Source organism: Serratia sp. PAMC26656 (assembly GCF_016469055.2).
In the GTDB taxonomy this organism is placed as follows: Bacteria; Pseudomonadota; Gammaproteobacteria; order Enterobacterales; family Enterobacteriaceae; genus Serratia; species Serratia plymuthica.
On the sequence record NZ_CP150486.1, the window covers coordinates 2000206 to 2053561 of the forward strand.

The 53356-nt window shown below is 54.2% G+C and carries 69 protein-coding genes, 3 tRNA genes and 1 pseudogene (2 of these 73 running past the window's edge); 28 read left to right on the plus strand and 45 right to left on the minus strand.

The window, feature by feature from the left end; all coding sequences use genetic code 11:
• From JEM67_RS10150 to JEM67_RS10160, 3 genes are all read right to left on the minus strand, one after another.
• Nucleotides 1–263, minus strand: partial view of an aldehyde dehydrogenase (NADP(+)) gene (locus JEM67_RS10150; RefSeq protein ID WP_199637154.1) — the 5' end (the start) only. It extends 1348 nt beyond the left edge of the window; only the first 263 of its 1611 coding nucleotides appear in the window; it begins with the start codon at nucleotides 261–263; its stop codon lies off the left edge, out of view.
• Nucleotides 264–319: 56 nt separating this feature from the next.
• On the minus strand, nucleotides 320–1240 hold the full coding sequence (locus JEM67_RS10155) for a dihydrodipicolinate synthase family protein (protein WP_199637156.1): 921 nt from the start codon (nucleotides 1238–1240) through the stop codon (nucleotides 320–322).
• Nucleotides 1241–1447: 207 nt separating this feature from the next.
• Complete coding sequence (locus JEM67_RS10160) at nucleotides 1448–2293, minus strand: AraC family transcriptional regulator (protein ID WP_199637158.1); 846 nt, start codon at nucleotides 2291–2293, stop codon at nucleotides 1448–1450.
• Between the two features lie 390 nt (nucleotides 2294–2683).
• Between JEM67_RS10160 and JEM67_RS10165 the strand changes: the two genes are divergently transcribed.
• The 4 genes from JEM67_RS10165 to JEM67_RS10180 are packed head-to-tail and all read left to right on the plus strand — an operon-like array spanning nucleotide 2684 to nucleotide 6267.
• A complete protein-coding gene (locus JEM67_RS10165) occupies nucleotides 2684–3631 on the plus strand; it encodes a 4-hydroxyproline epimerase (RefSeq protein ID WP_199637160.1) in 948 nt (315 codons plus the stop codon).
• Nucleotides 3631–4755, plus strand: coding sequence for an NAD(P)/FAD-dependent oxidoreductase (locus tag JEM67_RS10170; protein ID WP_199637162.1), 1125 nt, complete (start codon nucleotides 3631–3633; stop codon nucleotides 4753–4755). Before JEM67_RS10165 ends, JEM67_RS10170 begins: the two co-directional genes overlap by 1 nt.
• The gene (locus JEM67_RS10175) at nucleotides 4752–5012 is read left to right on the plus strand and encodes a (2Fe-2S)-binding protein (protein ID WP_013812388.1); all 261 of its coding nucleotides are present in this window, start codon (nucleotides 4752–4754) and stop codon (nucleotides 5010–5012) included. The genes JEM67_RS10170 and JEM67_RS10175 overlap by 4 nt, the downstream gene beginning before the upstream one ends.
• Nucleotides 5005–6267: an NAD(P)/FAD-dependent oxidoreductase gene (locus JEM67_RS10180; protein ID WP_199637164.1), complete on the plus strand. Its 1263-nt coding sequence runs from the start codon at nucleotides 5005–5007 to the stop codon at nucleotides 6265–6267. The genes JEM67_RS10175 and JEM67_RS10180 overlap by 8 nt, the downstream gene beginning before the upstream one ends.
• 251 nt (nucleotides 6268–6518) lie before the next feature.
• Here JEM67_RS10180 and JEM67_RS10185 read toward each other — a convergent pair whose 3' ends face one another.
• A complete protein-coding gene (locus JEM67_RS10185) occupies nucleotides 6519–6878 on the minus strand; it encodes a hypothetical protein (protein WP_004942932.1) in 360 nt (119 codons plus the stop codon).
• 224 nt (nucleotides 6879–7102) lie between these two features.
• Here JEM67_RS10185 and JEM67_RS10190 point away from each other — a divergent pair, with 224 nt between their 5' ends.
• From JEM67_RS10190 to JEM67_RS10200, 3 genes are all read left to right on the plus strand, one after another.
• A complete protein-coding gene (locus JEM67_RS10190; RefSeq protein ID WP_199637166.1) occupies nucleotides 7103–7801 on the plus strand; it encodes an extensin family protein in 699 nt (232 codons plus the stop codon).
• Between the two features lie 319 nt (nucleotides 7802–8120).
• Entirely contained in the window at nucleotides 8121–8432 is a 312-nt protein-coding gene (locus JEM67_RS10195) for a hypothetical protein (protein WP_174270186.1), read from the plus strand.
• Between the two features lie 218 nt (nucleotides 8433–8650).
• Nucleotides 8651–9082 (plus strand): hypothetical protein, encoded by a 432-nt coding sequence (locus tag JEM67_RS10200; protein WP_013812393.1) that lies wholly within the window; start codon nucleotides 8651–8653, stop codon nucleotides 9080–9082.
• 15 nt (nucleotides 9083–9097) lie between these two features.
• Here JEM67_RS10200 and JEM67_RS10205 read toward each other — a convergent pair whose 3' ends face one another.
• Both JEM67_RS10205 and JEM67_RS10210 read right to left on the minus strand, forming a co-directional pair.
• The gene (locus JEM67_RS10205; RefSeq protein ID WP_013812394.1) at nucleotides 9098–9439 is read right to left on the minus strand and encodes a GlpM family protein; all 342 of its coding nucleotides are present in this window, start codon (nucleotides 9437–9439) and stop codon (nucleotides 9098–9100) included.
• 116 nt (nucleotides 9440–9555) lie between these two features.
• Nucleotides 9556–9780, minus strand: a complete 225-nt coding sequence (locus JEM67_RS10210) for a DUF2594 family protein (protein WP_004942939.1) — start codon at nucleotides 9778–9780, stop codon at nucleotides 9556–9558.
• Between the two features lie 783 nt (nucleotides 9781–10563).
• Between JEM67_RS10210 and uvrY the strand changes: the two genes are divergently transcribed.
• The 6 genes from uvrY to JEM67_RS10240 all read left to right on the plus strand — a co-directional run bounded on the left by uvrY (nucleotide 10564) and on the right by JEM67_RS10240 (nucleotide 14099).
• Nucleotides 10564–11220 carry a UvrY/SirA/GacA family response regulator transcription factor gene (gene uvrY / locus JEM67_RS10215; RefSeq protein ID WP_004942941.1) on the plus strand — a complete coding sequence of 219 codons (657 nt, stop codon included), beginning with the start codon at nucleotides 10564–10566 and terminating at the stop codon, nucleotides 11218–11220.
• Nucleotides 11213–13045 carry an excinuclease ABC subunit UvrC gene (gene uvrC / locus JEM67_RS10220; RefSeq protein ID WP_199637168.1) on the plus strand — a complete coding sequence of 611 codons (1833 nt, stop codon included), beginning with the start codon at nucleotides 11213–11215 and terminating at the stop codon, nucleotides 13043–13045. The genes uvrY and uvrC overlap by 8 nt, the downstream gene beginning before the upstream one ends.
• Nucleotides 13046–13103: 58 nt before the next feature.
• Nucleotides 13104–13652, plus strand: coding sequence for a CDP-diacylglycerol--glycerol-3-phosphate 3-phosphatidyltransferase (gene pgsA / locus JEM67_RS10225; protein WP_013812396.1), 549 nt, complete (start codon nucleotides 13104–13106; stop codon nucleotides 13650–13652).
• A 145-nt stretch (nucleotides 13653–13797) separates the two neighbouring features.
• Nucleotides 13798–13873 (plus strand) — tRNA-Gly (locus JEM67_RS10230).
• A gap of 56 nt (nucleotides 13874–13929) precedes the next feature.
• Nucleotides 13930–14003, plus strand: a tRNA-Cys gene (locus tag JEM67_RS10235).
• A 10-nt stretch (nucleotides 14004–14013) separates the two neighbouring features.
• Nucleotides 14014–14099 (plus strand) — tRNA-Leu (locus JEM67_RS10240).
• Nucleotides 14100–14250: 151 nt separating this feature from the next.
• Here the strand turns inward: JEM67_RS10240 and JEM67_RS10245 are convergent.
• The gene (locus JEM67_RS10245; RefSeq protein ID WP_199637171.1) at nucleotides 14251–14499 is read right to left on the minus strand and encodes an ogr/Delta-like zinc finger family protein; all 249 of its coding nucleotides are present in this window, start codon (nucleotides 14497–14499) and stop codon (nucleotides 14251–14253) included.
• A 45-nt stretch (nucleotides 14500–14544) separates the two neighbouring features.
• A complete protein-coding gene (locus JEM67_RS10250) occupies nucleotides 14545–15699 on the minus strand; it encodes a phage late control D family protein (protein ID WP_199637501.1) in 1155 nt (384 codons plus the stop codon).
• Between the two features lie 151 nt (nucleotides 15700–15850).
• On the opposite strand from JEM67_RS10250, the gene JEM67_RS10255 reads away from it, so the two are divergent.
• From JEM67_RS10255 to JEM67_RS10280, 6 genes are all read left to right on the plus strand, one after another.
• Nucleotides 15851–17032, plus strand: coding sequence for a phage tail sheath subtilisin-like domain-containing protein (locus tag JEM67_RS10255; protein ID WP_199637174.1), 1182 nt, complete (start codon nucleotides 15851–15853; stop codon nucleotides 17030–17032).
• Nucleotides 17033–17548 (plus strand): phage major tail tube protein, encoded by a 516-nt coding sequence (locus JEM67_RS10260; protein WP_048233361.1) that lies wholly within the window; start codon nucleotides 17033–17035, stop codon nucleotides 17546–17548. It abuts the gene before it with no gap.
• Between the two features lie 58 nt (nucleotides 17549–17606).
• Nucleotides 17607–17906: a phage tail assembly protein gene (locus JEM67_RS10265; RefSeq protein ID WP_199637176.1), complete on the plus strand. Its 300-nt coding sequence runs from the start codon at nucleotides 17607–17609 to the stop codon at nucleotides 17904–17906.
• An 83-nt stretch (nucleotides 17907–17989) separates the two neighbouring features.
• A complete protein-coding gene (locus JEM67_RS10270; RefSeq protein WP_233527774.1) occupies nucleotides 17990–18079 on the plus strand; it encodes a GpE family phage tail protein in 90 nt (29 codons plus the stop codon).
• Nucleotides 18048–21044 carry a phage tail tape measure protein gene (locus JEM67_RS10275; protein ID WP_233527775.1) on the plus strand — a complete coding sequence of 999 codons (2997 nt, stop codon included), beginning with the start codon at nucleotides 18048–18050 and terminating at the stop codon, nucleotides 21042–21044. The genes JEM67_RS10270 and JEM67_RS10275 overlap by 32 nt, the downstream gene beginning before the upstream one ends.
• Nucleotides 21045–21058: 14 nt before the next feature.
• Nucleotides 21059–21550, plus strand: coding sequence for a phage tail protein (locus JEM67_RS10280; protein WP_199637178.1), 492 nt, complete (start codon nucleotides 21059–21061; stop codon nucleotides 21548–21550).
• A 92-nt stretch (nucleotides 21551–21642) separates the two neighbouring features.
• Here JEM67_RS10280 and JEM67_RS10285 read toward each other — a convergent pair whose 3' ends face one another.
• From JEM67_RS10285 to JEM67_RS10370, 18 genes and pseudogenes are all read right to left on the minus strand, one after another.
• Nucleotides 21643–22251 (minus strand): tail fiber assembly protein, encoded by a 609-nt coding sequence (locus JEM67_RS10285; protein WP_233527776.1) that lies wholly within the window; start codon nucleotides 22249–22251, stop codon nucleotides 21643–21645.
• 25 nt (nucleotides 22252–22276) lie between these two features.
• Complete coding sequence (locus JEM67_RS10290) at nucleotides 22277–22804, minus strand: tail fiber assembly protein (RefSeq protein ID WP_370576169.1); 528 nt, start codon at nucleotides 22802–22804, stop codon at nucleotides 22277–22279.
• 3 nt (nucleotides 22805–22807) lie between these two features.
• The gene (locus JEM67_RS10295) at nucleotides 22808–24913 is read right to left on the minus strand and encodes a phage tail protein (protein ID WP_199637180.1); all 2106 of its coding nucleotides are present in this window, start codon (nucleotides 24911–24913) and stop codon (nucleotides 22808–22810) included.
• Nucleotides 24914–24922: 9 nt separating this feature from the next.
• Nucleotides 24923–25450, minus strand: coding sequence for a phage tail protein I (locus JEM67_RS10300; RefSeq protein ID WP_199637182.1), 528 nt, complete (start codon nucleotides 25448–25450; stop codon nucleotides 24923–24925).
• Nucleotides 25443–26342 (minus strand): baseplate assembly protein, encoded by a 900-nt coding sequence (locus JEM67_RS10305; RefSeq protein ID WP_199637184.1) that lies wholly within the window; start codon nucleotides 26340–26342, stop codon nucleotides 25443–25445. Before JEM67_RS10305 ends, JEM67_RS10300 begins: the two co-directional genes overlap by 8 nt.
• Nucleotides 26329–26697: a GPW/gp25 family protein gene (locus JEM67_RS10310; protein WP_199637186.1), complete on the minus strand. Its 369-nt coding sequence runs from the start codon at nucleotides 26695–26697 to the stop codon at nucleotides 26329–26331. Before JEM67_RS10310 ends, JEM67_RS10305 begins: the two co-directional genes overlap by 14 nt.
• Complete coding sequence (locus tag JEM67_RS10315) at nucleotides 26694–27278, minus strand: phage baseplate assembly protein V (protein ID WP_199637188.1); 585 nt, start codon at nucleotides 27276–27278, stop codon at nucleotides 26694–26696. Before JEM67_RS10315 ends, JEM67_RS10310 begins: the two co-directional genes overlap by 4 nt.
• Nucleotides 27278–27919, minus strand: coding sequence for a phage virion morphogenesis protein (locus tag JEM67_RS10320; RefSeq protein ID WP_199637190.1), 642 nt, complete (start codon nucleotides 27917–27919; stop codon nucleotides 27278–27280). Before JEM67_RS10320 ends, JEM67_RS10315 begins: the two co-directional genes overlap by 1 nt.
• Nucleotides 27916–28377: a phage tail protein gene (locus tag JEM67_RS10325; RefSeq protein ID WP_199637192.1), complete on the minus strand. Its 462-nt coding sequence runs from the start codon at nucleotides 28375–28377 to the stop codon at nucleotides 27916–27918. Before JEM67_RS10325 ends, JEM67_RS10320 begins: the two co-directional genes overlap by 4 nt.
• Nucleotides 28374–28622, minus strand: coding sequence for an Rz1-like lysis system protein LysC (gene lysC / locus JEM67_RS10330; RefSeq protein WP_426406364.1), 249 nt, complete (start codon nucleotides 28620–28622; stop codon nucleotides 28374–28376). The genes JEM67_RS10325 and lysC overlap by 4 nt, the downstream gene beginning before the upstream one ends.
• Complete coding sequence (locus tag JEM67_RS10335) at nucleotides 28519–28902, minus strand: DUF2570 domain-containing protein (RefSeq protein WP_233527777.1); 384 nt, start codon at nucleotides 28900–28902, stop codon at nucleotides 28519–28521. Before JEM67_RS10335 ends, lysC begins: the two co-directional genes overlap by 104 nt.
• Nucleotides 28899–29453 carry a lysozyme gene (locus JEM67_RS10340; protein WP_370576170.1) on the minus strand — a complete coding sequence of 185 codons (555 nt, stop codon included), beginning with the start codon at nucleotides 29451–29453 and terminating at the stop codon, nucleotides 28899–28901. Before JEM67_RS10340 ends, JEM67_RS10335 begins: the two co-directional genes overlap by 4 nt.
• Nucleotides 29450–29731, minus strand: coding sequence for a hypothetical protein (locus JEM67_RS10345; protein ID WP_199637196.1), 282 nt, complete (start codon nucleotides 29729–29731; stop codon nucleotides 29450–29452). Before JEM67_RS10345 ends, JEM67_RS10340 begins: the two co-directional genes overlap by 4 nt.
• Entirely contained in the window at nucleotides 29722–29922 is a 201-nt protein-coding gene (locus tag JEM67_RS10350; RefSeq protein ID WP_199637198.1) for a tail protein X, read from the minus strand. Before JEM67_RS10350 ends, JEM67_RS10345 begins: the two co-directional genes overlap by 10 nt.
• A complete protein-coding gene (locus JEM67_RS10355) occupies nucleotides 29922–30419 on the minus strand; it encodes a head completion/stabilization protein (protein ID WP_199637200.1) in 498 nt (165 codons plus the stop codon). The genes JEM67_RS10350 and JEM67_RS10355 overlap by 1 nt, the downstream gene beginning before the upstream one ends.
• 118 nt (nucleotides 30420–30537) lie before the next feature.
• A pseudogene (gene gpM / locus JEM67_RS10360) lies at nucleotides 30538–31209 on the minus strand (phage terminase small subunit); the annotation flags it as partial.
• Between the two features lie 44 nt (nucleotides 31210–31253).
• Nucleotides 31254–32300, minus strand: a complete 1047-nt coding sequence (locus JEM67_RS10365; RefSeq protein WP_199637204.1) for a phage major capsid protein, P2 family — start codon at nucleotides 32298–32300, stop codon at nucleotides 31254–31256.
• A gap of 39 nt (nucleotides 32301–32339) precedes the next feature.
• The gene (locus tag JEM67_RS10370; RefSeq protein WP_199637206.1) at nucleotides 32340–33173 is read right to left on the minus strand and encodes a GPO family capsid scaffolding protein; all 834 of its coding nucleotides are present in this window, start codon (nucleotides 33171–33173) and stop codon (nucleotides 32340–32342) included.
• A gap of 160 nt (nucleotides 33174–33333) precedes the next feature.
• Here JEM67_RS10370 and JEM67_RS10375 point away from each other — a divergent pair, with 160 nt between their 5' ends.
• Together JEM67_RS10375 and JEM67_RS10380 are read left to right on the plus strand one after the other, a co-directional pair.
• Nucleotides 33334–35055 (plus strand): terminase large subunit domain-containing protein, encoded by a 1722-nt coding sequence (locus tag JEM67_RS10375; RefSeq protein WP_199637208.1) that lies wholly within the window; start codon nucleotides 33334–33336, stop codon nucleotides 35053–35055.
• Nucleotide 35056: 1 nt separating this feature from the next.
• Nucleotides 35057–36112: a phage portal protein gene (locus JEM67_RS10380; protein ID WP_199637210.1), complete on the plus strand. Its 1056-nt coding sequence runs from the start codon at nucleotides 35057–35059 to the stop codon at nucleotides 36110–36112.
• Between the two features lie 456 nt (nucleotides 36113–36568).
• On the opposite strand, the gene JEM67_RS10385 is transcribed toward JEM67_RS10380, so the two are convergent.
• The 15 genes from JEM67_RS10385 to JEM67_RS10455 all read right to left on the minus strand — a co-directional run bounded on the left by JEM67_RS10385 (nucleotide 36569) and on the right by JEM67_RS10455 (nucleotide 45011).
• Entirely contained in the window at nucleotides 36569–37048 is a 480-nt protein-coding gene (locus tag JEM67_RS10385; protein ID WP_199637212.1) for a hypothetical protein, read from the minus strand.
• Between the two features lies 1 nt (nucleotide 37049).
• Nucleotides 37050–37961 (minus strand): endonuclease/exonuclease/phosphatase family protein, encoded by a 912-nt coding sequence (locus tag JEM67_RS10390; protein ID WP_199637214.1) that lies wholly within the window; start codon nucleotides 37959–37961, stop codon nucleotides 37050–37052.
• A 55-nt stretch (nucleotides 37962–38016) separates the two neighbouring features.
• Entirely contained in the window at nucleotides 38017–38379 is a 363-nt protein-coding gene (locus JEM67_RS10395; protein ID WP_199637216.1) for a type II toxin-antitoxin system HicB family antitoxin, read from the minus strand.
• Nucleotides 38376–38651, minus strand: coding sequence for a type II toxin-antitoxin system HicA family toxin (locus JEM67_RS10400; RefSeq protein ID WP_199637218.1), 276 nt, complete (start codon nucleotides 38649–38651; stop codon nucleotides 38376–38378). Before JEM67_RS10400 ends, JEM67_RS10395 begins: the two co-directional genes overlap by 4 nt.
• 94 nt (nucleotides 38652–38745) lie before the next feature.
• Nucleotides 38746–38970: a hypothetical protein gene (locus JEM67_RS10405; protein ID WP_199637220.1), complete on the minus strand. Its 225-nt coding sequence runs from the start codon at nucleotides 38968–38970 to the stop codon at nucleotides 38746–38748.
• Nucleotides 38970–41576 (minus strand): replication endonuclease, encoded by a 2607-nt coding sequence (locus JEM67_RS10410; protein ID WP_199637222.1) that lies wholly within the window; start codon nucleotides 41574–41576, stop codon nucleotides 38970–38972. The genes JEM67_RS10405 and JEM67_RS10410 overlap by 1 nt, the downstream gene beginning before the upstream one ends.
• A complete protein-coding gene (locus JEM67_RS10415) occupies nucleotides 41573–41974 on the minus strand; it encodes a hypothetical protein (protein ID WP_199637224.1) in 402 nt (133 codons plus the stop codon). Before JEM67_RS10415 ends, JEM67_RS10410 begins: the two co-directional genes overlap by 4 nt.
• Complete coding sequence (locus JEM67_RS10420) at nucleotides 41968–42228, minus strand: DUF3850 domain-containing protein (RefSeq protein ID WP_343286230.1); 261 nt, start codon at nucleotides 42226–42228, stop codon at nucleotides 41968–41970. Before JEM67_RS10420 ends, JEM67_RS10415 begins: the two co-directional genes overlap by 7 nt.
• Entirely contained in the window at nucleotides 42225–43046 is an 822-nt protein-coding gene (locus JEM67_RS10425) for a Dam family site-specific DNA-(adenine-N6)-methyltransferase (RefSeq protein WP_199637226.1), read from the minus strand. The genes JEM67_RS10420 and JEM67_RS10425 overlap by 4 nt, the downstream gene beginning before the upstream one ends.
• A 354-nt stretch (nucleotides 43047–43400) precedes the next feature.
• Nucleotides 43401–43598 carry a hypothetical protein gene (locus JEM67_RS10430; protein ID WP_199637228.1) on the minus strand — a complete coding sequence of 66 codons (198 nt, stop codon included), beginning with the start codon at nucleotides 43596–43598 and terminating at the stop codon, nucleotides 43401–43403.
• Between the two features lie 73 nt (nucleotides 43599–43671).
• Entirely contained in the window at nucleotides 43672–43980 is a 309-nt protein-coding gene (locus tag JEM67_RS10435; RefSeq protein ID WP_199637230.1) for a hypothetical protein, read from the minus strand.
• Between the two features lie 103 nt (nucleotides 43981–44083).
• Nucleotides 44084–44347: a hypothetical protein gene (locus JEM67_RS10440; RefSeq protein WP_079449381.1), complete on the minus strand. Its 264-nt coding sequence runs from the start codon at nucleotides 44345–44347 to the stop codon at nucleotides 44084–44086.
• Nucleotides 44344–44592 carry a hypothetical protein gene (locus JEM67_RS10445; protein ID WP_199637232.1) on the minus strand — a complete coding sequence of 83 codons (249 nt, stop codon included), beginning with the start codon at nucleotides 44590–44592 and terminating at the stop codon, nucleotides 44344–44346. The genes JEM67_RS10440 and JEM67_RS10445 overlap by 4 nt, the downstream gene beginning before the upstream one ends.
• On the minus strand, nucleotides 44589–44798 hold the full coding sequence (locus JEM67_RS10450) for a DUF4761 family protein (protein WP_199637234.1): 210 nt from the start codon (nucleotides 44796–44798) through the stop codon (nucleotides 44589–44591). The genes JEM67_RS10445 and JEM67_RS10450 overlap by 4 nt, the downstream gene beginning before the upstream one ends.
• A gap of 9 nt (nucleotides 44799–44807) precedes the next feature.
• Nucleotides 44808–45011 (minus strand): DNA-binding protein, encoded by a 204-nt coding sequence (locus JEM67_RS10455; protein ID WP_199637237.1) that lies wholly within the window; start codon nucleotides 45009–45011, stop codon nucleotides 44808–44810.
• A 278-nt stretch (nucleotides 45012–45289) separates the two neighbouring features.
• On the opposite strand from JEM67_RS10455, the gene JEM67_RS10460 reads away from it, so the two are divergent.
• From JEM67_RS10460 to JEM67_RS10480, 5 genes are read left to right on the plus strand one after another with little or no spacing between them, the layout of a single operon-like run.
• Nucleotides 45290–45685: a helix-turn-helix domain-containing protein gene (locus JEM67_RS10460; protein ID WP_199637239.1), complete on the plus strand. Its 396-nt coding sequence runs from the start codon at nucleotides 45290–45292 to the stop codon at nucleotides 45683–45685.
• 15 nt (nucleotides 45686–45700) lie between these two features.
• Nucleotides 45701–46126 (plus strand): helix-turn-helix domain-containing protein, encoded by a 426-nt coding sequence (locus JEM67_RS10465; RefSeq protein ID WP_199637241.1) that lies wholly within the window; start codon nucleotides 45701–45703, stop codon nucleotides 46124–46126.
• Nucleotides 46127–46135: 9 nt separating this feature from the next.
• Complete coding sequence (locus JEM67_RS10470) at nucleotides 46136–46765, plus strand: hypothetical protein (RefSeq protein ID WP_199637243.1); 630 nt, start codon at nucleotides 46136–46138, stop codon at nucleotides 46763–46765.
• 17 nt (nucleotides 46766–46782) lie between these two features.
• The gene (locus JEM67_RS10475; RefSeq protein WP_199637245.1) at nucleotides 46783–47631 is read left to right on the plus strand and encodes a BRCT domain-containing protein; all 849 of its coding nucleotides are present in this window, start codon (nucleotides 46783–46785) and stop codon (nucleotides 47629–47631) included.
• Complete coding sequence (locus tag JEM67_RS10480; RefSeq protein WP_199637247.1) at nucleotides 47628–48644, plus strand: phage integrase; 1017 nt, start codon at nucleotides 47628–47630, stop codon at nucleotides 48642–48644. Before JEM67_RS10475 ends, JEM67_RS10480 begins: the two co-directional genes overlap by 4 nt.
• Nucleotides 48645–48765: 121 nt before the next feature.
• Here JEM67_RS10480 and JEM67_RS10485 read toward each other — a convergent pair whose 3' ends face one another.
• The gene (locus tag JEM67_RS10485; RefSeq protein ID WP_199637249.1) at nucleotides 48766–48912 is read right to left on the minus strand and encodes a hypothetical protein; all 147 of its coding nucleotides are present in this window, start codon (nucleotides 48910–48912) and stop codon (nucleotides 48766–48768) included.
• Nucleotides 48913–49678: 766 nt separating this feature from the next.
• Nucleotides 49679–49993, minus strand: coding sequence for a hypothetical protein (locus JEM67_RS10490; protein ID WP_239440989.1), 315 nt, complete (start codon nucleotides 49991–49993; stop codon nucleotides 49679–49681).
• A gap of 464 nt (nucleotides 49994–50457) precedes the next feature.
• On the opposite strand from JEM67_RS10490, the gene eptB reads away from it, so the two are divergent.
• Nucleotides 50458–52110 (plus strand): kdo(2)-lipid A phosphoethanolamine 7''-transferase, encoded by a 1653-nt coding sequence (gene eptB / locus JEM67_RS10495; protein WP_199637251.1) that lies wholly within the window; start codon nucleotides 50458–50460, stop codon nucleotides 52108–52110.
• Between the two features lie 68 nt (nucleotides 52111–52178).
• Here the strand turns inward: eptB and JEM67_RS10500 are convergent, their stop codons facing one another.
• On the minus strand, nucleotides 52179–52313 hold the full coding sequence (locus tag JEM67_RS10500) for a hypothetical protein (protein ID WP_041416033.1): 135 nt from the start codon (nucleotides 52311–52313) through the stop codon (nucleotides 52179–52181).
• Between the two features lie 124 nt (nucleotides 52314–52437).
• Here JEM67_RS10500 and JEM67_RS10505 point away from each other — a divergent pair, with 124 nt between their 5' ends.
• Nucleotides 52438–52995, plus strand: a complete 558-nt coding sequence (locus tag JEM67_RS10505) for a GNAT family N-acetyltransferase (RefSeq protein ID WP_199637253.1) — start codon at nucleotides 52438–52440, stop codon at nucleotides 52993–52995.
• A gap of 212 nt (nucleotides 52996–53207) precedes the next feature.
• Here JEM67_RS10505 and proP read toward each other — a convergent pair whose 3' ends face one another.
• Nucleotides 53208–53356, minus strand: the 3' end of a protein-coding gene (gene proP, locus JEM67_RS10510) for a glycine betaine/L-proline transporter ProP (RefSeq protein WP_004942953.1). Its footprint extends 1354 nt past the window's final position; only the last 149 of its 1503 coding nucleotides appear in the window; its start codon lies beyond the right edge, outside the window; its stop codon occupies nucleotides 53208–53210.

Sequence of the window (53356 nt, forward strand, 5' to 3'; positions counted from 1 at the left end):
AAATCCTCCTCCAGCGCGTCCAACTGATCGGCAATGGCATCAAGAAACGCCGCCCGGCGCTCGGCGCCGATGTGCGAATATGCGGTGAAGGCCTGCGCGGCGGCCTCGGCTGCGGCTGCGGCTTCAGCGGCGGTGGCCTGATGGAAGCGGTGACCGGTTGGCTGGCCGTTATCGGCACGCAGGCTGACCAACGTAGCTTCTCCGCTGGCCCGGCGTTCACCGCCGATAAACTGTTGGCCGCTGATGGTATAGATGTTGGGCATGTATCCCCCGTCAGGAAAATGAGAGTGCCCGGCAGACGGCCGGGCGAAGCTGGCGATTACAGGCCGACATCCGGCAGTTCGGGGCGGTTTGCCAGCGCTTTTTTGATCACTGCCGTGACTTCCGCCAAGGTATCGCCTTGCAACGCCAGGCGCGGAGGACGGGTCACTGCGCTACCGCGCCCCACCAGTTCTTCACACAGCTTGATGCACTGCACCAGATCCGGCCGCGCATCGAGGTGCAGCAGCGGCATAAACCAGCGGTATAGCGACAACGCTTCTTCGAAGCGTTTTTGCTTCGCCAGGCGGAACAGCGTTTCTCCCTCACGTGGGAAGGCGTTGGACATCCCGGATATCCAACCTTCGGCCCCGACGGCGATGCTTTCCAGCACCACGTCATCCAGCCCGGCGAAAAGGACAAAACGATCGCCAACCTCGTTGCGTAGATCGATGAAGCGGCGGGTGTCGCCGGAGGAGTCTTTGAAACACACGATATTTTCGCAGTCGACCAGCGAGGTCAGGATGTCGGGCGTTACGTCGTTTTTGTAAATGGGTGGGTTGTTGTAGACCATGATCGGCAGATCGGTGGCGGTGGCGACGCTGCGAAAGTGCGCGGCGGTTTCGTGGGGTTTGGCGGAGTAAACCAGTGCAGGCATCACCATAATGCCGTCGACACCCACTTTTTGCGCTTCGCGTGCCATATTGCGCGTAAAGGCGGTAGTGAATTCGGCGATGCCGGCGAGCACCGGTACCTGGCCTTGGGCCGCATCTCGCGCTACCTCAATGACTGACAGCTTTTCCTGTACCGTCAATGACGTGTTTTCGCCGACGGTGCCGCACACCACCAGACCTGAAACGCCGTCCTTGACCAGGTTTTTGATCACCGTATGAGTGGCGTCGAGATCCAGAGAGAAATCACTGCGGAACTGGGTGCTGACCGCCGGGAACACGCCGCTCCATTTAATGGCTTTATGACTCATAGTGTTTATCCTGTCGTCCAAGTTTGTTAATCGATGGTGAACTATTGGTGAAATTCAACCACAGATTGACCTGTATTGTTCGCAGGGGCTTGACGGTTTTCGCCGAATGCCACGACGAAATTGGCACAGTAACGCAGATCATCGGGCGGCAAAAAACTGAGGGTTCTTCCGCAGAGAAAAGAGAGCAGGGGGAGTAATATCAGCCGGTTAAGGAATTATCGTCAGCCGGAAATCGCGAGGGGTCAAGCCGGTCATCGACTTGAACTGACGGCTGAAAGCGCTGTGATCGGTATAGCCGCACTGCAGGGCAATGTCGGTGATGGGTAAATCACCGGCCAGCAATTCGGTCGCTTTTTCCAGCCGAACCTTATGGATCATCTGGCGTGGCGTGAGGTGAAAAATGCGTTTGCAGTAGCGTTCGATCTGCGCCACGGAAAGAGCGGTGAGCGTTGTTAACTCCTCGAGGGCGATCGGCCGGGCGTAATGCTGGCGAATATAGACATCGATGGCCGCCAGCCGTTGAAAGGCCGGGTGATTGGCTTTGGCCTCCTGCAGGTCATGCGAGATGCCCGCCATGCCAATGATTTTGCCCTGCGCGTCATACAGCGCCAGTTTTTGCGTCAGGCACCAGCCGGTTTCCCGACCGTTATACAGATGCATTTCCAACTGATCCTGAATCAGCACCCCGTGGCGTAACACCCGGAGATCCTGCTCGGTGTAACCTGAGCCAAGCTGGGCGGGAAAGACGTCCGCTGAGGTTTTTCCCAGCAATGGCATGACGGTTTTAAACCCACAGCGCTTGGCCAGCGTCAGGTTGGCCAACAGGTAACGTGCTTGCGCATCCTTGATAAAGAACACCACGTTGGGGATGGCGTTGAGCAGCGGGGCGATCAGCGCCAGCGAGTTCAGCAATTCGTGCAGGTTGTTGGGGCGCTGTTGCGCCAGGCCATCGCACAGGCGGGACAGTTGTTCTACGGCGAATACGTCATCTTCCTGCTCATCAATAACGGGCTGGGGAGGAATAACAACCTGATGGTCATGGGCTAATCGCATAGCAATACCTTTTCCCGCTGTTTGACACCGAACCTGAGGCGGTTCGGGCAGGCCATTCTTGGCGCCGTTAATCAATATTAACTTTCTGATAACTTTTCAAGCGCAGCTGCCAAATATGCGCATTGCCGCATACTTTTTCTTTTTGCAGATCAGTTTTTAGCAAATAAAACGGCTGCCGCCTCGCAGTTTTAGAAATAACACATCAATAACGCAATGATAAATAAGTCATTCTTATGGCGTTCAAAACGGAGCTGTGTGGCGTCGGTTAAACGCCGCTGCGGGTATTGTGCTGATTTCTGCATTTGCCGCGCCGAAATGCATCAAGCCGCCATCGGCGTATTCGGTCAGGCTAAGGCTATCGGTAACATGTCATTAACCCAGGAGATTCCGATGGCACTTTCTTCGCATTTCACCGGACTGCGGGCAATCGATTCCCACACCGGCGGGGAACCCACCCGATTGATTATTGAGGGATTCCCCGATCTGGGCAGCGGCAGCATGGCTGAACGCAAGGCATTGTTTGCACAGCAGTATGACGACTGGCGCTGCGCCGTCATTCTGGAGCCTCGCGGCAATGATGTGCTGGTAGGGGCATTGCTGTGCCAGCCCTGTTCACCGCAGGCTGCCGCCGGGGTGATTTTCTTCAACAATGCCGGTTATCTGGGCATGTGCGGCCACGGCACTATCGGGCTGGTTGCCTCGTTGGCCTATCTGGGGCGGATCGGCGTCGGGGAGCATTTGATTGAAACCCCTGTCGGTACGGTCAATGCGACGCTGCACCAGGACGGCAGCGTTACGGTGGAAAACGTGCCCGCCTACCGTTATCGCCGACAGGTAGCGGTCGACGTGAAGGACTATGGCGTAGTGACGGGGGATATTGCCTGGGGGGGAAACTGGTTTTTCCTGGTTGCCGAACATCCTCTTGCCATTACTACGCAAAATCTGGAGGCGCTGACCGCCTTCTGCTGGGCGGTACGACAGGCGCTGGAGCTGGCGGGCGTTTATGGGGAAGACGGCGGTGTTATCGATCATATTGAACTGTTCGCCGCCGACCTGCAGGCTGACAGCCGTAACTTCGTGCTATGCCCCGGCAAGGCCTATGACCGTTCGCCCTGCGGTACCGGCACCAGTGCCAAGTTGGCTTGCCTGGCGGCTGACGGCAAATTGCCGCCGGATGAGGTATGGCGCCAGGCGAGCGTGATTGGCAGTGAGTTCAGCGGCTATTACCGGCGCAATGGCGATCGCGTAATCCCCTTTATTCGCGGGCAAGCTTACATTTGCGCCGACAGCCGGTTGCTGCTGGATGAGCGTGATCCCTTCGCCTGGGGAATACGTTGATGGCCGCCGGCAGGCACGCGGAGGCGATAGTGGTGGGCGCCGGTATTATCGGTGCAGCTTGTGCCTGGCGGCTGGCGCAGGAAGGGCATCAGGTGTTACTGGTGGATAATCAGCGCCCCGGTGCGACGGCAGCAGGCATGGGGCACCTGGTCTGTATGGACGATAATCCCGCTGAATTGGCCTTAAGCGCTTATTCGTTGCAACTGTGGCGCGGGGTGCTGGAGCGCATGCCGGAGAGTTGTGCCTGGCGCGGTTGCGGCACGTTATGGCTGGCGGAGCGGGAAGACGAGATGGCTATTGCCGAACGGAAGCTGCGGCGAATGGCGGAATATGGCGTGCTTAGCGAGACGCTCAGTGCTGCGCAGATTGCTCGTCTTGAGCCCATGCTGCGGCCCGGTCTGGCGGGTGGGTTGCAGGTGCCGGGCGACGGCATCGTCTATGCGCCCAACGTCGCCCGATGGTTACAGGTTGATGCCGGGCCGACAATCAGGGGGATTGTTGACGAGGTGGTCATGTTGGAGGAACAGGCGGTGGTGCTGGCCAGCGGTAAGCGCCTGACGGCATCTGTAGTGGTGCTTGCCTGCGGCCTGCAGGCCGATAGGTTGTTGGCGCAGCCGTTGCTGAAAGCCAAAAAAGGGCACTTGGCGATCACCGATCGCTATCCGCAGAGGGTACGCCACCAATTGGTTGAATTAGGTTATGGTGCCAGCGCACATGCCAGCGACGGCACTTCAGTGGCATTTAACGTTCAGGCGCGCCCAACAGGCCAACTGCTGATTGGTTCTTCGCGACAATTTGATTCACCCGACGCCGATATCGACTTGCCGTTGCTGGCGGCAATGCTGATGCGCGCGGAGGCCTTTTTACCCGCGCTGTCGCAACTGAATATTATCCGCTGCTGGACAGGTCTGCGCGCCGCGTCGGCCGATGGTTTGCCGCTATTGGGGCCGCACCCGCAACATCGCTGGCTATGGTTGGCATTGGGGCATGAGGGGTTGGGGGTGACGACTGCGTTAGGCAGTGCCGCACTGATTGCGGCGCAGATCCAGAATCACCGGCCGGCGATTGACGATACGCCCTATCTTGCTGCACGGATGTTTAGCGCGGAGGCATTGTCGGTATGAGCGAAGAACAGAGTTTGCTGATGCTAACAATTGATGGTGAAAGCCTGCGCGTGCCGGAGGGTTGCAGCGTGGCAGCAGCTCTTAACCTGAGCGGGCAGGATCGCTGCCGTTACTCGATCTGTCGGTTACCGCGAGCGCCGTTTTGCGGCATGGGTATTTGCCAGGAGTGTCGTGTCACGGTGAATGGTCTGCGGCGGCTGGCGTGCCAGACTCTGTGTCAGCCTGGGATGCATATTGAGAGGATCAATGATGAGTAACTTCGCATGCGACGTGCTGATTATCGGCGCAGGGCCGGCCGGGTTAGCCGCAGCTTGCACCGCAGCACGAAGCGGCCGGTCGGTGCTGATGCTTGACGATAACCCTTACCCAGGTGGACAAATTTGGCGCGATGGGCCGGGAGTAATATTGCCGGTACTTGCGCAGCAGTATCGGCAGGCCGTTGGGGCGCTGAATAACGTGACGTTGCTTAACGCCGTCAAAATCGTGGCCCACTGCGGGCGGCAGCAAATCCTCTATGAGGGCGCGGCGGATAGTGGACTCATCGATTATCAACGCGTGATCTTGTGTTGCGGTGCGCGGGAGCTTCTGTTGCCGTTTCCCGGCTGGACGTTACCTGGGGTGACCGGTGCCGGTGGGTTGCAGGCACAGATAAAGCAGGGGGTGCAAATTAAAGGGGAACGGGTGGTCATTGCCGGCAGCGGGCCGTTGCTGCTGGCGGTGGCCGATAGCGTTGCCAAAGCCGATGGCGAAGTGGTGTTGCTGGCGGAACAAGCCTCCGCCCAGCGGTTGGCGGGGTTCGCCAGCGGACTGTGGCGCTGGCCGACGAAGCTACGCCAATCATTGACCCTGCTAAATCGCCGTTATCGCCCTGACAGCTATGTGCTGGCGGCATTAGGTGGGCAACGGTTGGAGGCGGTGAGGGTTCAGCAGGGCAGGCGAGTGGTGATGCTGCCTTGCGATCGGTTGGCCTGCGGTTTTGGACTGGTGGCAAATATTGAGCTGGCGATGCTTTTGGGGTGCCGCATTTCCAACCATAGGATCGCTGTGGACGAGTGGCAGCAAACCAGTGTGCCGCAGATTTATGCCGCCGGAGACTGTACCGGCGTTGGCGGCAGTGAGTTGGCGCTAGCCGAGGGAGCCATCGCCGGTTATGTCGCAACCGGCAATATGGAACAGGCGCAGGTATTAATGGTACAGCGTGATAAGTGGCGGCATTTCGCTGGAGCGGTAGAGCGCGCTTTTATGCTAAACCCTGCGCTGAAAGCACTGGCGATGCCCGACACGCTGTTGTGCCGCTGCGAGGATGTGCCGTTGGGGCAGGTCTGTGAGTTCTCTGGCTGGTCGGCGGCCAAGCTGGGCAGCCGCTGCGGCATGGGAGCCTGTCAGGGCAAGATTTGCGCGACGGCGGCACGTCACCTTTTTGGTTGGCCGTTGATGGCCCCACGGATCCCATTGACGCCGGCCAGAACAGAAACGCTGGCCCGGCTGGGCCGCATCGAGAGCGACGGATAAGCATGCTACACTCAGGCAGAGTAACCGGAGAGATCGGGTGGGCAAAGGATGACGAATGCACTGATTACGCTGGCACTATGTCTGTTGCTGATACCGTTGTTGTTATGGCTGATTGGCCGTGCTCTGTCTGTTGCAAAGGATAAGAAACCAGAGAGAAATAAGTCTAAACCTAAGGCTGGCATGCCGCACGGCGATGATCAATAACTGGCAGGGTGACAGGGTTCGGTATGCCGAACCCGTTGCCTGCTTTGTTAGTACTGTGGCCAGTAATAGGTTTTCTCGTGCCAGCCTTTGCCATACATGCAGGCTTCAATGGTCGCCGAGCGGGCGGCCTCATTGCGATCATTCTGCACCGTTTTGAACGAGGGCTGTTTTTCGTAACGGTAGCCTTCTGGGCAATCCTTCTTGTCTTTTTTACAACTCTTGTATTGGTTTTCGTAGGCAAACTCAAAATCTCTCACCATATCTGGCGGAAAACGTTCATACCCTTTGCCTTTGCATTCGGCATATTCCGCATCGCGGGTGGCGTTGCCAGCGCCGGGTTTTTCCCATTGGGTGCAGGCGGTCAGTGTCAAGAATGGCAAAATAATCAAAAAATTATACGTCTTCATGGTCTCCCTAACTCTTTCTGTCGTCCTAAATACACGTGCTAAGAATTATCCTAGGCAACGCAAGGCAGGAGTGTAATCAACTGATGTTAAAATTGGAAATGATAATAGTTATTGTTTATGTAAGATTGAGGTTACGCTGGCGAAGCCTATAATCTGTGGCTTTAAAGTCGCAGCCGATAACGCTGTGGGTATGTGCTGATGTTTTGGGCTCAGGGGAGAATGGCATGCGACGTACGCTCGTTTTACTTTCGGTATTACTGGCGCTGGCCTTGCTTCTGCCCTGGGCAAGCCGTTATTTACCACCAGGCTATCATCCTTTCTCTCCTTTAACGCTGGACGATCCCCCAACCCTGGTCACCCGTCTTAAACTGCGGTCGTTGGCCAATGATCCTGTGGCTTGCATGGCCATTTTGACTCAGGCCAGGGACGCGGGGCGTATCGGTTTTAGCCTGCCTGGTGATAGCCAGGGCAAATGCCCGCTGGTTGCGCCAGTACGGGTGCAGAATTTTGGTGAGGTACGCCTCAGCTCCAGTTTTCTTGCCAGTTGCCCGCTTGCGCTGAGCAGCGCAATGTTCGTTGGACAAATCGCCGCGCCGCAGGCACAACGACAGTTTGGCTTGAGGCTGGCGCGTATTGACCATCTTGGCAGCTACGCTTGTCGCAACATCTATCATCGACCAGTGGGAAGGCTCAGTGAGCATGCCACTGCGGAGGCTTGGGATATTGCCGGTTTCCGTTTGGCGAATGGTCAACGGCTGACGATATTGCGCGACTGGCCGGAGCAAAGCACTGCGGGAAGCTACCTTAGAGCGCTGTTCGAAGAGGGATGTGGCTTTTTCGGCAGCGTGCTAGGCCCGGAATATAATGCCGCTCATGCAAATCATTTTCATTTTGGCATGCGGGGGTATGGGTTGTGCAGGTAAATGGTAATGGTGAAAACGAGTAATAAAGCAATAATATTTTTTAGTTATAGTGTCGGAGCTAAGTTTTTTCTGATTTTATGTTCAGTATATTTATAGGATTTTTACCTAAGAGGTGCGGTTTATTTTTAGCTGCGGTAGGGGTTAGGAAAAAAGGTCACTTGATTTGTGCAGGGTTATCCAACTTTTAAATCCAGACAGAATTAAAACTATTATTCAAATGGCCAGTAATGCGATTGCAATTCACCTATAAATTTTTTAGATTCAGGAGCGATAAATGATTTTCATGATGATGAAGGCGTGAATAAGGGAGTCTTATTTGTTGAATAAACCTGAAATACCTAAAGATAACGATAATTTACCTTCATTATCAGATGATTATGATCGATTTAGGAATCTTTCCGAGGTTGGCGATGCCTTTGGTTATGGCCGTACTCGTTTTTATCAATGGTGTCGGGGGCGAGGTTTTCTTACTCTGATGAATGCGCCTTCCCCAGAGATGATAAGCCGAGGATACATGCTAACTGGACTGTCGGAAACCGGCTACCCGCGAGTTTATGTCACAGAGGACGGATTTAACTATGTGGGTGGGATTTTTCAAGATGATATCAAGAAACGTATGGTTAAATTTTAAATAGATTACAAAAATACTTATTTATTTCAATATAATAACAAAGAATTTTCCTAGTATGACGGAGCATTGTCTGATCATCATCGCGATGGGCAGTGAAAACTGGTTTTCCGCCGGACGTCTCCCCAGCCCACTGGAAGTTATCCTATTTTTCTATTGATGGCGCGCTGCCGCCTATTCTCTTGCTACTATAAAGATTGGTTTTTTTCCAGGAGCTCAGGATGAAGCATTACGCTGCGTTATTTATTACAACCATACTGTTGTCTGGCTGCGCCACGCAGGCGGTTCCGCCGCAACAGGCTGAGTTGCCGCCCCCCAGCCGATTGATGCTTTATCAGAATGTGCCGCAAACGCCTTATGCCACGGTGGTGGTGGTGCGTGACAGCGGGATGTTGGCGGGGAGTTGCCGCACCGGGGTTTATATCAACGGGGAGTTTGCGGCATCGCTGGCAGCAAAAGAGAAGGCCGAGTTTCGAGTGCCGGTGGGGAATAACGAAGTTAGCATCGGACAGGATATGATCGAAAATAGTCTGTGCATCTGGCGCGATACCAGCGGCCGGTTACCGATGACGCTGCGCGCCGGTGAGAGCCGTTACTTCCGCATTGCGGGCGATATGCAACGCGGTTTTGTGCTACAGGCCGGCAGGCCGTAACCAGGCGGGGCGCAGTCAGCGCCCCTGCCACCATCCCCACAGAGTAATCAATAGCCACGCTGCAGCAATCCAGCACAACACCGCCGCACCCAATGCCCAAGACAATCTCATACTGTTGATAAAAAAATACAGCGAGATTAGATACACCAGATAGGGCAGAACCGCCCACATGCCAAAAATCAGCGTGGTTCTCAGCGCTTCGATCGAGCGTTCACTGCCGACAATGTAATGCGCAATCAGTGCAAAGGTGGGAAATAGCGGCACCAGGCCGGCAATATAGTAGCTGCGACTTTTGGCCAGCAGGCCGATTAAGACTACGACCAAAGCGCCGATCAGCGCTTTAACGAGGATGCCCATAAGTTTCTCTGGCGTAAATAAAAATACACTGCCCGAAATAATGTGGGAGATCAATTGCTCACGAAAATCGTGAGAGAAACGGGCCTGCGGGAATGGCAGGCCGGATGGACGGCAGCTTACTGACGGTAAGCGTGCTTAATTTGTTGGATACTGTTTTTAAAGATTTCGGCCTGAGCCGGGTCTTCAATCTGTGCGATAAAGCGTTCCATTTTGATAATGACTTTCCCGGCATCCGCCTGACCGATCGATTTCAGGATCAGCGTCAGCGTTGCTTTAAGACAGGCGACTTCTGTCGCCAGCGTTTCCGGGTTTGCAGACGTAGTGAAGTCAACGTTGCTCATTTTCTCTCCTGATTTTTGGGCCGTAGCCTGAAACAATATGCATTTTGATGCGCATCAGCACCGATTTCATTCACTCTGGCATGCAGATGCGTATTTATCTGGGCGCGGAGTATAGCATAGCATCCGATATCCATCTGCACAGATAGCGCTGGAACTGCACCATTCAGCGGTTATCGGTACGCTAACGCGGCGGTTATCTGTTGTGGGCTATAGAGCAGGTGTGCAGTGGATTAATGAATACCCCGGCATCCGTTCGGCAACGGGAACGAGGCAGAATAAGTGACAGTTATTTCGGTGGGGTTAATAAGTATTTGCCCGCTATGTTATTATCAACTTATGGGGGCTATTCTAATTATCAACGTGGCTGTCTTGCTCTTTGACACCTAATTTTCTGCTGAATAATTTCGCTCTCGCGACGTTTTTTCCAGATAAGCAGAACGGCAGTCATCGTCTTGTTTTATTTCAATGAATTACAACGCAATTGCATTCGTGTTAATATTATCGATGTTGCTATTGCTTACATTGATTTTACCCATGCTTTATGAGTGGCGCGGTATCATAGGCTGGAATCATACCCAGTAATATTTACGCTGTGGGGGTTTGCCCCGCAGAGAGCGGCTTTATCGGGCTGGGCGGATGACTAAAATTCAAAAATCAGCGCCGTTTCGCAAAGTTAATCGGGGGTTAGTATTAATCTGTGTTCATTCTTGGCCGAAAAACAAGTAATATCTCAGGCTATAACAGAGGCTGATTGCGTTACTCCCTTTTTTTGGAGATTTTTCCTTGATTAGCGTTCTTCTTGTTGATGACCACGAACTGGTGCGCGCAGGGATACGACGCATTCTTGAAGATATCAAAGGTATAAAAGTTGTCGGGGAGGCCCAGTGCGGTGAAGACGCCGTGAAATGGTGCCGTGGCAATGCTGTAGATATCGTTCTTATGGATATGAATATGCCGGGCATTGGCGGGCTGGAAGCTACGCGCAAGATTGTACGTTATGCGCCCGACGTTAAAGTCATCATGTTGACTATTCATACTGAAAATCCATTGCCTGCCAAGGTGATGCAGGCAGGTGCTGCAGGCTACCTGAGTAAGGGGGCGGCACCGCAGGATGTGGTTAACGCCATCCGGTCGGTGCAGGCAGGCCAGCGCTACATCGCATCGGACATTGCCCAGCAGATGGCATTGAGCCAACTGGAACCGCAGACGGAAACCCCGTTCAGTTGCCTGTCTGAACGTGAACTGCAGATTATGCTGATGATCACCAAAGGCAAAAAGGTTAATGAGATCTCGGAACAACTGAACCTCAGTCCTAAAACGGTGAACAGTTACCGTTATCGTATGTTCAGTAAACTGAATATCAGCGGTGACGTCGAATTGACACACTTGGCTATCCGACACGGATTGTTCAATGCGGAGACGTTGTTAAGCAGTGAGTGACCGTTTTGATGCCAAAGCTTTTTTAAGCACCGTAACCAGCCAGCCTGGCGTCTACCGTATGTATGACGCCACTGGTACGGTTATCTATGTCGGTAAAGCCAAAGATCTGAAAAAGCGCCTCGTCAGTTATTTCCGCCAGCAGGTGGGAAGCCGAAAAACCGAGGCGCTGGTTAAAAATATCGCACAAATAGATGTAACTGTTACGCACACCGAAACAGAAGCGCTATTACTGGAACATAACTACATAAAGTTATACCAGCCGCGATATAATGTTCTTTTGCGAGACGATAAATCTTATCCGCTGATCTTCCTTAGCGCAGACAGTCATCCGCGGTTGGCGGTTCATCGTGGCGCTAAACATGCCAAGGGTGAATATTTCGGCCCGTTTCCCAACTCTTATGCCGTGCGCGAGACATTAGCGCTGTTGCAGAAGCTCTTCCCGATACGGCAGTGCGAGAACAGCGTGTACCGCAACCGCTCGCGCCCTTGTTTGCAGTATCAGATCGGGCGTTGCCTGGGGCCTTGCGTCGCCGGATTGGTGAGTGAGGAAGAATATCAACAGCAGGTAGACTATGTGCGCCTGTTCCTGTCCGGCAAGGATCAGCAGGTGTTGCATCAGTTGATTGAGCGGATGGAAAACGCCAGTAAGGCTTTGAATTTCGAAGATGCAGCGCGTATCCGCGATCAAATCCAGGCGGTGCGGCGTGTGACGGAGCGCCAGTTCGTTTCGGGCAATAGCGACGATCTGGACGTGATAGGCGTGGCGTTTGACGCCGGTATGGCCTGCTTGCACGTGTTGTTTATCCGCCAAGGCAAAGTGTTGGGCAGTCGCAGCTACTTCCCGAAGGTGCCGGGCGGTACCGAGATGAGCGAAGTGGTACAGACGTTTGTCGGGCAGTTCTATTTACAGGGCAGCCAGGCTCGCACCCTGCCAGCGGAAATCCTGCTAGACTTCAATCTGCCTGAAAAAGACCTGTTGGCGGAGTCGCTGTCCGAGTTGGCTGGCCGCAAGATTCAAATCCAAAGTAAACCGCGTGGCGATCGTGCACGTTACCTTAAACTGGCGCGAACCAACGCCGCAACTGCTTTGACAACCAAGCTTTCGCAACAGTCGACGATTCATCAGCGGTTGGCAGAACTGACGAAGATCCTGAATCTTTCCGAGATTAACCGCATGGAATGCTTTGACATCAGCCACACGATGGGTGAGCAGACGGTCGCTTCCTGCGTGGTGTTCGACGGCAACGGACCGCTGCGTTCGGAATATCGGCGCTATAATATCACCGGCATTACGCCAGGGGATGACTATGCCGCCATGGCGCAAGTGCTGAAACGACGCTATGGTAAAGCTCTGGAAGAGAACAAAATCCCGGACGTTATTTTTATCGATGGCGGTAAGGGCCAGCTTGGTATGGCGATCGACGTGTTCAACTCGCTGAATGTCACCTGGGATAAAAACAAACCTTTGCTGATTGGTATCGCCAAAGGCGCCGATCGCAAAGCCGGCCTGGAAACATTGTTCTTTGTACCGGAAGGTGAGGGGATTTCTCTGCCTTCGGATTCGCCGGCGCTGCATGTGATCCAGCATATCCGCGATGATTCGCATAACCATGCGATCACCGGGCACCGGCAGAAAAGGGCAAAAGTTAGAAATACCAGCGCGTTGGAACTGATCGACGGCGTTGGGCCAAAACGGCGACAGGTGCTGTTGAAGTATATGGGTGGACTTCAACCATTATTGAACGCCAGCGTTGAGGAAATTGCAAAAGTGCCGGGTATTTCACAAGCATTGGCAGAAAAGATCTACAATGCATTGAAACACTGAGGGCAATGTAGCAACATACTCTTAATTCCCACTCCAGCCAGATAGTTACCGTAGCATTATGCAATTGAATATACCGACTTGGCTTACTCTGTTTCGCGTAGTTCTGATCCCATTCTTTGTTCTGGCATTTTACCTGCCGTTCACCTGGGCTCCGATGGTTTGCGCCGTCATCTTTGTATTTGCTGCCATAACCGACTGGTTTGATGGGTTCCTGGCTCGTCGCTGGAAGCAAACTACCCGTTTTGGGGCGTTCCTCGACCCGGTAGCGGACAAAGTGATGGTGGCGGTGGCGCTGGTGCTGGTAGCCGAGCACTATCATACCTGGTGGATCACCCTGCCTGCGGCGACCATGATTGCCCGTGAAATTATCATCTCATCGCTGCGTGAGTGGATGGCGGAGATCGGTAAACGCAGCAGTGTGGCGGTATCGTGGATTGGCAAAGTTAAAACCATGGCGCAAATGATGTCGCTGGTGGGGCTGCTGTGGCGCCCGGAACGTACCGTTGAGTATGTGTCCTTCGGCCTGTTGTACATCGCGGCAGTGCTGACTTTCTGGTCAATGTTCCAATATTTGAACGCGGCCCGGAAAGATTTGCTTGAACCCTGATCAAAGCGCTGCAAAAATCGTCAAACAAACGTAATGAGACAACAATTTTATTGACTCATTACGTCAGGTAAGTAGAATGCATCGCATCAGACGGCAGCAGTGAATCGCCGAAAGATAGCAAAAAAATCAGTAGGTTCTGATTGATGCGGGAATAGCTCAGTTGGTAGAGCACGACCTTGCCAAGGTCGGGGTCGCGAGTTCGAGTCTCGTTTCCCGCTCCAAATTAAACAAAGCTGGTGTTTCACGAGCTTTGGCCTGAAGAAGGCAGCAGAATTAAGGCGCGTTAACAAAGCGGTTATGTAGCGGATTGCAAATCCGTCTAGTCCGGTTCGACTCCGGAACGCGCCTCCAATTTTCCCGAGCCCGGGTGGTGAAATCGGTAGACACAAGGGATTTAAAATCCCTCGGCTTATGGCTGTGCGGGTTCAAGTCCCGCCCCGGGTACCAGGGAAAATAATTCCAGAATAATCAAAGCAATATGCAGTAATGTCGTGACCGCCGGAAGGCGGTTTTTTTGTGCCTGAAAAACGCCAAGTGGCGATGAAATGGCGATGGGTTGGCGGTAAAGATATTGAGCCCGCATTGTGCGGGCTCTTTGTTATAGCGACAGGTTGAGCTGATCACGCCCATAGTGGGACGTGGGGAAGGCGTCTTGCGGGATAAAGTCGGGCGGCAATTCTTCGCGCGGGCCGCGCTTTGTTACCAGCCTTTCAACGCTGTTTAGCGTCGTGAACGTGATGCTGCATTCGAAATTCTGACACTGATGATATTGGCGTATCGTCATTTCACTGAGACGGCGACTGGTGCGGGTACGGGCCATAGCACCGCAGATCGGGCAAACAAACATGATGGCCTCCCATGGCGGGAGTTGAACTCCCCGTTATTATGGCTGTCACTTCTCACTTTCCGCAATCCATTCAGGTATTTTAGCCTCCAGCTCCAGTCGCGTGGTAAAGCCGTTCCTGTCGATCGAATGGCTCGCCCTGGCGATTATCCAATCCTGATTATCAATATCCGTTTTAAATCCCGATACCGTGCCATGCTGCTCAGGGTATAAATCGGCGCGGCCGTAGGCCAGGGTAAGGGTAAATTCAGCGGCTCCGCGCTTCAGCTGCTGCCATTTTGCAGCCGCGGCTCGTTTGGCGGCCGTTTCGTTATTGTAAGTTTTGCGCAGGACATAGACGTTACCGTCGGCCCCCTCGATGTAATCACCCTCGCGGCTGCTGCTGCGCTGCACTTTCTTTTTCGCCGGCTTGCGGGCCTTCACCGTGACCTTTTTCTTTTTCCCGAATTCCAGATCGAGCCAGTACGCGCGCACGCCGGTATAGGCATCACGATCGGCAATTCGGAAGGTGTGACGATCGCCGCTGCTGCGGGTGATGGCGAAGGAGGGGAGCGCCTTGCCGTTGGCGCTGACGCCGCCGCCGGGCAGGATAAACAGTAGGCTGCCATTTTTCACCGTGGCAATGGCGCCCAGCATTTCGGCCATGCGCGTCAGAAAGGACATATCGCTTTCTTGCGTCTGGTCGGCGTGGTCGATCTCCACTTCCATGAGCTGCTGCGAGATGATGGCCTTCAGGTTGTAGCGACGGGCGATCGCTGACACCACCCGCTCTACGGTGACGTCATGCCAGGACACTTCGCGCTTGACGTTGAACTCGTCGCGAAAATCGGCGCTGCGCGCGGTGATCGTCAGCGTATCAGGTGGCCCGGCGTGCGCCACTTCATCGACGATAAAAATGCCTTTGTAAACCAGCGCTTCACCGTGCCAGCCCATTGACGCGGCCACCTCGGCGCCACGCGGAGGCAGCTGCAGCTGGCCGTCAGTATCGTCCACCGTGATCGTCAGCTCGTCGGCCTCAAAGCCGCGGTTGTCGGTCATCTCCAGCGACAAGACGCGTTCATCCAGCGCGGTTAACTCTTTGCCGCCAAGCAGGACGCTGAATGCAGGCACGCGCGACAGCTCCGTCTGGTAATCGTTGAACGTGCTGGCGCCGCTATCCAGCAGTGATTTGGCCTTGTCGATCGCGTCAGTAGTCAGTGCCATGGCTCCCCCTTTGGCACTGATGGTTTCATGCGCGCGCGACAGGTAAAACCGTGCGTTGTTGTCGCCGGCGGATGACAACCAGCGCCGCGTGTTGCGCCGGCGTTTTTCGGCGAATATCACCACGAACTCACAAGCATGATGGCGGTACAGTATGACCGACAATTTCTTCCATGGTGCGCGCGTCAAGGAAAACACCGACCTGCAGACCGCGATCAATGACGTTGACTCAACGGTCATTGGTCTGGTCGCGGTGGCGGATGATGCTGACGCAACCACCTTCCCGTTAGACACGCCGGTACTGATCACACGGGTAATCAGCGTACTCGGCAAGGCCGGTAAAACCGGTTCGCTCTATAAATCCCTGAAGGCCATTTCCGACCAGGTCAGCACCCGAGTGATTGTGGTGCGCGTGGCGGCGGCCGGCACTGAAGAGGGGGCGAAAACGCAGTCGCAGCTGATTATCGGCGGCTCCCAGGCGGACGGCAGCTATACCGGTATGTTCGCGCTTTTGACCGCCGAGCAGAAAGTCGGATATCGGCCGCGTATTATCGGCGTGCCGATGTATGACACGCAGGAAGTGACCGCACAACTGCGGGTGATTGCCAAGCAGTTGCGGGCATTTTCTTACAGCTATTGCGACGGCTGCGAGACGATCGCCGAAGCAAAAGCCTATCGCAAGCAGTTTGCCGAGCGTGAGGGCATGCTGATCTGGCCGAATTTCATCGCCTATAACCCGGAGAGTGGCAAGAACGAAGAGTTCCCGGCGGTGGCTTACGCGCTGGGGCTCCGGGCGAAGATCGACAACGAGCAGGGATGGCATAAGTCGCTGTCGAACGTGGCTGTTAGCAACGTGCTCGGCATCACCAAAGACGTTTTTTGGGCGCTGCAGGCGGAGGACTCCGACGCCAACGAGCTGAACGCCAATGAAGTCACCACGCTGATTAAGCGAGACGGCTACCGCTTCTGGGGCAACCGCACCACGGACAAAAACGAGTACATCTTCGAGGTGTACACCCGTACCGCGCAGATCCTGGCGGATACCATCGCGGAGGCGCAATTTACCACGGTAGACAGCCCGCTTACGCCGGCAAACGTCAAGGATGTGGTCAGCGGTATCAATGCCAAGCTGCAGGGGCTGGTCACCGCCGGCCGGTTGATTGGCGCCGCGTGCTGGTTCGATATCGTCGATAACCCGACAACCCGCATTCGGCAGGGCAAAGTTGTGGTGCGTTACAACTACAGCCCGGTGCCGCCACTCGAAGATCTGACCATGATCCAGACCTTCACCGATCAATACTACGAAGCGGCTTTCGCGTCGCTGGGAGGGGCATAAGTGGCTATCCCTAAAAAGCTCCGGCTGTTCACGCTGTATGTGGACGGTACCAACCACATCGGCAAGATCCCCAGCGTCACCTTGCCAAAGGTCACCCGCAAGACGGAGGACTATCAGGGCGGCGGCATGCAAGGCGCCGTAGCGGTAGACCTCGGCCTTGACGGAGGCGCGCTCGATGCGTCGATGGTGGTCGGCGGCGTCGTTGAAGAGCTGATCCTCAAGTACGGCGGCGATATTGACGAAATGCGCCTGCGTTTCGTCGGTGAAATCTACAGCGGCGGCACCAGTTCGCTGATGGAGGTGGAGATGCGCGGTCGCATCACCGAAATCGATCCGGGTGAGGCCAAGCAGGGCGATGATACCAACCACACCTACGCCATCAAGAACACCTACTACAAGCTGTCGGTGGATGATAAGGCGTTGCTGGAAATCGATCTGCTGAACTTCATCTACAAGCGCGACGGGAAAAACTTGTACCCCGATCGCATCGTGTCAGCCCTCGGCCTCGGCGGCTGATCGGCAACCCTAAACCCACTTTAAAGGCGGCACGCGTGGCCGCCTGGAGAACATGCACATGTCCGTAACACTCACCACGCCGATTAAACGCGGCAACAGCGAGATCACCACTGTCACCATCACCGACACCATCAAGCAAGCCGGTTCACTGCGTGGCCTGCGTCTGGTCGACGTGCTCAACTTTGACTATGACTCTGTTTCAACGCTGCTAACGCGCGTCACTGCGCCGGCACTGACCGCCACCGAAATCGCCACGCTGGATACCGGTGACTTTGTGGCGTTCATTGAAGAGATGACGCCTTTTTTGACCAAAGCGGCGCCGTCCGTACCGAACGTGGCGGAGACGGGGAACAAGTAAGGGAACCGCTGTTTGTCAGCGTTGACGATCTCATCGCTGACATTGCTGTAGTTTTTCACTGGCCGCCCTCCGAGATGTACGGCATGGAGCTGCGCGAGCTGATGGCATGGCGCCAGCGCGCCGCCATCCGCAGCGGCAACCATGACGATAACGAGGACGACCATGGATCTTAATATTCGCGTTGCGTTCAACGCGATCGACAAACTCACCCGCCCGGTTAAAGCCGCTAGCAAAGCTGTTAGCGGCCTTTCTGATTCCCTCAAGAAAACACAAGGTGCCGCAAAAAATCTGGACAAGCAGGCCGCCAGCTTTGACCGTTTGCGCTCGCAGGCCAACGACACGGCGCAGAAACTCAAAACCACGCAGCGGGCCTTTGACGGGCTTAACCAGAAGCAGCGCGAAGGTGGCCAGCTTACTGAATCCCAGGCCGCGCACCTGGAAAACCTGCGCGGCAAACTCACCCGACTGACGCAAACCTACAACCAGCAGACGGCCAAGCTACGAGAGACGGCCCAGGCGGTGCGGCAGCACGGCGTCAACCTGTCAGCCGGCAGCGGTGCGGTACAAAGCGCCATCCGGCGGACTGAGCAATACAACCGCCAACTGGAACGGGAGCGCCGTCAGTTGGCGGCTGTTACACAAGCGCAGGCAAAGTACACGCGCGCCAAAGACAGCGCCGGCAAGTTGCGCAGCGCGGGCATGGGGATGGCGGTTGGCGCCGCTGCAGGCGGATACGCTGGCGGCCGGTTTCTGTCGCCGGCGTTGAGCTTCGATAAGGAAATGTCCAGGGTTCAGGCGCTGACACGAATCGATAAAAAGTCCGATGACTTTACCGCGTTGCGTGAGCAGGCAAAAAAGCTTGGCGCAGAAACGGCCTTTACGACCACTGATGCTGCGCGGGGGCAGTCATTCCTTGCAATGGCCGGCTTTACGCCTGCATCAATTCGCGCAGCCTTGCCCGGTGTGCTTGATATGGCACTGGCGGGCGACGTGGATCTTGGTGAAACCGCTGATATCGGTACGAATATTCTTTCTCAGTTTGCCCTTGATGCCTCTCAGATGGATCGCGTCAGTGACGTTCTGACGGGGGCATTCACTCGCACGAACACCAACCTTCGCGAACTCGGCGAAACCATGAAGTATACGGGGCCAGTCGCACAGGCGCTGGGTCTCACCCTTGAAGAGACTGCGACCCTCACTGGCGCGCTGGCTCGCATGGGAATCAAAGGCGGGGATGCGGGTACAGCGCTGCGTCGTAGCCTTTCCCGCCTGGCGTCACCGCCGAAAGCTGCGCAAAAAGCCTTGGAAGAACTCGGTGTTGAAGTCACTGACGCTACGGGTGAAATGAGAAAACCCTTCGATCTGTTGCTGGATATGCAACAGAAGCTGTCTAAATTCAAGGCCCCTAAGCAGATTGGATTTTTGAAATCCATTGCAGGTGAAGAGGGTTTCGTCGGGCTTCAGGCTATCGTTAACGGTGCCGGCGATGGGTATCTTCGAGATCTTTACGATGGGATTTCGAAGGCCCATGAGAACGGGGAAGCCCGTAGCACAGCAAAAAAAATGATGGATAACCTAACAGGCGATCTCATGGAGCTTGATAGCGCATGGGAAGGTTTCCGTATTGCTGTAAATGATACGGTGGATGGAACTTTCAGGCGGTTGACTCGGCCTCTCAGCGGCATTGTTAACAATATGATGTTGTGGGTTGACAAAAATCCTGAATTGGCAAAATCGATAGTGCTCGTTGCTGGCAGCGCTCTGGCGCTGACTGTTGCACTCGGTGGCGTGTCACTTGCCATGGGCTTACTTGTTGGGCCGCTGGCTAAACTGCGTCTTGGCTTCACACTGCTGACGGGCGGGCGCGGTCTGACGGGAACCGTTAGCGCACTGCGGGGCTTCGTTGGCGCCGGCGGCAACGCCATGGCGAGGGTCAGCGGCTGGTCGCGTGTGCTGACTTCGCTCTCTGGTGGTTTCCGTGGGCTGCTTGGCTCGCTGGCGCCGCTGCGCAGCATGCTGATGGGCGTATTTATGGCGCCGTCGGCAGCGCTGGGTTCATTGGTGCGTAGTGTGATGGGGTTGGCGTTGCGGCTGACGGGCCTGTCAACGCTATGGGGCATTCTCACCGGTGCTATTTCAGCGCTGGGGGCGGCACTGTCGTTCCTACTGAGTCCGATCGGGTTGATTGGCGCAGCCTTTGTCGCGGTCGGTGTACTGATTTGGAAATATTGGGAGCCGATCAAGGCGTTCTTTGTCGGCTTTGGTGCTGGCGTCATGGCGGCGCTGGCTCCGCTGCGTGATGCATTTGCCCGTATCGCGCCGATCTTTGGCGTGATTGGCGATGCCCTAGGCCGCGTGTGGGACTGGTTCACCAAGCTGCTGACGCCGATGCAGACCAGCAAAGACACGCTGGACAAATGCGCCAGCGCCGGCGAGACGTTCGGACGAGTGTTCGGCACCACGCTGCAGGTGCTGCTGTATCCGCTGTCAAAACTGATGGATGGTGTGGGCTGGCTGCTGGAGAAAATGGGCCTCATCCCGGATGGCATCGAGCAGGCCAGGCGCAAGGCCGAAGAGCTGCGCAATCAGCCCGCGATGTGGGAATGGGATCCGCAACAGAAAAAAATGGTGAAGAAAGGGTGGAGCTGGGCCGGCCCCGGTCTGCCTACTGGCCCGGCAACTGCTGATCCGAAGCTGGGCGGCTCGCCACCCCCGGCAATGACTGGCGACACGGGCACGCTACGCCGCCTGAACGAGATCGCCGACAATACCAAGGCGACCGCCGACAATACCAACGCCACCAAACGTATCGGGCCGGGGGATATTGTCTTCAAAAATCTGCCGCGCGCGCTGGCACTGCGTGGGGCGTACCAGGAAGCGCGGGTGATGCCGCAACCGGTGCCGCGTGTGGCGGCCGCTGCCGGTGGTGGGGTGCTCTCGGTGCCGTCGGCGTCACAGCCGGCCGAGATGGCGCCCGTTTCCGCGCCTGGTGGCGGTGGCCCCATCTTCCAGTTGGTCTTTAACGACGTCGGCCAACGTTCGGATCAGGAGCTGGAACGGATGGTGCGCAGCGCAGTGCGCGATGCGATGGCCAGCACAGTCAGGGGTAACCGCGGGTCATTCCGCGATCGAGATTAACGGGAGTCAACATTATGATGATGGTATTCGGGATGTTCGTTTTTACGCTGCGCACGGCGCCTTATCAGCAGCTGCGCCATTCGCAGGAGTGGCGCCACGTCAAGAACGATCGCATCAACCAGTCTGCGGGCTGGCAATATATCGGGGCAGGGGATGACAGTATCACGCTTGACGGTGTGCTCTACCCGGAGATCACCGGCGGCAATCTGTCTCTGTCGAGTCTTGAGACAATCGGCTTTACCGGCCGGCCCTGGCCGCTGATTGAGGGGGACGGGCGAATTTACGGCATGTATGTAATGACGCGGTTAGAGCGGGGGAAATCGGAATTTGACCGCTACGGCAACCCGAAAAAAATCGAGTTTTCCATCAGCCTGAGCCGTGTCGACAGCGATTTTCGCGAGAAGCTGCAAACGACCTCGGCGAGTGACATGCTCGGTGAACTGCGTACCAGCGCCAGCCGGGCGATCAGCTCGGTGACAAAATCAGTAAACGGTCTGTTTGGTTGAGGCATGGCGCGATCTGACTATACTCGATACCGGCAGATATAGATGGCACAGGCTGTACTGCAGGAGAAGAAAAGCCCCGATTGGGGCTTATATTATTCTGGTAGCTTTGGCCAGTTGATATCAGCCCCTTCCTTTGTCTCAATGCGGCTGAGAGCTACACGATAGTGCTTCCATTCTATCAACTTCTTTTTTTCCTGCTCAGTAGCAACATTGAGATCGACCGCATCCTGAAGTGGGCTGATGCGGCGCGCGATATTTGACACAAAAACTTGCGATATTTGACCCGCGCTTTTTGTTTCATGATGTGCAATAAAATTACTGTGTAAGTGCGACATCCGGGGGGGATGGGGGGGCCGCACACAAGATGGACAAGAAACTATTTGGCAAGCGGCGTTTTTAAGCAGTTGGTCAAACCTATAAATTGCGGACTTGGACTTGCAAGAAGCGACGATATCTTTTTCGGCGGGCACACCGATGCGCTCCCTTGGCCTAACGACAGCCTTGTCGGCCAACTCCTTCGATATATGGTATCTGTATTGCCCCACAGGCCCGGAGCGATAGATTATTTCATCTTGCACCATATACTTCAGTAGTTCGCCGATCCTCCCGCTATCCAACGTGGTGGCAGCACACAGACCACCATATGAAATACCGTCACAATTCTCGATTAATGCATATAGTTCTTTCGCTGATTTATCCATGAAAGCCTCCTCCTGAGACTTCATGTTACTCAGGCTTAAGCGGCCATTCAATATCAGGAACAACTGAGATATCGATGCGATTGAGCATTACACGATAACGCTTCCAGTCATTCAGAAGAACCTTCTCACTGTCTGTTGCAATACCGAGCTCCACGGCATCCTGAAGTGGGGCAATGGCCTTCGTTGCCATTGTCATCAACGTGCTCAACTTGCGCTGCGCCATTTCAATGAGCTGCGCCTTCGCTGGCGGCGGAGCATCTTCCCAGCAAGGCATTCCGGCATCATCTGCCCCACGTACCTTACCTTCTGGCGGATTGGCAATGAATGCCGCATAAATCTCATCGCTCACCGGCCGAGCATCTTTCGGCCAGGAACCCGCCTTGACGTAGTCCTTTTTCAGAATGCCCGCGACAAAGACGAGCTCAGACGGTGAGAAGTAAAAATTTGCTTCAGTGCTTTCTAATTGTGGCCCCATATCTTCGGGAAGCTGTAGCGATGTAATGGGTGCTGCTTCCTCGCCGAGAGCATTGTCCAATTTGTTGATGTGTGCCACTCGTTACCTCCCAATAGCAAAAATAATTGTACGCATAGGTAGCCACCAAGAACTTTCTCCCGCCGGCTTATTCATTTGCACGCGACAGATTTCCTGATTCCAACCATAAACCACAGCAACAGCATCATTATTAATACCATCCCCTTGGGCTTGCGCCCCAACATTCACCGTACAACATTGATTCGGGAAGCGCATGGGGAAACCCACGGAATCAATCTGTTCGTCTTCTTTCCTCCAGGGGCCAACAGTCCACTGATAGATAAAACCGGTGTTTTCGTCTTTCCACCACCCGCGCTCGCCATCCGTCCACCAGTGCGTGCGGTTACCGAAAGCCCCCCAGTCAACACGGCCATTTACTTGCTCAATGATTGCATCCCACAGCCATTTATTGCCCCAGCGGCTACCCATGATATTGCCATCCGTTGCCAGTGTTGCACTGCCAGCTTTGATACCGCCCGGAGCATAAAGCATGAGGTCGTTGGGGTTGAACTGCCAGACCGCATCCTTATTATTGTCACCTCGCGCATGAATGCACGGGCGTGCAAAGCTGCCGCTGCCATCCAGCTGATAGCCAAAGCTCACTGCCGTCGGGTAACCTTGACCTTGCCGGGTAGAGACACCTTTAACTATCGGCACATAAAGACCGCCGGCTGTAACTGGCCATTGCCAATTTGGCTGATATAACGGGGCCTTGCTGTTCAGCTGGCCTGAAAAATCTCCCGCCCCCTCTGGCATACCTGTGGGTACGGTATGATACTGAGCTGTCATTGACGCTGCAGATATCCAGCTACTCGACGACACCGGGCCGCTAAGATTTCCACCCGCCGGCCCTATCAGTTGCTGCCAGCCGGCGCCGTTACCATTAACGTTGGTAGCGACATAAACCTTGCTACTATGGCTGATGAACAGATAGTGCAGGAATTGGCCTTCGCCCCGCGCAGTGCTGAGAGCCGTTTTATTCGTCGTGCAAAGTAGCGTCCCCCATTTCTCCGGCGTCCAGCTGCAATTTTCAACGCTCCAAACTCCCGGGCTTGTCGGTGGATTGCTCCCAGATAACACTCTGGCAACTCCCATCCGCGCGGCAAAATTGTTACGAACATCAGCAGCGCCGATTTCTGAAGGGGTTGGCTTGAATGCAGTGGTATAGAGCCTGGCCCACGTCACGCCTTTCGCCTGAGTCGTGGACCGCCCAACCCAAGCGCTCAGGTCGACACCAACCATCACGTACCCCGATGTCGGCACGCCATCGATAGGCAGCCTCACACCGCCGTAAGCGTTATTACCCGGACGGTTGGCGCTGGTCGCATTGACGCGGAAAAATTCAACGATATTACCGTAGGTGTCACCTTTGTGTTGAGGGCCTACGCCTAGGCCGGCAGTACCGATTTCCATCAGATTGCCGCTGTCAGTACCGACATTGCGCGTGGCCGCTGTTCCCAACGCCAGATTTTTACGCGCCGCAGCCTTATCCTTCAGGTCAGAAAGGTTACCCGCTTTCTTGACACTGGCGTTGTTGACGTCTTTTATCGCTTTGGGAGTGGCGGCTTTTGTCTCATCACTGCTTGTTGTCGCGCTGCTCAGCTGTACAAAACCTTTGGCAGTCGTGCTGGCGTCAGGGTGGTTGCGGGTTTTCTCATGCTCTTTGATGGCATCTTCAACAAAATCGCGTGTCGCTAACACTGTATCGCCGCCGGCAATGATCTGGATGGCTTCGGTATTACTGACGATCAGAACCATGCGGAGCGTTTGCGTTCGGCCGCTGCCTTCATTGAGTTGTGGCTTATAGCTTTCCGCCATGTTACTCACGGCGATAAATGTGCCGTTTTCGTCATAAAGCCCCATTTCTCTCAGCCAGAAACCGCCGACATTGGCCGGGATAATAAGCTCGGCAATGATATGATTATCAATAGTCCTATCAACGGTTAGTGTATTGAGCGTGGCGCGGTACTTCTCGTTGACCAACTTGGTTTGTTCCGGGTTCGGCGTCGGCAACATGCCATTACCGTCACCGACAGCCATATGGGTAATTTTCAGTTGTTTGCCGCCAGCGGAAGCCGCAGCAATCTTTGCGGCCCCGGCGGTAGTCACTATCGCCTTATATTTGCTCATGTTGATTCCTTATCCGGGGTAAACTGTGGTGACGTCGCCGTCGAGGGTGGTAGCTCCGATAAAAAGGGTTCCAGGTATATTCTGGATTAATGTCATTCCTATCAGATGGCGGCTGACTGGCTTGGCATCGTTTATGACACGCTCAAGTTCAAGATACATTTCCTCGGTAATGCCTTGGTCAAGCACGCCGATGACAAGGCGAAATGTTCCTGGGGGATCGCCTGAATCCCACCACTCGCGAACTTCAATCAAATATCCAAGCGGTTCAACGACGCGACGAAGGGCGCCGATTGTCCCTTTGTGGCAATGCACAAAATATGCGTCTGCAATGACCTTGCGCTTGGTGGCTTCGGGCCAGTTCTTATCCCAGCGATCGACGGACAGCGCCCACGCGAGATAAGGCAGCAAATCTACCGGGCAGTCGGTGGGCGTCCAGAGGGTGCGGAGCGCCACGGTGATCGCAGACAGCCGCGCGGTGGCTGTTTCGGTGTGGCGCATCCATGTACTTGCCGAGTGCGGGAGCAGGGTGTTACTCATCCGTACCGCCTTTTTCTACCGAGTAGCCGATGTTACGCGCCGCCTGCGTGTCAGATATTTGCAGGTCAGCCGCCGGCGAACGCAGCACCACACGTTGTACCCCTTGTACATGCAGCGAGGCGGAAATAGCTGAACGGGCAACATCACGCCCGATCTTCTTGTTATTATTTGACAAGAAGGCCCGCAGTGACGCCATGGCGGCGTTTATGATGGGTTCTGACTCCGGCCCTGGGTACAGGAACAGCTCGGCATCAATTGAATAATCGATGATATCCGCACTTCGAACCGTCACGCGGTCGCCCAGCGGCCGTACCTCTTCATCATTGACGGCGGCCGTCACGGCGGCCAGCAGCTCGGGCGAGGCGGTGCCGTCTCCGTCGGTCGATAGAATGGCGAGCACCACCTCCGCCGGCGCCGGACTGGTTGCTCTGGCGTCGGCAACTTTGCCGCTGGCGCTACGGGCATAATACTCATACGCCGCCGACGGGCCGGCGACGCTCATGCCCTCGAAAGCGGATTGCGCGCGAAGGCGCAGGGCTTCGTCACTTTCCATCACCGCGTTGGATGTGTCCGTTTCCGGGGTGATCGTCAGGCGCTTGGTGTCGAGGTTGGCGGCCAGGTTGTCCAGGTCTGCGCCTTCTGCGTGGCTCAGCATGCAGGCGGCGGCTCCTTCGTTGATACGCTGGCGCAACAGCAATTCGCGGTAGGCTATCGCTTGGGCGATCACGTTGAGCGGCTCGGACTCCAGCGACAGGGAGGCGGCGACCGATGCCTGCTGATCGGCAGGGAAGGCAGCGAGCATCACTGCCTTGACGTCAACGAGGATCGTCTCGAAGTCGAGCGGCTCGATGATCTGCGGCGATGGCAACTGCGACAGGTCAATCGTTGGCATCGTTGTTGCTCCTTAGCGTGACCGTGCCGGTGCTCTTTTCCATGTTCTCCGTCAGCAGGCCGGACATTTCTGCGGTGACGGCACCTGTCGGCGAATAGGTGACGTTAATAGTGTCCAGCGCTAAGCGTGGCTCCCAGGCTGCCAGTGCGATAACCACCGCGCTCATCAGTTGCAGGCGGGTGACATCGTTCTGCGGGTTGTCGAGCAGGTCTGGCACCAGTGAGCCGTAATTGCGGCGCATGACTCGTGAACCGATGGGCGTCAGCAGAATGTCATTCGCAGACTGCCAGACGTGATCTGCGTCTGTCAGCGTGCCGGTGCCGGCGGCATTCATACCGCGATATTTCTCGCTCATCGGGTGCCCTCCGTCCAATCGCCGCCGCGCTCAATGGCGCCATGACCATGATCGTCGACCTGTACACCGTTGGAGGTGAAAGCACCGCCGCTATGGCTGAAGGTTCCGCGCATCTCACCGCCTTCGGTGACGTCAAACTTTTTGGTTTTCAGCAGCTCAGTGCATTCGACGACAGGAGAGTCGAGGATGATTTTCACCTCGGCCGTGACCTTGGCCGTCTTGATGCCGCTAACCTCCAGCGCACCCACGGCCGCGTCATAACGGAACCGGGTGCCGTCCGGGGCAGTGATCACCATTTCTTTGCTGGAACTGCCGGGGGCAGGGTGATCGTTGCTGTACAGGCTGCCGCCGATAATCGCCGTTTCCGGGTTGCCGCCGATACAGACCAGCCAGACCTGCTCACCGAGTGACGGCGGCATCCAGATGCTGAATGCGCCGGCGCGCTGTGCGTTCCAGCGCAGCCAGGCGGTATCCAGTTCGCCAGTGGAAACGCGTACGCGCCATGCGTCCTCGTCGATCTCAGTGACCACGCCAACGCGGATCAGGTTTTCCAGCAGGCGAATGAGTTCGGCCGCGTCCACTATTTCACCCCCAGTGAGTCAATGACCGAACGGGCGATCGCCATGCGGTCGGCTTTGGTGATCCCCAGCACCTCGCGGCGTGGGTAGGACGCCATCGCGCCGGATTTGTTCACCCGCTCGCGCAGGCCGTACTGGTGCGTGCGCGCAATACGGGCCGCAACGCCGGTAAAACCGACGGTGGCGCCGCCGGAATCGGCGCGCACCTTCAGAAATCGCGCTGTGCGCAACCGGCGAAACATCGGATCTGCCTTGGTTAAATTGCGTTTAACATCTGTAAAATTGATGTTGAGATAACGTTCGATATCTTCAACAAAGAACGATCGGACGGCGCCGCGATCCTTATCAAAACCGGTGACTTTTCTTCCTCGTGTCCCTTTGTGGTAATGCCAGTTCTTGAGGTTTCTGGTTTCTCCCTGCCAAATAAAGCTGATCCCAGCCTGAAGGTTCTGCACACGTCGGCGGCGCTTCTCGAATTTCGAGCCGTCCGGGTTTTCCTGGCGGGCAATGCGTCGCGACTGGTTCTGGCGCAGCATGCGGCCGACCTCACGCGCGGTGCGTATACGGCCTGCTGGGGACATGCCGCCGAGAATGTCGACGAACACCTGATCCAACTGGTGAAACACTGTAGTATCGTTTGTCATTGCACCAGCTCCCCGCCTCTCTCAGGATCGAACACGATTTGCCAGTCGCCGCCGTTGATGCGGGGCTTATCTTCTGCCAGGTGCTGCGCGACAGGCTTGTCGTTCTCGATAGTCACCATCACGCGTTCCCACACAGGCACCTTCAGCAGAATGTCGGCGCTGTCGTCGCTCACGATATCGGCGTCAAACTCTATCTTTTTATTGTTGTCCGGGTTCAGCAGCAGGTCGGGCTGGCTCTCCCAAATCCACGCCAGCAGCGGCAGCATGAGGTCATCCAACTGGCCGGGAAAGTCCATTGCCAGCACCTGGATCGGATACACGTACATGAACGAGCTTTCGCCGGTGGCCTGGATCTCGATATGGCCTTTTTCCACCCACACCGTGAACAGCTCAGGATTGGCCTTGCACCAAGTGTTGGCCGCGATCAGCGCGTCGCGCAGCAGTTCTGCTTTCTTCACTTCATCCCCCTGGCGATACGCCTTAGTTCAAGTTCTCGTATGGCCGCCTTGTCGGTGTTGCAGGTATCCAGCGCATCCAGCAGCCGATCCGCCCAAGGCACCAGACTGCCGTAAGTCATCGGTGACGGTGCTGCAGGAACATCAGTGTTTGCCGTCAGGCTGGCCGGCAAAGGCTCCTGAATAATCTGCGGCGCGGACTTCTGCGGCGCGTTTTTGCAGGCTGTCAGCGACAGCAGCAGGCACAGGAGTAACGGCGCACGTTTCGCCGGCCAGTGCAGTCTTGATGGTTTCACGTCGTTGCTCTCCATTGGTGCCGCGCTTCTCGCTCAGCTTCTTCATTTCGGCCTCAATCTCGCTGACGTCGGCACGCAGGGCTCGCACTTCGGTCAGCACATCCCCGGTTTGCTCGACGGCGCGCTCGGCAATATCGCGACGCTGTTCGGCCAGTTCCCGCTGATGTTTCTGCCATCCCATCCCGGCCAGCGTCGCCAGAAACAGCAGGATCAGTACCGCGGCCGCTTTCATTCAGCGCCCCTGAGCGCCGGGTCAGACAGGCACCAGGCTTTAAACTCTTCCCGACGGTTAACCAGTCCCTGCAGGCGCTTGCCGCCGGAGTTCACAAAGTCGGTTAGGCGCTGACACACGCCGGGCCAGTTGCCCGCTTGCGCGTATTTCCATAGCGTGGTGCGCTGCTTTTTGCCCTGGCGATCGGTGAACCAACTGATCCCGGTGCAACCCACGTTGAAACTGACGTCGGTCAGCGCTTCAAAAACGAATTGCGGGGCGGCGGCGCCGTTAAAGTTGCTGTTAATGCACTTTTCCGCGCGTACCAGGTCGTTTACCCAACGCTCGGCGATCTCCGTTTCCGAGTACTGCCGATCTTTGACGTGGGTCGTTGAGCCCATGCCGATGGTCAGCACTCCGGCGGGGCAGTAGTAGGGCGTCTTGCGGCAGTCCTCGTACTTCGCCATTTTTAATTGTGCCGCCTGGCTGGTGCGCACCTTCTCGGGCCACAGGGCACCGGCCAGCGCCAAAATGGCGGCCACGCTGCAGGCGATAACGCTTTTTCTTCTCACCGGTGGCCCCCTTTCAGCTCGCTGATAAGCGCCTTCACATCCTGCCGGTTCTCGGCATCGCTGCGCACTGCGTCAACCAGCTGCGCCAGCAGGGCGTTGGTGGTCGCCTGGCTGCGCGCAATCCGGCGGCGGTGGATTTCACCCAGCGCCGCGGCGATAAGGCCGATCAACAGCCCGCCGGTCGCCAGCCATTCGCGCTGCGTCATCATGCCGATGCCCATCAGCACGGTGGAATAGGAGTAGATCACCCAGCTCCAGAGGCGGTCGATTACGTCCATAGCTGCACCGTCTCCTGGTGGGTTGAACGTTCGATCTCCGGCAGCTCGACCACTTGGCCGGCGGTCAAAAATATCTGTTCGGCGACCCCCGGATTGGCGGCCAACACGATTTCGGTCACGCCTTGCGTGGTGCCGTAGTGTCGCTGGCACACCAGATCCAGCGTGTCGCCCTGCATTGCTTGCACCTTCACTAAAATGCCTCCGCAAAATTGCGTACTTCGTCGCGAATATCGGCGATGGCCCATCTGGCATCCCGCCACAGATCTGCCGCCTGCAGCGCCAACCCTGCGGCGCGTTTCTCGCCTGCGTCGCCGGTGGTGTCGACGTCGCGATAGTTTTCGATCAGCAGCGCGCGGGTGATGCTGAATATCGCGCGACGGTAGCGGTGGATCTTCACGCTCACGTCGTTGATTTGACGGGCTGGCACGGTCTCCAGCGACGCGAAGCCGGCTTTCAGTTGGCTCTCTTGCCAGCCTGTCAGCTGGTCGATCACATGGCCTGTCGCCTCAATCGCGGCCTGTTTTAATCGGGTGGTGGTCACCGCGCCGGTGATGCGCATCTCAAGGCGCACGTCTTTGAGCGCAACCGCGGGCCAGAAGGGGCCAGCAGTGATGGTCTCGCCACCATCGTCGGTATCTGGCACATCGTCAGCGGCGGGGGTGACGGTACGCCCGGCAACAAGGCTCATAGCCAAATCTCCTCAAAAGGTGGCGGTGAGCGGACGGGGAAAAGAACACGCTAAGCGCTGCAGATCTCCGCCCGCGCCGCCAGCGCACGGGGCGCAAGTTGTTTTATTCGGTGGTGTCCTGTTTGGCTTTCTTGACCTGGCGTGCCAGGCTCTCGATCGCTTTCTTGACGCCGGCGTTGGCGTCCAGTTTCAGCGCCTGGCGCAGCAGTTCCAGCGCCGTCGCCCGGGCGGCATCATCGCCACCGCGCAACGCAAAGCCGCGCGCCTTGAACAGCTTGGCGAGCACTACGTCAGGCATATCCTTGCCATCGACGATTTGCGCGAGCTCGTCCAGCACCTGCAGGTGTGCGGTCAAATTGGTGCTCTCATCGGCCTTGACCTGCACCAGAATGGGATCACAAATTTCTTCCACGAGAGCTGTCGCTGCCGTGCGGCGGAATTGGTCAGGCATCGCGAGGTTGTGCTCGATGACATAGCGGCCGATACGCACCGCCAGCGGATAATTGCCAGCGTCAATCGCCCAGATCATCAGGGTGACGATGACCTCGTCCTGCCGGCCGCTGTTGCCATCAAGCGTGCCCTCGATCCAGCCGTCGTACTGCGGCAACAGCTGCTTTTTCATCTCCGCTTTAGCCTGGTCGGACTGCACGCGTCTGAGTGCACTCTGATCCATGCGCAAGCGGTGAAGGATTTGTTCATGCGCAGTGCGGGCTGCCTCTGTGAATTCTTCGGTCTTGCCGTGGCGTTCCGCCATCACGCGTTGAAAATGTCGTTGTGCCGGTGTCAGCATTGTCCTGTCCCCTAAAGGGGGCGGGCAGGTGCCCGCCCGGGTGATTAACCGCCGTTCTCAGGCTTTGCGAAAGTGATGCCGTCGATAAAGGCGACGTTGCCGTAGTCCTCGACCACGAAGTCATCGTTCGACGACTGGTAAGTCGCGACGCGGTTGTACTCTGGCTCTTCCTTGATGGTGCGACGCAGGCCGCCGCGCTGGTAGTAGATCGACAGGTTCTTAAACGGCGTGATCAGGATGCCGTTCACCGGGAAGTACGGTGCGATAAAGGTCGGCATATTCCCGACGCGCTCCTGCGCAACGATAAGCTGACCGGCCAACATCTCGGTATTCGGGTTGGTCTGGCTCATAGCGTTGATTGCCGGGAAATTGCTGGTCGTCAGCAGATCGCCGGCCAGGATCACCACGTTATCCGGGTTACGCTTGTGCCATTCGTCCATCAGGCTGTTTTTGGCGTCATAAACCGCAGATGAGACGTTGCCGTAGGTGCCTTTGGCGATGATTTTGTTGTCTTCGTCGCGTGCGGTCACGGTCACACCGGAAATCATGCGGTGCGGCGCTTCCTTACGGATTTTTTCCAGCCAACCGATGCCGCAGTCCTGCAGTAACGGGTTAGCGGCGCGGTTGGATGGATCGGCGTAGCTGGTGCCGTTGAAACCGATCATGATGCGGTCAAGCGACATCTGGCGCGCCATTGCGCTGCTGATAAGCGGCTGGAAGTTAGGCTGATGTGCCCAGGCATCCAACTGCTCGTAACTCAGGCCGTAGTCATAGTTGACCTTGCGGCAGGTGTAGTTAAACGACTCCATTTTGCTGTTATCGGCCGGGTTGCGGCGCGTGGTCGTGCTGTTGTTCACACCGGCCAGCGGGCCTTTGTTGCCGATCAGCACTTTCTGGCCGATCTGTTGGGTCACGCCGAAGACGTTAATCTTGCTCAGGAAAGAGTCGCTTTTCTGCGCGGCGGCTTCCAGCTTCTGCTGTACCGCCGGTTCGACAGCGAATTTTGCCGCGACGGCGGCTGGCGATACGCGGTTTAGCTGGGCCTGCCGGCTGATGTACTGGTCGAACAGCTCGCGGGTAATATTTTCCATGCTCGTTTCTCTTGTAGTGAATATCGGTCAGTCGCTGGCTCAGTAGTCAGCCAACTGCGCGTTGCCACCACCGCCGGCCGGCGGGCGACGGCTGAAGTTGCTGTCCGTGGTTTCAACCTTCTGCTTTATCGCAGCCAGATCAGCAGTCAACTTCGCGATGGCCTGCTTGTTGCTGGCGTTATCCTGTGCGGTGGTGCTGAATTGGTCGGTCAAATCGGCCTGCGACTGCGCCACGGCCTCTACCGCCTGATGCACCTGGCTGAAACGTTCATCGTCGGTTTTCTTGCCTTTGCCGAGGATGCCCATGACTCGGTTGAACCACTGCTTACCTTCTTCACTGCGCTGGGCTGCGAGTTCGATAACTTCAGCCTCAATGGCTTCGGTAAACATCGGTGGTTCTACCTGCTGGTTGTTGAAGGCCATGACCTGCGCACGTTGTTGCGCCGCAAACTTCAGGCGTTCAGTGCCGAGGCTCGCTGGGGTATCGGTCATCGCCAGCCCCACAACATACGCTTTGCCGTTGAGAGCAAACTGCGGTGCCAACTCAATGCTGGAGTAGATTTTTTCCCCTTTATCGGTCATCTGCTTCATGCGCTCGGAGGGTTCAATCTCCGCGTATAGAGCTGTACGCCCGGCCAGCGGCCCTTCGGAAATATCTTCGGTGCTGAGTGCAGCTACGTCCCCCATCGCGCCAAAGTCGCTACCCGGATAGGGGGAGAGATAGTGCTCAATGTTGACGCGTGCGCCGTATACCGTCGGATCGTAATTGGCTGCAGCGTCGCGAAGGTGCTGCGGTTGAATTTCGCGGCCATCAACGGTGTTTCCGGAGACTGCGACGCGAAATTTCTTACGTGGTTTTGCTGTGCTTGCCATGCCTGCTTGCTCGCGATTCTGTTGAGTTCCCGGTGATGATGGCAGGGCGCCCGGCCCCGTCTCAATGCGTTGTTGTTGTCGGAGAACGGCGACAGCCAGCACCGCGAGAAAGCCTGCGCGCGCGCGGGTTAACCTCCCCGGCAGGGCATGGGGGGAGACAATGACGGTTCAAGAAACATTCACCCGACATCGGGCACGACAGCTTTACTGGCAGGGTTACCCGCCGGCGGAAATCGCACGCCTGATGGGCATCAACCAAAACACGGTTTACGCCTGGAAGAAGCGCGACGAATGGGACGAAACGCCACCTATTCAACGTGTCACAACTTCAATCGATGCACGCCTGGTGCAACTGACCGGCAAGGATAAAAAGAGCGGCGGCGACTTCAAGGAAATTGACCTGCTGACGCGCCAGTTGAAGAAGCTGGATAACGGCACGCCGGCCACGCAGCCGAAGAAGAAAGTGCGCAAGAAACAAAACTTTTTCTCAGAAGCGCAGATCGCGCAGCTGCGTGAAAACATTCTGGGTTCGCTGCACTGGCACCAGCGGGGCTGGTACGACAATCACCACCACCGCCAACGCATGGTGCTGAAAAGCCGACAGATAGGGGCAACCTGGTATTTTGCTCGCGAGGCGCTGCTCCGCGCGCTATCCGGTGATGTGAAATACAAGTACCAGCTCAATCAGATATTTCTGTCAGCCAGCCGCCGGCAGGCGTACCAGTTCCGCAGCTTTATTCGTTCCGCCGCAGCCGAGGTCGACGTGGAACTAAAGGGCGGAGATATGATCCAGTTGGCTAACGGCGCTGAGTTGCATTTTCTCGGCACGGCGGCGGCGTCGGCGCAGTCGTACACCGGCAATTTGTTTTTCGATGAGTTTTTCTGGGTTAGCCAGTTTGCCAACCTGAAAAGAGTGGCTGGAGCGATGGCGACGCTGGCGGGGTTGACGACGACCTATTTTTCTACCCCTTCGGCGGAAAGTCATGAAGCCTACCCATTCTGGACGGGGGAGGCATATAACAAGGGGCGATCGGCTGCGAAACGTATTGAATTCGATACATCATGGAAAACGTTAAACAGCGGCTTGATGTGTCCGGATAAAATCTGGCGCCAGATCGTGACGTTGCAAGATGCGGTCGATCACGGCTGGGATTTGACCGATATCGATGAAATCCGCGATGAAAAAAGCCCGGAAGAATACGATAACCTCTATGGCTGTCAGTTTATCCGCAACGGCGAATCTGCATTTGATTACAACGCATTACTGAGTTGTGCCGCCGACAGTTATGACGACTGGCTAGACTGGAAACCCTACGCCATGCGGCCGATGGCCGATCGCCCGGTCTGGATTGGTTATGACCCCAATGGTGCCAGCGGCAACGGGGACAGCGGCGCCATTTCTGTGAACGCGATACCGCTGGTCGGCGGGGGGAAATTCCGCACGATTGAAATGCAGCGCGTCCGCGGTATGGAATTTGAGGCTCAGGCAAACCTAATTATTGGCATGTTGGATCGCTATAACGTGCAGCACATTGGTATTGATGGGCAGGGGATTGGTGAGGCGGTTTGGCAACTGGTCAGGAAGCGTTTTCCGGCGGCGGTCTGCTATCAGTTCAACCCGGCAAGTAAACGCATGCTGGTACTGAAAATGCAGCAGATTGTCCGCGGAGGTCGTTGGGAGTATGACCGCGGGGAGCGCGACTTGATCGCTGCATTTGGAGCGGTACGCAAGGTAGTGACGCCCGGCGGGATGATTACATATGACACCGACCGCAGCCGTGGCGTGAGCCATGGCGACCTAGCATGGGCGACCATGCTGGCAATCATTAACGAACCGCTGGGACAAGATGGCGGCAGCACCATGACGGTTATGGAGTATTAACGTGAGCAAAAGAAAATCCCCGCACGCACGCCAGCAGCCCGCCGCAGACACACAGCTTGATCTGGCGACCGAGCTGCAAAAACTCCCTGGCCTGAGTACCTTCTCATTCGACGGCCCTTGGCCGGTCAGCTCGTCCTACGATCTGCTCGACTCGATGTACTGCGCCGACAACGGCCGCTACTACGACACGCCGATCAGCTGGTACGGTCTGGCGCGCCAGTTCGGCCACGCCAGCTGGCACCAGTCGGCGCTTATATTCAAGCGTAACGTGCTGGGCGGTTGTTTCATCCCGCACAAGTTGCTGTCACGCCAGGCGTTCTCGGCCTTCGCCATGGATTGGGTGGTGTTCGGCAATGCCTACCTGGAGCTGCGCCGTAACGTGTTAGGAGGGCCGCTGGCACTGCACCACACGCTGGCGAAGTATACCCGCCGCGGCTCTGACCTGGATACCTACTGGTTTATCCAGGCGGGGCTTGATGATTATCAGTTTCCGACCGGCGCTGTCTGCCATGTGATCAACCCGGACATTCACCAGGAGATCTACGGCATGCCGGAATACTTCGCGGGCCTGCTGTCCGCCAACCTTTCACACTCGGCCGACACGTTCCGCAAGCTGTACTACGACAACGGCAGCCATGCCGGCTGCATCGTCTACGTCAACAGCGCCATCGCCGATCAGGAAAGCCTCGACAAGCTTAAGAAGACGCTGACCGACACGCGCCGCGGCGGGGCATTCAAAAACATCCTGCTGCACGCGCCGAACGGGGGTAAGGACTCGGTGCAGATCCTGCCGTTCAGCCAGATCTCAGCCAAGGATGAATTCCTGGGCGTCAAGTCCGCCACGCGTGACGATATCCTCGCCGCGCACCGCGTGCCGCCGCAGCTGATGGGTGCCATGCCGGAAGGTAACGGCACCTTCGGCGACGTGGAGAAGGCGGCGCGGGTGTTCGCCATCAACGAGCTGACGCCCATCATGGAAGCCATGAAGCACGTCAACGACTGGATGGGGGAGGAGGTTATCCGCTTCAACCCGTATGCACTGCTCGACGTAGAGTAACCCCGGCGCTGCAGCACGGCCGCCGCTGTCTATGGCGGCCATCCCCCGACAAGTAGCACTATCACGCGCTACGCCCATCACTTCGAATCGCTCCCCACCGCCAGCCGCGCTATGCGGGCCGCTGGCGCGATATCGTCTGTTCATTACGCCCAGAGCAACGTGACGGCGAGAGCCTCACAGCGGCCCATTCAGGCAACACACGACCCCTTCCCATGCCCCAAAGCGCGCAATTGCTTCCCCGCCTCGCCTGCGCGCCTCACACCCTCTTTATTGTGCAAGATCCAAAGTGGATCGAACCCGCGCCAGTACTGGCGCAGGTTCGCAATAGGGGCGATCTAATTATTGTGCAAAATTGTGCATGTTTATGCATTAAAATGCTTTCTATTAAATGGGCCTAATGAACATTCTCAATTACCTCAAATGAAAAAGCATGGTCCTTACTTTTACATAGGTGTTTTACGTTGGTGTCTCATCACTAGGTTTTAGCTTGCTATCAAATTTACTAATTTGCTTGAGAATTGCTTCACCCGTTTTTACTTCCTTAAGCAGTTGCGCAAGGGAATTCTCCAGTTCTGTTTTATTTGAACAGAAAAACTGTTGGCCATTGTATTTAATTGTGCATGGATATCCTGCATCATCTTGAAGCCATTCTGCAATTTCTATTCCGTTAGTGTTTTTTTCATCGAATACACATAAGGCAAAATACTCCTCTCCTTTTTGTAATGCCATAAAATGAGCCAAGCCAATTATTGCAGCTGCTCCGTCGTTTTTTGGCCTGCGATTAAGGGAAACAATACCAAAAGTCGCTTTGCTATCACTAATCTCCATTACCTGTGAGCTCAATGTATTTATTACTTCGTGCACTTCTTTTTTGTTATCTGCGGCTTTTTTTGCTGCCGCAATCCCCGCGAGTAATGATGCTTTGTAATCTTTCATTTTATGCCCTCTCAATTGACGAGATTATTGGTAAGTGATCAAATTTTGATTTCGAACTGAAAATGAATTTAATAAAGTCATCGTCATAAAACACTTCAGTTTTCTCTTCGTTAAGAAACCATTTCCCATCTCTGACAAAACTTGACGAAAATATTATTTGGTCAAATGTTTTCCATTTGTTTGATTCATCGTTTTTATAATAATAAGTACCACACCCATCATATTCTTGACTCTGTGGATGAAGGGTGTTCCTAGTCATGTGTCTCCAAAATGGGTTATACAATAATTTTGGTTCCTTTTTCACAAGCGTGATATCTCTTGATGCGCCAAGAGCATCGGTAATACTCTTATTAAATGGTTCTTCATTAAAGTCACCTAATATAATAATGTTTCCTATCCCTCTATTCTCTATGCTGGACAGAACAGCTTCCCTTAAAAGAGAACCAAGAAGAATTTTTTTAGGCGAATCTTCATGGTCGTATATTCTACTAGGCCAATGAACTAAGTATAAAGTAATCGGTTCACTTGTTTCTCTTATCAGGAAGTTAACCACTTGGCCTGCATTTAATTCTCCTTTGGTGTGGTTCTTACTTATTATTCCTGAATCAATAAGCTCTAGTAGTTGTGATTTGTAAATAACGCAAATATCGAATTTTTTCCTTCCCTTACGAAGGGTGCCATCGTAAATTGAGAAAATAGTGCCTGCTAATACTTCTGCTATGAAATTAACATCTTCACTAGATACTTCACACAAACATAAAACATCTACTGACTTATCATTTATTAAACGTAATAATGTATATATCACATAGCTTTTATGTTCATCACTAGCGGTATTTTTCTTTGAGTGTGGTGATAAACTAGTGTTCCACCAGGCAAAAGTGATTTTTTTCGTATCATAGGTCATCACCATGCTTATAAATTCCCTGACTTATCAGAACGTAGCATAATATCCCCTATATACTCTTTTACGCATGCTTCATGCGTTCATTGAGAGTTTCAACGATGAAGGCATTCACTGAAACTTCGTTTTCTGCGGCAGCCTGGTTCAGCCGTTCCCCGAACGATTCCGGGTAACGCAAGGTGAATGTCTTGATTTTCTCTTGGCGCGCGTAGGGCTCGATGCCAGCGGCGCTGCAATCGTCCATGTATTCGCGCAAAGAGAGCTCGCCCTCAGCCTTTAGCCCCTGAATACTGTCAGAGACAAAGTCGCAGTAGCCGGACAGGCCGAGAAATTTACCGCGAAACGCACCGATTTCTGGAACGTAGCTGATTATCGCCGGTTGCCCGGCGATCTCCATGGTGTTTGGTGTTGCTGCTGCTTTTGTCATGGCTTAACTCCTATGCTTTCCAGCCATTCGCGGAGGTTGACCACCGCGCCTTTATCCGTGTCTGGCGATGGGTGGGGACGGTGAAAATTTGCGATGCTGCCATTGAGCAGGAACTTGCATCGTGAACCGCGGCCCTCTTTGACTTCCCCGCCCAGCGCCTTAATGAGTGATTCCACTTCTGACCATTTAATCCCGGATAGAACAGGTGTTTTAAATATCTGTTCTAAAGTGCTTTTTTGTCGCTTCCTTAACGCTGAAACCTGTTCTTTCATTTCGCAGTCCATGAAGTCACTTTATGAAGTCATTATGTGCGTTTGGTAATGTGAAGTCAAGTTATGAAGTCACTCGCGCCGAAGGCTGAAAATATTACTCATCTTCCTTTTTGAGCGAATCAAAATACTCCCGTTCTGCCTTTTCTATCAGCTTTTGATGGTTCGGAAACTGTCTAAAGACACCGTTACCGCGGCCTTCCTGCTGATGCTCTTCGTGTTGTTGGCCGTTCCTTTCTTCCCAAGATGACTCCCGGTATTTCAACCACTGCCGGTAGTCACTTTCGCGTTCAGATTCGTCTTTATAGTCTCTTCCCATCATCAGCTCTCTTTCATGATTACTTTTTTCAAACGGTTGAGTAATAGCCCATGCCCCTTGCGGCGGAGTTCGTCAGCAATCTGGTGCGCCTCGCGCTGCCGGCGCTCCATTTCTTCTGGGCCCCAGAGCTTCTCAGTGCAGCAAATACACAACCCGACGTCGCCATAATGCAGGTCTACCTCTCGGAGTGGAGCGCAGCACCGCTCACCTTGACAGTATTCTTGTGGCTCCTGCTCTACCAGCTCACCCGCTAGGGTTAATGACAGAGTGCGATCGCCGATTATTAACTTCGAACCACGCAGAAGAGCACGTGCGCCGGTTTCGTACTCGATGCCTTCGATTGTCAGTAACTTCATGAGTTTTTGGTCAACTACTGGTGGTGGCACCCTGTCGATGTGCGCTTTTACCATACTGCTTTTATCTTCTGCTGACGACTGGCGAATTTGCCGCAGTAGTTGACGCCGTTCTTTCGCGCTCATCCGTTCAAAATCGAGATTTTCTGGCGTGGCTGTCGTGGCAATTGCTTCGCCTTCGTTGGTCGGTTCTTGCTCAGGCGGACAGTTATTGCCACGAGTCCAAGGGGCGGCGGCTGCGCCGCCACCCTCAACGTCAACCCCCTGGCGCGCGGCTTCGCCACTCGCCGGTTTACGTTTGCGCTTCAGTGTCCAGGTGTCGGGGTGGGTGCAAATACGCGACACTTCACCGAGCATTGGTGACCAGACGCCGAAGATCTGAATGCCGAGTTCGCCGTAGTCGTTGGGTTTTTCCGCCTGAAGGTAGGCGGTGTGGACGATGTGATCGTTACGCGGCGTCAAGACGCCGCCTTGTTTCAATATGTACGTTGCGATACAGCCGGCATCGGCGGCATTCATCACGTCATCCATGGCTTTATCGCTCAGTCGCTGGGTTTTCTTGGCGTCGATACCCTGCCGATCAAGCTGGGTCGCCAGCCGGCGCAACTCGCGGTAAACCTGGCGTGATGGGATGCCGAAAAACTGGAATTGGTGCACGCGGTGCAGGTTGGCCCAGCCGAGCGCATGCTCGACCGTGTCGGCCATACTTTTTCCGCTTTCGTGGTCGACCGGCGGCTCACCGGTATCTTTGTTCGCTTTTCGCAAGGGCTCGGCGTCCAAGTTCTTACCGATATAGGTCGCGATGTAGCTAATTGGCGATCCCTTTTCCGCAGTGATCAGTTCGGTCTTGAAGCGCGGCATTATGTCGTCGCCAAGCTCGGCGCGATCGTCGCGAATGGCGAACTCCTCCAGGATGCTGACAATGTCGTCCCGGTCATCTGGACGGCAAAAAACCATCATGTGCCAGTGGACGGTGCCGTCGTGATGCGGCTCGGCGACGCGAATACCGTACCAGCGCAGCCCCTGACGGTTCAGCTTTTTGCGGACGCTGGCAAAGAATCGGTTAACCAAATAATCGTTACTGTCACGAACGGTTTTCGTTGCCCATTTGGGGTTTAACCGCCCGTCGATCATGGTGGCGTGAAAACGTGACGGTGTGGTAATCGTGCACCAGACCGCGCAATCGCCGCGCATCTCGGCAATATCTTGCATGCCTTTGACCGTGGTCATCATCTCTATGCGGCGGTGGCGTGGATTGCTGGGGCCAGCGTAATAGGCATCTTCAAGATCGATGGAAAAGCCGTCTTCGTTGGTTAGCTCGAAGGCTTTCAGAAATTCACGGGTGCGCCGGCGTTGCTCGCGGAAGTGTGTCAATGCGTCGGCGCTGATGTAGGCGGAATCCTGCTTACGTACCAGGCCAGCGGCGCGCAACAGCTCTTCACGCCAGCGGCAGCGCAGCGCCCACAAGTTGGTAAACCACCAGTTCGCGCAGCACATTCTGGCGATGGCGCCGGGGATTTTGTCGTAAGGCGGTTCGCCGCGTCGGCGCAGATACGGGTTCAGCGAATGCCAGCAGGGCGGCGTCACGTTGAAGCGTTCGGCCTCAGTACCCAACGACACGTAAACGCGCAGGATTTCGTTTGGCGTGGCATCAGAGTGAAGTCGGTTTGTGCATTGCTGGTCGAGCAGCGTTTCAAAGTGGGCGGCGGTGAAGGTTGCCAGCAATTTTACCGCGCGTTTGTCCAGCTCAGGTAGGCGCAGCAGATCGTCTAGCCGTTCGCGGCGGGCAACCAGCTGCAGGCCAAAGGTGAGCTGTTTGGCCTGCATCTTCTCGACGCGGGTCAGTATTGTCTTGACCGTCCGCAAGATGTAATTGCGGGAGAGTTTCTCACCGTTGCCTTTCTTGTTATTACGAATGGCACTGATGCGCGCCAGTAGCGGCGAGCGAATAAAATCGGGCTGCGCCATCAGTGCGCCAAGCACCAACTGGACTTTGCCTTCGCCGCGGCGCTGTTCCGCCAGAATGGAAAGCTGCGAATCACGATCACGCTCCTGATCCGCGGTGACCTCAATCCAACGCTGCCGGCGCCGTTGCGCGTCGGTGAGTTTCAGCTCTTTTTCAGCGTCTTCGGTGTACGGGTTGATCCCCTGCTTCGGTGCGTTCCAGGGATAGGGCCAGTCAAAAGCAACTGCGCCGCGTCCCGGATAGGGGCGCGGCGGTGATGGCTGGTATCTTCCGCGGGCTGGTTTACTCACGCCCACGGCCACTCGTTAAAGTAAAACCACGGCGAATTACGCCACTTACGCGGGCCGTTTTCGGCAGACAGCAGCGTTAAAGCGCCAGTATCTGGATCGCGCCAAAATACGCACTCAACTGACTTTCCTGCGCCGCTGGCAGGGTCATAACCGACCATCCTGTCCATAAGAGGCTGCTTTCTTCTGGCGTGAAGAAGTTGCAGCGTTGCGCCTGTGGAAAGTTGGAACGCTGTGCGTATCAGCTCCTGTTGGCTGGCTGCGTAGGTTTTTCCGCAACGACGGTCACCCCAGGCGAAGGCATGCACTCGATTGAGATGCGCTAACACATGAAAATCTTGAATGTGATTGTGCCGTGGATAGAGAGCCGCAATCGAGGTGGCGGTATATGTCTTCAGCATTTGAACGGCCCCCGTTCGATACTCAGCATCACGTAACCGGGCGCCCATTCGGCCAGGTCGGTGATGTGGGTGATACGCACCCAGATGTGCTCGCCGGTAAACCCTTCTAGGTGACCTAACTTTGTATAGCCGTTCAGACTCAGCAGATCGCCGACGGCAAAGTCACGGTCGTTAATACGGAATTCGGCTCTTTTCGCGCCACAGATGACGGCGGCGAGGTGTTCAGGGTGGATCTTCAGGTGGTGTTTTTTCACGATGCCGCCCTCATAGTCGCGATGATCTCGCCAGCGTTTGCACGGCTGGCAGCTTTAGCGCTGACAGAGCGGCGGGCGGTGATCGAGGTGATAGCGAAATCGGCGTACAGCGCTTTGGCTGCGTCCGTCTCGCTGTTCGAGGCCACGACGTGGCGGCCCAGCTTGGCGGCGATACGAAGCATGCGCGCCAGCTTGCGCTGCTGCTCGCTGGTAAAGCCGTCAGTGTGATAGCTGGTAAAGCTGGCAGTGGCGCTGGCTGGGATGTACGGCGGATCGCAATAAATCACGTCGCCAGCCTGGGCCATCCTGATCGCCTCTGGGAAGCTGCAGCACAGGAAAATGGCTTTCTTGGCCTGCGCCTTTTCCGCGAAGGCTCTGATCTCGTTTTCTGGGAAGTAGGGCGCTTTTCGATGACCGAACGGCGAATTAAACTCGCCGCTCAGGTTGTAGCGGCAAACGCCGTTGAAGGTGTGGCGGTTCAGGTAAAGGAACTGCGCCGCACGGTAGATGAAATTGCTGTCACAGCGCAGATTGAAGTCAGCGCGTACGCGGTAATAGCCCTCCTGATCCGGGTGTGCGTTGAATAGGTGGCGCGCTTCACGGATTAGCACTTCAGGTTGGTTTTTGGCGACGCTGTGAAAGTTGATCAGATCGCTGTTGATATCGCACAGGAGATAACTGTCATAGTCGGTATTGAGAAAAACTGCGCCGGAGCCGACGAACGGTTCAACAAGGCGCCTACCTTCCGGCAGGTGCTGGCGCAGTGTGTCGATGATGCGGGCTTTGCTACCCAGCCATTTAAGGACGGGTTTGTTCATGGATTACCCCTTGATATGCCGTGATTTGGCTTCGTGAATTTCCCGGCAGGTAACGCAGCGCGTTACGCCATGGACGAGGTTCAGGTATCGGCGCGTCACAGGTTTCACAGGTGAAAGCAGAAGGCCCGCATTGCTGCGGGCGCGGCGATTTGAGACTCAAGAATCAGCTGGTGCCGTTCTTGTGCCATATCGATCTGATCAGCCATTGTTGCTCCTAGTCGTAATTACGTAGTTCTGGCGGCAAACTCTGCCGATTGAAGGCGCGGCAGGATCTGCAAAAGCGGTAGGCAACCCAGCCAACCAACCCAAACAAGATGACCGCCCAGATGGCGGCAAGGGTGAGAAAGAAAGCCATCATTGAGGCTTCTCCATTTTTGGTACGTCGGTAGACCGGCGGATGCTGATCCAGTCCTTCAACGTTTTTAATACTTGGTCGCGGGTGAAGTTATCCGCGGCCAGGCGGTCAAGTTTGCTTTCCAACAGCTCAAGCAGTTGCAGCCGCTCAGAGCGGCGGGCATTAATAAACGCTTTGTGTAATTCGTCGTCTTGCATATCTCCTCCTGATTTCAGGGTGTAAGAAACCCGCCACCATGAAGGCGGCATTATTTTTAATAACGCTGTTTAATTAATCGCAGTCAGTAATGTTTATTAATGACGGGATATCGCGGTTTAACTTTTGTAGAATTTTTATTCCTCGAAAAACGGCCCGCCTTTCTGCGTAACTCATTTCCTCGAACTTCATTTCGATGTGCCTAGCCGTTAACTTTGTGCGGCTATCAATATTGCCTAATGTGCAAATGGCTTTTTTTTCACTCGCCATCAGCTTGTTATAAAAACAGGCTGTGTGATTTTTGTTTTTAGCGCGCGCCAGTAATGACTTGGCATTATTGACGAAACACTCAACGGATTTTATTTGCTCAACTGTCATGCTCATAAAAGCCCCCACACTGTTACCTATCTGGGAGCGCATCCCGTGACGCCAATCACCCACCGTTAAAGGTTGAGATGCGCTCTCAGATAGGGCCGGGCGTACCCGGCTAAGCTGAAATTTCAGGTTGCGGAATATCGCCGTTGTTGCAGCGCATGATCAAACGATCGATAACGGCGGCTGCCGGGCCATCTCCAGCAGCCTCTGCCGTACTCAGCAGGCCAGTCAGGCCGATGCACAGGCGGAATGCGTAATCGTTCAGCGATACCTGGCGAACCTCTGGCGCCACAGCGGAAGCGCTGTGCAGATTGGTCGCTTTGGTGTGGTACTGCAGCAGCAGCGCGTCGATCAGAATGCGGTAAGGCTGTTTCATGCTGTTGTGTCCTCTGAGAATGTCGCCGGTTTTTTGCCGTAGCACTGCCAATACTTCGCGGCGTTCTCGATAACGATGCTGGCAGCAGGGTGGCCGGCATAGCGTGCTGCGTCTGCGATACGTCCGAGATTGATCACCGCTGACGCCGATTCACTCACCGCGCGCTCTGGTTTCATGTACTGCATTCGCTTGTCGTATTGAGCGATCACGGCGTTTGCTGCGTCGTAGAATGGGTTGCCGCTCATGTTGGCCTCTTCCTGTTGATCATCTTGTCCACGGTGCGCATGGCTTCCGCCAGCGCGAAATCACGACCGAAATAATCTCCGTTGCTTACCAGCTGATAGGCCGTGCGATTCGTTTCGCTATGGCGGGGGCATTTCTGAATCGTGAACCCGCGATAAACGAAAGTGTGTTTCGATAGCTGTATCAATGCTTTGTTATGCGCGTCCATATTGGGATCTCAGCTGTTGTCGATGGCGTCTTTCAACATTGCAACGAGATTGACCTCAACCTTGTCCTTTGCCTTATTTTTCGGGCGGATGATTATCCTTCCGTCACGAACCATCCGGCGGCAGGTGGCCAACGGGATTTGAACCATTTCGGCATAGCGTTCGAGCGAGACGTAGCCAGTTGGTACAGATATGTTGATAGTTACGTTTCTCATTACCGCGCCTCATTCAGCTGTGAATGACTCAAGCCCGCGAAGAAAGATCAGGCGCGCCATGCTTGAACTGGAGCGGCTTTCGCGTGTGGCGATTGCTTCGAGTTCGGCGCGTTCATTCTCCGACAAGCGCATAGGAATTGGATTTTTTGCAGCAATCCCACGAGGTAAACGTGAGCGGGGCTCATGGAGATCTTGTTTCATAGTGGTATATTATGACCTGCTAAGTGTATGTGAGAATTATTCTGGTACGAAAAAACGTACCAGTCAAGAGAAAAGAAATGAAAATAAGTATCGGAACTCGATTGAGAGAGGAACGAGAGCGCCTGGGATTTACACAAGTTGCCATGGGGGATCTTGGCGGCGTTAGAAAACAAACCCAGCTCAAGTACGAAAAAGGCGACAACAGTCCTGATGCTGAGTATCTGTTGGCATTGTCAAAATTTGGCTTAGATGTGCTGTATGTGGTTACTGGCGTTCGGTCTGCTGAAGCCTTAACTAATGATGAGCAAGAACTACTTGGGCATTTCAGGGCGGCCCCACTGGCTGTTAAGGTGGCTGCACTTGCTGCTCTTACCGCTGGTAGCTCTGTTGCAGATTCCAAAGCAATAAGCGTGAGCGGTGGAAGCGGCCAAAGGATTGCTGGACGTGACTTTCATGAGTACAAGAATAAATAGTTCAGGAGGGCCTCTATGGGGAGTGATTCTAAGGGTAGGCATAACAGGATTGCTGGTAACGATATTGGTGGTCGGTTGCGTGAAGAGCGAAAGAAATTCAATTTAAATCAAGGTGATTTTGCAAAGCTGGCGGATTTCTCTCGAAACGCGCAGGCCATGTATGAGAGAGATGAAACGGCTCCGGGAGCAAGGTATTTGGTTCGCCTTGCGGAGATTGGTGCAGATGTTTTGTACATACTTACGGGTAACCGCTCTGCTTCAGCAGGAGAGATATCAAATGAGGAGCTTGAGCTTATCCAGCTTTACAGGTCGGCTCCATTGGTGGTTAAAGCTGCAGCACTAGCAGCATTGAGCGCTGGTAGCTCTGCGTCAAATACAGTTAGCGTTACTAGTCAAGGAGACCGCGTGGCGGGCAGGGTTTACAACGAAAACAAGAAATAAGGAGGTTTCATGACGGTAAATTCGACAGGTGAAAAAAATCGCGTTGCCGGTCGTGACTTTAATGAAAATAAAATCCAGATACATCGATTTGATGGTAGTCACACCGTCAATATTGCTATTCCTTCCGAAAATGAAGATAAGCGCCCACTCGTTAAAGCCCAGCGCAAGGAACTTAACCGCCTTGTAGCAGCCATAGCCGAAGCTGGAGACAACGAAGCATTCGTTGTTTGGCAAAAGGTACATGCTGAGGTTGGTGTTGGTAGCATTGAAGATATGACCATAAACCAATATCAGGCAGCAGTTAGCTTCCTTCAGGCCATGCTTGATAGGTACAAAGAAAAAGATGCAAGCAAAGCTATGGTCAGTCTTCTTCTTAGGAATAGTGAAGACAATGAGGTCAGGCAAAAGCTCATTCGCTACTGTAATATTAATTTTGGCACGGGGCGGCTCAATGACTTAACCCGCTCTCAGCTACAGTTAGCGCTTTCATGGCTTGAGCAGCAATCTCAAACAACGTACTTAGACCAGGTCACAGCTCAATCTCCGCGATTAAGTACCCTTAAGCTCATTCAGACTTACGCCAAAGAGTTCCTTCTCGTTTTTGCAGCAGGCATACTGTTGGGAGCCTTTATTTTTTGAAATAACAGAGGGCTAATATGAAAACTATCTGCTTTACTGGTTTTAGTAAAAATAAAAAAAGTGAATTAACGAACATCGCTTTATCCCTTGGTTATTCGGTTAGCAAAGATGTTACGAAAGGGCTTGATTACTTATGTTGTGGAGACAGCGCAGGGCCAAGTAAAATTAATAAAGCAAAACAGAATAATTCAGCTTTACTATCCGAGGTTGATTTTTATAACCTTCCTGACCTTAGCGCTAGACCTAGTAAATCGACACAAATGACCATATATGACTCGAATGAGTTTTTAGACATTATTTGGTCGGCTATTGATAAAAGGGATGAAATATCTGTTTTTTATCATGGTGGCACGTCGAGCGGTAAAGAGCGGCGAATCATTCCACTTACACTTCTTGATAATTTCACTTTGCGTGCGGTTGACTTATCCAGTGTTGGGCATCCAGTAAAATCTTTTAGTGTGGGTAAAATTGAAATATCAGGCGTCAGAATGCTGGATGTGCCGATTCAAAAACGAAATATGAAATCGAGGAAAAAATATACACACGGGTTATACAGGGATATATCTGATGTTTTTCTGGCTTTTAATGACACGCTTCTAGGTATGGGTTGGCATGTTGCAACTTACAATGATGGCTCCGGATTGTGTAATCGGTTAGATGTTTGTGATTTTTTTAAAAATGGCAAACCTCGCAAGTCTCCTGTTGTTAGCCTGCGCTACCAACCTGAAAATTTAACTCGTCCTTTTGTTTGTAGGTGTCCTGAGATCGAGTTTATTTCGACATATGCCCATCTAGATAATGCAGCCGAGATGTTCATTACCTTGGCGTATGCGAGCTCTGCAGAAGATGCCGAGACTGAATTATGACTGTTCGTAAACTAACTTCTGGCAAGTGGCTCTGTGAGTGTTATCCCTACGGTGCTTCTGGCAAGAGAATTCGGGTAACACGAGCAACGAAAGGTGAGGCGCTCTCGTATGAGCGCCGCATCATGAGTGCTGCTCATGGCTCAAATATTGAGACCAACACTCAAAAGTTATCTGATCTCGTAACGCGCTGGTACGAAATGCATGGCAAATCGCTCACCTCTGGAGAAGAGAGAAAGGCTAAGCTTGAGGCCATCTGCGAGCGTCTTGGTGATCCACTGGTCGACACATTCGATAAAAACATGTTTGCCATTTACCGCGAGCGTCGGTTGCGCGGTGAGTGGAACCCGAAAGGTAAAAAACAGCTGAAAGAGGCAACAGTTAATCGGGAGTATTCATACCTGCATGCTGTATTTTCTGAATTGAAACGCCTCGGAGAATGGCAGGGAGATAACCCACTGGATGGCATTCGGCAATTCCGTGAAGGCGATCAGGAGCTGGCATTTTTATATGACGATGAGATTCAACGTCTACTTGATGCTTGTGACGAGTCTGCAAATAAAGATCTTGGGGCCGTGGTTCGCATTTGCCTAGCGACTGGCGCGCGCTGGAGTGAGGCTCAAGATTTAAAGCAATCTCAGGTAATGCCCGGGCGCCTTACCTTTACCCAGACAAAAAGCAAGAAGAATAGAACCATTCCAATATCCGCCAAAGTGCAGGCATTACTACCCAGAAAGCGAGGCAATCTTTTCGCGCCGTGCTATGAGGCTTTCGGTTCCGCTCTCAAGCGTGCAGGCATTGAACTTCCAGCAGGGCAGCGCACGCACGTTTTAAGACACACGTTCGCAAGTCATTTTATGATGCGCGGGGGTAATATTCTTGTGCTGCAGCAGATACTGGGACATAGCTCGATTACAATGACGATGAGATACGCGCATTTTGCACCTGAGCACCTAGAGGCCGCAGTTACTCTCAATCCATTTGATAGCCTCGGAGCTGAGCGTTTGGAGGCTTAAAACAGTGGCGATAAAAATCGTATACGCACAGCAAATCTCAACTATGGTTAATTTTACTTTTCTTTTAAATCATAAGGTTATGATTTTTAAAAGCCTTGGATAGTTTTTAAAATCCCTCGGCTTATGGCTGTGCGGGTTCAAGTCCCGCCCCGGGTACCAGGGAAAATAATTCCAGAATAATCAAAGCAATATGCAGTAATGTCGTGACCGCCGGAAGGCGGTTTTTTTGTGCCTGAAAATCCACTTCATAATATTTTGCTTCTATCACTGCTCTCCCACAGCCAGAATGATGGCTATTTTTCGGTCATGCCTCATCGTTTATTCAATGTTAACGCCCCAGTTTCACTGATGGACGCTCCCAATTGTCTAAACTTATGAGCATTCCAGACGACCGCTGGATTACGCTTCGGTTCGAAACGCGGATGTAATCCGCAAGAGAGCCGTAAGGCTAAATGCCGGTGACATCTGCTTTTCTCATAAAATATGGCAGTTTTTTGAGACGGTTAGCGATAAGTGATATATAACCGGAGAGTAAAAAAAGAGAAGGAGCGTCGTATGAGAGGAGGACTATTTTTATTAATTATTGTAATGCTATCTGGGTGCTCAGGGTCTTTTGGATCGATATTGGGCGTTATTCCGCAAAGTTCCGATGTTTGTCCCCAGGGGAAAAATGCGATCTCCGGTGAGTGCCGCTAGTGATAGCTATTTGAAAAATTGAGTGTTATCCCTGCTCAACATCTTTCTTCGTCGCTGGCCCTTAGTGTGCCGTCAGGTTGAATATTGGTCTGGCTAGTGATGCTGTCAACATGTGGTATCCGGGTATATCGCTTAACCTGACACCCGCTATGTCACGCAATTGAGACGATATCCGGCTATTTGAACGGTGTTCTGATAGCCGGATATCGTTTTCCCCACAACTAAAGCTTAGCCCCCATCAATGCCTTCCAGGCAACGGCACCTTATTCGCGTGGCATTGGCCACCAACAACCAGAATAGCGATGGGCGCACAGGTCCGATTTCCGCATACATCCCCGCTAACGACCGCTAACCCCAATGACCTCGATAGCGGCTCTGTGCAGTTTTTGGCAATAGTCCTCGGGCTGTCTTTCGACCTCTTTGATCAGATAGGCGAGAATGTTTTGCTTGGTGATGGGCTTGCTGGACGAGAGTACCTGAACAACGCTCTTGCCTACGAGGTTGTATATTTGCTCACGGTACAACTCGACGTCTTTATTGTCGAGACCGTAAAGAGAGTAATCAATCATAGTGTTTCTACCGCTGGTGAAATATAAAGCGCCGCCTGAAGCGGGCTGAGAAGCCATTAAAAAATAAAATAGTGCAAATTCCACTTAGGTGCATGCCTTCGTGGTAGGTTCACGATAACGTAATAGGAATATTCCTATCAATAGCCAGCGGCAATCTAGATGGCTAATTAGGAATAACCTCATGTCACAGCTTCGGTATCTAAGCGTACCAAGATGAATCACGGGGAAGACGTTGGGGGCTGATGAATATCCGGCAGTGTGTCAAAACTTTTCAGCGGCGGGTCCAGAGGCAGTAAGCATGCTGAGCGCGAATCTCTTATCCGCCAGACCGTTCCGCGGGCTGGGTCGGCGAGGTTTTTGATGAATAACCCCCTTTGCACACGGTTTGTTACAGTATAACAGCGTTAAAATTCCTCGTGGCGGCAACATCGGCTCGAATTATCTGTCAGATTACCATTCAATAGCAGGGTAAGCGCATAGCCCTCAACCACACACAACCTGTGTCAGTCAGCAGTTATGAATTCACTTTGGCGAGAATGGTATTAATAATGCAGAAGTTTCGACATTGGACCCAGTTGCAGGTCTCTTTCTTTATCGCGTTTTATCTTGGTGTCTTGCTCAATATCCCCATATTTTATCGTCGTTATCAGCAGCTCAATTACGACAATTTACTGTCGATCGGCATTGAGGTCGTCGCGGCCTTTTGCCTGGTGTGCTTCATCACTCTACTGATTTCGTTTTTGGGGCGTCGACTGTTCCGCATTCTGGCATCGTTACTGGTCCTGAGCTCGGTTGCCGCCAGCTATTATATGGTGTTGTTCCACGTCGATATTGGCTATGGCATCCTGGCGGCGGTGATGACCACCGACGTTGATTTGTCCAAAGAGTCGGTTGGTTGGCATTTTGGCGTGTGGATGGTGCTGGTAAGTTTGTTGCCGCTGCTGTTCATCTGGCTGGCGCCGATGCATGAAGCCGCACTCAAGCGCAGTAACTGGGCGACGTTGTTTAAAAAGGGCGGCATTATGTTGGCTGCCGGGGTGTGCTGTTGGTTGCCGCTCACGCTTATGGGGCAGGTGCAGGATCGCCACGATCGCGAAAATAACCAATTGATGGCCAGCTATGGTGGCGTAGTCGCCGGCAGCTATTCACCGTCTAACTGGCTATCTGCGCTGGGACTGCTGACCTACAGCTCATACAGCCGAGCGGAAGACAGCCGCAATCTGTTCGATCCCGCTGCGCATTTTACCTATCAGCCGCCGAAAGACGTGAATGACCTCTATGTGGTGTTTGTGATTGGCGAAAGCGCCAGACGCGATCACATGGGCGTTTACGGCTACCAGCGCGACAACACGCCTTACCTTGATAAGGAAACCAACCTGGCGGTGTTACAGGGTTATTCCTGCGACACCTCGACCAAACTCTCTTTGCGTTGCATGTTTGTGCGGGAAGGGGGGGCTGCTGAAGAACCTGAGCGGACGCTGAAGGAAATGAACGTCTTTTCGGTACTGAAAAAGCAGGGCTTTTCGTCGGAGCTGTTTTCGATGCAAAGTGAAGCCTGGTTCTATAACAAAACTCAGGCGGATGATTATGCGCTGAGAGAAAGCATTCAGGCGGAAAAACGCAACGTCGGCAAACCGGTGAATGACATGGCGCTGATTGACGAGTTGCAGGATTCATTAGGTCGCCACCCGCAGGGCAAGCATTTGGTCATTCTGCATACCAAAGGCTCGCACTATATGTATACCGAACGCTATCCTCGCGCTTTTGCCCGTTACAAGCCGGAGTGCCAGGGTATTGATGACGCCTGCTCTACGGAGGAGATGATCAACTCTTACGACAACAGCCTGCTGTACACCGATTATTTCCTTGAGCAAGTGTTCAATCAGTTACGTAACCGTAACGCCATCGTGTTTTACGCCTCGGATCACGGTGAGTCGATCTCGGAAAATATGCATTTCCACGGTACGCCGCGTGACCGCGCACCGAAGGAACAGCGCACGGTTCCCATCATGGTTTGGGCATCCGACAAGTTTCTCAGCCAACCCGATCACCAGGCCGCATTTAATCAGTTAAAAGCGCTGCAACAGGCCAAAACGCCGGTGTTCCATGAGAAGTTGTTCGACAGCGTACTGGGCTGTATCGGCTATACCTCACCGGATGGCGGTATCGTGAAACCGCATAACTGGTGTCAGGTGAACTGAGCCATTGTGAGAAATGTTCAAACCGCCGTAAGGCGGTTTTTTTTGGAGGATTATGCGGTAGGGGGGCGTTAGCGCAGGCTTTCAATCCAGTGGAAGAAGCGTGAAAAGCGGGCTGCGAGATCCCCGAGGTTAAACATCGTACCTATCCAGAGAGCGGCCATGATCACCACTCCAATGATAATCAGCACGTCCATTTTGCTCATTGGTTATATTCTTCAATGGGTTAATATTTTTTAAGCTTAGCATCAATCGTTTCAGGGATAAAATATCGACGTAATAATGCCTGAGTTACTCAGGTTGCCGGTTGGATAAAAATGGAGGATGGCAATGAAAATCTTGAGCATGGCAGGAAATGACCTGCGTCTGAAGATCCTGACAGACAGCGATACTGAAATTGCTCATCTTTATTTTCGTGAGAATCAACAGCATCTTTTGCCGTGGGAGCCGATCCGGCCAGATGACTTTTACAACGTTGAAGTTATTCAGCAGCGGCTTTGGCAGGCGGGGAAAGACGCTGAACAGGGGGGTGCCTATCAATTTGGTATCGTCAATGGCGCAGGCACTGAAATGCTGGGTGCCTGCAATTTTACCCATGTTGCTCGCGGCCCATTCCAGGCCTGCCATCTGGGCTATTCGATCGCTGCCCGGCACGAAGGTAAAGGCATAATGACCCAGGCGCTAACCGCCGCCATCGGTCACCTGTTTGGTGAGTTGGGTCTGCACCGCATTATGGCGGCCTATATACCGACGAACGCTCGCAGTGAAAAGCTGTTGCTGCGCCTCGGCTTCGAGAAAGAAGGCTATGCAAAGTCTTATCTGAAGATTGCCGGCCGCTGGCAGGATCACGTATTGACCTCATTGATTAATCCACAGCACACAGAGTAGCAAGCCGGTGGGAATGACGGGGCGCTGCGTCGACTCGGCCCGTTGCTTTTGAATCCGGTATTCAGGTTTCTTGTCCGGGGTTGCTTTGACAGCGTCAGGGGTATAAAAAAATCCGTAATCTGCAGTGAGATTACGGATTTTTACCGACCCATGGGATCGTTCAACCGATCATGTATTGCCTAACCGAGCGGCATCAACCCCGTGGGAGGGCTTTAGTCCAGTTTCGGATGCTGGTCGACAAGCGTCTGCTTTTTCCTCTCCAGCTCGGCAATCTGCTCGTTGATATCCTCAACCTTCTGTTCGATGTTGTCGTAGGTTTCCTGCAACAGCTCTTTGGCTTCCGTACGATCCGAGGCGGCCG

Excerpts from the sequence above, each read along its gene's own strand:
- JEM67_RS10450 (WP_199637234.1), bottom strand. The coding sequence starts at position 44,798 with ATGGACGCGCATAACAAAGCATTGATACAGCTATCGAAACACACTTTC.
- JEM67_RS10305 (WP_199637184.1), bottom strand. The coding sequence starts at position 26,342 with ATGCCAACGATTGACCTGTCGCAGTTGCCATCGCCGCAGATCATCGAG.
- JEM67_RS10445 (WP_199637232.1), bottom strand. The coding sequence starts at position 44,592 with ATGAGCGGCAACCCATTCTACGACGCAGCAAACGCCGTGATCGCTCAA.
- JEM67_RS10295 (WP_199637180.1), bottom strand. The coding sequence starts at position 24,913 with ATGAGCAAATATAAGGCGATAGTGACTACCGCCGGGGCCGCAAAGATT.
- JEM67_RS10275 (WP_233527775.1), top strand. The coding sequence starts at position 18,048 with ATGACGATAACGAGGACGACCATGGATCTTAATATTCGCGTTGCGTTC.
- pgsA (WP_013812396.1), top strand. The coding sequence starts at position 13,104 with ATGCAATTGAATATACCGACTTGGCTTACTCTGTTTCGCGTAGTTCTG.
- JEM67_RS10405 (WP_199637220.1), bottom strand. The coding sequence starts at position 38,970 with ATGATGGGAAGAGACTATAAAGACGAATCTGAACGCGAAAGTGACTAC.
- JEM67_RS10440 (WP_079449381.1), bottom strand. The coding sequence starts at position 44,347 with ATGAAACAGCCTTACCGCATTCTGATCGACGCGCTGCTGCTGCAGTAC.
- JEM67_RS10435 (WP_199637230.1), bottom strand. The coding sequence starts at position 43,980 with ATGAGCATGACAGTTGAGCAAATAAAATCCGTTGAGTGTTTCGTCAAT.
- JEM67_RS10175 (WP_013812388.1), top strand. The coding sequence starts at position 4,752 with ATGAGCGAAGAACAGAGTTTGCTGATGCTAACAATTGATGGTGAAAGC.
- JEM67_RS10455 (WP_199637237.1), bottom strand. The coding sequence starts at position 45,011 with ATGAGAAACGTAACTATCAACATATCTGTACCAACTGGCTACGTCTCG.
- JEM67_RS10270 (WP_233527774.1), top strand. The coding sequence starts at position 17,990 with ATGGAGCTGCGCGAGCTGATGGCATGGCGCCAGCGCGCCGCCATCCGC.
- JEM67_RS10190 (WP_199637166.1), top strand. The coding sequence starts at position 7,103 with ATGCGACGTACGCTCGTTTTACTTTCGGTATTACTGGCGCTGGCCTTG.
- JEM67_RS10180 (WP_199637164.1), top strand. The coding sequence starts at position 5,005 with ATGAGTAACTTCGCATGCGACGTGCTGATTATCGGCGCAGGGCCGGCC.
- JEM67_RS10500 (WP_041416033.1), bottom strand. The coding sequence starts at position 52,313 with ATGAGCAAAATGGACGTGCTGATTATCATTGGAGTGGTGATCATGGCC.
- JEM67_RS10155 (WP_199637156.1), bottom strand. The coding sequence starts at position 1,240 with ATGAGTCATAAAGCCATTAAATGGAGCGGCGTGTTCCCGGCGGTCAGC.
- JEM67_RS10165 (WP_199637160.1), top strand. The coding sequence starts at position 2,684 with ATGGCACTTTCTTCGCATTTCACCGGACTGCGGGCAATCGATTCCCAC.
- JEM67_RS10265 (WP_199637176.1), top strand. The coding sequence starts at position 17,607 with ATGTCCGTAACACTCACCACGCCGATTAAACGCGGCAACAGCGAGATC.
- JEM67_RS10320 (WP_199637190.1), bottom strand. The coding sequence starts at position 27,919 with ATGACAAACGATACTACAGTGTTTCACCAGTTGGATCAGGTGTTCGTC.
- JEM67_RS10505 (WP_199637253.1), top strand. The coding sequence starts at position 52,438 with ATGAAAATCTTGAGCATGGCAGGAAATGACCTGCGTCTGAAGATCCTG.
- JEM67_RS10250 (WP_199637501.1), bottom strand. The coding sequence starts at position 15,699 with ATGGCACTGACTACTGACGCGATCGACAAGGCCAAATCACTGCTGGAT.
- JEM67_RS10335 (WP_233527777.1), bottom strand. The coding sequence starts at position 28,902 with ATGAAAGCGGCCGCGGTACTGATCCTGCTGTTTCTGGCGACGCTGGCC.
- JEM67_RS10400 (WP_199637218.1), bottom strand. The coding sequence starts at position 38,651 with ATGAAAGAACAGGTTTCAGCGTTAAGGAAGCGACAAAAAAGCACTTTA.
- JEM67_RS10460 (WP_199637239.1), top strand. The coding sequence starts at position 45,290 with ATGAAAATAAGTATCGGAACTCGATTGAGAGAGGAACGAGAGCGCCTG.
- JEM67_RS10310 (WP_199637186.1), bottom strand. The coding sequence starts at position 26,697 with ATGAGCGAGAAATATCGCGGTATGAATGCCGCCGGCACCGGCACGCTG.
- eptB (WP_199637251.1), top strand. The coding sequence starts at position 50,458 with ATGCAGAAGTTTCGACATTGGACCCAGTTGCAGGTCTCTTTCTTTATC.
- JEM67_RS10370 (WP_199637206.1), bottom strand. The coding sequence starts at position 33,173 with ATGGCAAGCACAGCAAAACCACGTAAGAAATTTCGCGTCGCAGTCTCC.
- JEM67_RS10345 (WP_199637196.1), bottom strand. The coding sequence starts at position 29,731 with ATGGACGTAATCGACCGCCTCTGGAGCTGGGTGATCTACTCCTATTCC.
- JEM67_RS10170 (WP_199637162.1), top strand. The coding sequence starts at position 3,631 with ATGGCCGCCGGCAGGCACGCGGAGGCGATAGTGGTGGGCGCCGGTATT.
- JEM67_RS10300 (WP_199637182.1), bottom strand. The coding sequence starts at position 25,450 with ATGAGTAACACCCTGCTCCCGCACTCGGCAAGTACATGGATGCGCCAC.
- JEM67_RS10390 (WP_199637214.1), bottom strand. The coding sequence starts at position 37,961 with ATGGTGATGACCTATGATACGAAAAAAATCACTTTTGCCTGGTGGAAC.
- JEM67_RS10205 (WP_013812394.1), bottom strand. The coding sequence starts at position 9,439 with ATGGGCATCCTCGTTAAAGCGCTGATCGGCGCTTTGGTCGTAGTCTTA.
- JEM67_RS10185 (WP_004942932.1), bottom strand. The coding sequence starts at position 6,878 with ATGAAGACGTATAATTTTTTGATTATTTTGCCATTCTTGACACTGACC.
- JEM67_RS10160 (WP_199637158.1), bottom strand. The coding sequence starts at position 2,293 with ATGCGATTAGCCCATGACCATCAGGTTGTTATTCCTCCCCAGCCCGTT.
- JEM67_RS10355 (WP_199637200.1), bottom strand. The coding sequence starts at position 30,419 with ATGAGCCTTGTTGCCGGGCGTACCGTCACCCCCGCCGCTGACGATGTG.
- JEM67_RS10285 (WP_233527776.1), bottom strand. The coding sequence starts at position 22,251 with ATGGATAAATCAGCGAAAGAACTATATGCATTAATCGAGAATTGTGAC.
- JEM67_RS10200 (WP_013812393.1), top strand. The coding sequence starts at position 8,651 with ATGAAGCATTACGCTGCGTTATTTATTACAACCATACTGTTGTCTGGC.
- JEM67_RS10415 (WP_199637224.1), bottom strand. The coding sequence starts at position 41,974 with ATGCTGAAGACATATACCGCCACCTCGATTGCGGCTCTCTATCCACGG.
- JEM67_RS10375 (WP_199637208.1), top strand. The coding sequence starts at position 33,334 with ATGACGGTTCAAGAAACATTCACCCGACATCGGGCACGACAGCTTTAC.
- JEM67_RS10255 (WP_199637174.1), top strand. The coding sequence starts at position 15,851 with ATGACCGACAATTTCTTCCATGGTGCGCGCGTCAAGGAAAACACCGAC.
- JEM67_RS10245 (WP_199637171.1), bottom strand. The coding sequence starts at position 14,499 with ATGTTTGTTTGCCCGATCTGCGGTGCTATGGCCCGTACCCGCACCAGT.
- JEM67_RS10385 (WP_199637212.1), bottom strand. The coding sequence starts at position 37,048 with ATGAAAGATTACAAAGCATCATTACTCGCGGGGATTGCGGCAGCAAAA.
- JEM67_RS10210 (WP_004942939.1), bottom strand. The coding sequence starts at position 9,780 with ATGAGCAACGTTGACTTCACTACGTCTGCAAACCCGGAAACGCTGGCG.
- JEM67_RS10480 (WP_199637247.1), top strand. The coding sequence starts at position 47,628 with ATGACTGTTCGTAAACTAACTTCTGGCAAGTGGCTCTGTGAGTGTTAT.
- JEM67_RS10475 (WP_199637245.1), top strand. The coding sequence starts at position 46,783 with ATGAAAACTATCTGCTTTACTGGTTTTAGTAAAAATAAAAAAAGTGAA.
- JEM67_RS10280 (WP_199637178.1), top strand. The coding sequence starts at position 21,059 with ATGATGATGGTATTCGGGATGTTCGTTTTTACGCTGCGCACGGCGCCT.
- JEM67_RS10395 (WP_199637216.1), bottom strand. The coding sequence starts at position 38,379 with ATGACAAAAGCAGCAGCAACACCAAACACCATGGAGATCGCCGGGCAA.
- JEM67_RS10470 (WP_199637243.1), top strand. The coding sequence starts at position 46,136 with ATGACGGTAAATTCGACAGGTGAAAAAAATCGCGTTGCCGGTCGTGAC.
- JEM67_RS10465 (WP_199637241.1), top strand. The coding sequence starts at position 45,701 with ATGGGGAGTGATTCTAAGGGTAGGCATAACAGGATTGCTGGTAACGAT.
- JEM67_RS10365 (WP_199637204.1), bottom strand. The coding sequence starts at position 32,300 with ATGGAAAATATTACCCGCGAGCTGTTCGACCAGTACATCAGCCGGCAG.
- JEM67_RS10430 (WP_199637228.1), bottom strand. The coding sequence starts at position 43,598 with ATGCAAGACGACGAATTACACAAAGCGTTTATTAATGCCCGCCGCTCT.
- JEM67_RS10425 (WP_199637226.1), bottom strand. The coding sequence starts at position 43,046 with ATGAACAAACCCGTCCTTAAATGGCTGGGTAGCAAAGCCCGCATCATC.